The organism is Phaeobacter italicus, from assembly GCF_019801785.1.
GTDB classification, from domain to species: Bacteria; Pseudomonadota; Alphaproteobacteria; order Rhodobacterales; family Rhodobacteraceae; genus Phaeobacter; species Phaeobacter italicus.
Window position 1 is genome coordinate 1 of sequence record NZ_JAHVIJ010000002.1, and the last position, 57,671, is coordinate 57,671.

The 57,671-nt window shown below is 58.9% G+C and carries 44 protein-coding genes and 2 tRNA genes (1 of these 46 running past the window's edge); 30 read left to right on the plus strand and 16 right to left on the minus strand.

All coding sequences use genetic code 11. The annotated features are described in order from the left end of the window. Positions 1 to 42 precede the first annotated feature (42 nt). From KUV39_RS04425 to KUV39_RS04440, 4 genes are all read left to right on the plus strand, one after another. Positions 43 to 119 (plus strand) — tRNA-Met (locus KUV39_RS04425). 151 nt (positions 120 to 270) lie between these two features. Continuing rightward, entirely contained in the window at positions 271 to 1,104 is an 834-nt protein-coding gene (locus KUV39_RS04430; RefSeq protein ID WP_222459065.1) for a formate/nitrite transporter family protein, read from the plus strand. 79 nt (positions 1,105 to 1,183) lie between these two features. Beyond that, complete coding sequence (locus KUV39_RS04435) at positions 1,184 to 1,342, plus strand: hypothetical protein (protein WP_008561189.1); 159 nt, start codon at positions 1,184 to 1,186, stop codon at positions 1,340 to 1,342. A gap of 102 nt (positions 1,343 to 1,444) precedes the next feature. After that, positions 1,445 to 2,374, plus strand: coding sequence for a YihY/virulence factor BrkB family protein (locus KUV39_RS04440; RefSeq protein ID WP_222459066.1), 930 nt, complete (start codon positions 1,445 to 1,447; stop codon positions 2,372 to 2,374). A 7-nt stretch (positions 2,375 to 2,381) separates the two neighbouring features. Here KUV39_RS04440 and KUV39_RS04445 read toward each other — a convergent pair whose 3' ends face one another. Next, complete coding sequence (locus tag KUV39_RS04445) at positions 2,382 to 3,644, minus strand: MFS transporter (RefSeq protein ID WP_222459067.1); 1,263 nt, start codon at positions 3,642 to 3,644, stop codon at positions 2,382 to 2,384. A gap of 609 nt (positions 3,645 to 4,253) precedes the next feature. On the opposite strand from KUV39_RS04445, the gene KUV39_RS04450 reads away from it, so the two are divergent. Continuing rightward, a complete protein-coding gene (locus KUV39_RS04450) occupies positions 4,254 to 4,967 on the plus strand; it encodes a trypsin-like serine peptidase (protein WP_037302591.1) in 714 nt (237 codons plus the stop codon). A gap of 60 nt (positions 4,968 to 5,027) precedes the next feature. Here the strand turns inward: KUV39_RS04450 and KUV39_RS04455 are convergent, their stop codons facing one another. The 4 genes from KUV39_RS04455 to KUV39_RS04470 all read right to left on the minus strand — a co-directional run bounded on the left by KUV39_RS04455 (position 5,028) and on the right by KUV39_RS04470 (position 13,619). Beyond that, positions 5,028 to 6,197 carry an HlyD family type I secretion periplasmic adaptor subunit gene (locus KUV39_RS04455; protein ID WP_046210524.1) on the minus strand — a complete coding sequence of 390 codons (1,170 nt, stop codon included), beginning with the start codon at positions 6,195 to 6,197 and terminating at the stop codon, positions 5,028 to 5,030. Next, positions 6,194 to 8,485, minus strand: coding sequence for an ATP-binding cassette domain-containing protein (locus tag KUV39_RS04460; protein WP_243445090.1), 2,292 nt, complete (start codon positions 8,483 to 8,485; stop codon positions 6,194 to 6,196). Before KUV39_RS04460 ends, KUV39_RS04455 begins: the two co-directional genes overlap by 4 nt. A 29-nt stretch (positions 8,486 to 8,514) precedes the next feature. After that, on the minus strand, positions 8,515 to 9,813 hold the full coding sequence (locus KUV39_RS04465) for a TolC family protein (RefSeq protein WP_046210526.1): 1,299 nt from the start codon (positions 9,811 to 9,813) through the stop codon (positions 8,515 to 8,517). A 101-nt stretch (positions 9,814 to 9,914) separates the two neighbouring features. Next, positions 9,915 to 13,619: an Ig-like domain-containing protein gene (locus tag KUV39_RS04470; RefSeq protein ID WP_222459068.1), complete on the minus strand. Its 3,705-nt coding sequence runs from the start codon at positions 13,617 to 13,619 to the stop codon at positions 9,915 to 9,917. Positions 13,620 to 14,315: 696 nt separating this feature from the next. Here KUV39_RS04470 and KUV39_RS04475 point away from each other — a divergent pair. The 3 genes from KUV39_RS04475 to KUV39_RS04485 are packed head-to-tail and all read left to right on the plus strand — an operon-like array spanning position 14,316 to position 19,105. Next, positions 14,316 to 16,250, plus strand: a complete 1,935-nt coding sequence (locus KUV39_RS04475; RefSeq protein WP_008560796.1) for a PrkA family serine protein kinase — start codon at positions 14,316 to 14,318, stop codon at positions 16,248 to 16,250. A gap of 19 nt (positions 16,251 to 16,269) precedes the next feature. Next, on the plus strand, positions 16,270 to 17,607 hold the full coding sequence (locus tag KUV39_RS04480) for a YeaH/YhbH family protein (RefSeq protein WP_222459069.1): 1,338 nt from the start codon (positions 16,270 to 16,272) through the stop codon (positions 17,605 to 17,607). After that, the gene (locus tag KUV39_RS04485; RefSeq protein ID WP_222459070.1) at positions 17,594 to 19,105 is read left to right on the plus strand and encodes a SpoVR family protein; all 1,512 of its coding nucleotides are present in this window, start codon (positions 17,594 to 17,596) and stop codon (positions 19,103 to 19,105) included. Before KUV39_RS04480 ends, KUV39_RS04485 begins: the two co-directional genes overlap by 14 nt. Before the next feature lie 24 nt (positions 19,106 to 19,129). On the opposite strand, the gene KUV39_RS04490 is transcribed toward KUV39_RS04485, so the two are convergent. Then, entirely contained in the window at positions 19,130 to 19,795 is a 666-nt protein-coding gene (locus KUV39_RS04490; protein ID WP_050673146.1) for a GntR family transcriptional regulator, read from the minus strand. A gap of 142 nt (positions 19,796 to 19,937) precedes the next feature. Next, positions 19,938 to 21,053, minus strand: a complete 1,116-nt coding sequence (locus tag KUV39_RS04495) for an S-(hydroxymethyl)glutathione dehydrogenase/class III alcohol dehydrogenase (protein WP_244998242.1) — start codon at positions 21,051 to 21,053, stop codon at positions 19,938 to 19,940. A gap of 287 nt (positions 21,054 to 21,340) precedes the next feature. Between KUV39_RS04495 and KUV39_RS04500 the strand changes: the two genes are divergently transcribed. Continuing rightward, positions 21,341 to 23,863, plus strand: a complete 2,523-nt coding sequence (locus KUV39_RS04500; protein WP_222459071.1) for a heavy metal translocating P-type ATPase — start codon at positions 21,341 to 21,343, stop codon at positions 23,861 to 23,863. Beyond that, the gene (cueR, locus tag KUV39_RS04505) at positions 23,860 to 24,264 is read left to right on the plus strand and encodes a Cu(I)-responsive transcriptional regulator (RefSeq protein ID WP_168578614.1); all 405 of its coding nucleotides are present in this window, start codon (positions 23,860 to 23,862) and stop codon (positions 24,262 to 24,264) included. Before KUV39_RS04500 ends, cueR begins: the two co-directional genes overlap by 4 nt. Before the next feature lie 240 nt (positions 24,265 to 24,504). Here the strand turns inward: cueR and KUV39_RS04510 are convergent, their stop codons facing one another. Genes KUV39_RS04510 through pcaC form a run of 4 tightly spaced genes read right to left on the minus strand, consistent with a single transcriptional unit; the run spans position 24,505 to position 27,145 of the window. After that, positions 24,505 to 25,335, minus strand: coding sequence for a 3-oxoadipate:acetyl-CoA acetyltransferase (locus KUV39_RS04510; RefSeq protein ID WP_222459072.1), 831 nt, complete (start codon positions 25,333 to 25,335; stop codon positions 24,505 to 24,507). Between the two features lie 10 nt (positions 25,336 to 25,345). After that, positions 25,346 to 26,026 (minus strand): protocatechuate 3,4-dioxygenase subunit alpha, encoded by a 681-nt coding sequence (pcaG, locus tag KUV39_RS04515; protein ID WP_222459073.1) that lies wholly within the window; start codon positions 26,024 to 26,026, stop codon positions 25,346 to 25,348. After that, positions 26,026 to 26,760: a protocatechuate 3,4-dioxygenase subunit beta gene (gene pcaH / locus KUV39_RS04520; RefSeq protein ID WP_222459074.1), complete on the minus strand. Its 735-nt coding sequence runs from the start codon at positions 26,758 to 26,760 to the stop codon at positions 26,026 to 26,028. The genes pcaG and pcaH overlap by 1 nt, the downstream gene beginning before the upstream one ends. Continuing rightward, positions 26,738 to 27,145, minus strand: coding sequence for a 4-carboxymuconolactone decarboxylase (gene pcaC / locus KUV39_RS04525; protein WP_222459075.1), 408 nt, complete (start codon positions 27,143 to 27,145; stop codon positions 26,738 to 26,740). The genes pcaH and pcaC overlap by 23 nt, the downstream gene beginning before the upstream one ends. An 86-nt stretch (positions 27,146 to 27,231) precedes the next feature. Between pcaC and pcaQ the strand changes: the two genes are divergently transcribed. The 11 genes from pcaQ to KUV39_RS04580 all read left to right on the plus strand — a co-directional run bounded on the left by pcaQ (position 27,232) and on the right by KUV39_RS04580 (position 39,398). Beyond that, entirely contained in the window at positions 27,232 to 28,149 is a 918-nt protein-coding gene (gene pcaQ / locus KUV39_RS04530; protein WP_008562040.1) for a pca operon transcription factor PcaQ, read from the plus strand. Positions 28,150 to 28,354: 205 nt separating this feature from the next. After that, positions 28,355 to 29,230 carry a branched-chain amino acid ABC transporter permease gene (locus KUV39_RS04535; RefSeq protein ID WP_046210535.1) on the plus strand — a complete coding sequence of 292 codons (876 nt, stop codon included), beginning with the start codon at positions 28,355 to 28,357 and terminating at the stop codon, positions 29,228 to 29,230. Positions 29,231 to 29,234: 4 nt separating this feature from the next. Then, positions 29,235 to 30,320, plus strand: a complete 1,086-nt coding sequence (locus tag KUV39_RS04540) for a branched-chain amino acid ABC transporter permease (protein ID WP_222459076.1) — start codon at positions 29,235 to 29,237, stop codon at positions 30,318 to 30,320. After that, positions 30,317 to 31,084, plus strand: a complete 768-nt coding sequence (locus KUV39_RS04545; RefSeq protein WP_222459077.1) for an ABC transporter ATP-binding protein — start codon at positions 30,317 to 30,319, stop codon at positions 31,082 to 31,084. Before KUV39_RS04540 ends, KUV39_RS04545 begins: the two co-directional genes overlap by 4 nt. Next, on the plus strand, positions 31,084 to 31,857 hold the full coding sequence (locus tag KUV39_RS04550; RefSeq protein ID WP_222459078.1) for an ABC transporter ATP-binding protein: 774 nt from the start codon (positions 31,084 to 31,086) through the stop codon (positions 31,855 to 31,857). The genes KUV39_RS04545 and KUV39_RS04550 overlap by 1 nt, the downstream gene beginning before the upstream one ends. A gap of 80 nt (positions 31,858 to 31,937) precedes the next feature. Beyond that, positions 31,938 to 33,854 carry an AMP-dependent synthetase/ligase gene (locus KUV39_RS04555; RefSeq protein WP_222459400.1) on the plus strand — a complete coding sequence of 639 codons (1,917 nt, stop codon included), beginning with the start codon at positions 31,938 to 31,940 and terminating at the stop codon, positions 33,852 to 33,854. Positions 33,855 to 33,887: 33 nt separating this feature from the next. Beyond that, a complete protein-coding gene (locus tag KUV39_RS04560) occupies positions 33,888 to 35,060 on the plus strand; it encodes an ABC transporter substrate-binding protein (protein ID WP_222459079.1) in 1,173 nt (390 codons plus the stop codon). A gap of 132 nt (positions 35,061 to 35,192) precedes the next feature. Further along, positions 35,193 to 36,113: an MBL fold metallo-hydrolase gene (locus KUV39_RS04565; protein ID WP_222459080.1), complete on the plus strand. Its 921-nt coding sequence runs from the start codon at positions 35,193 to 35,195 to the stop codon at positions 36,111 to 36,113. 261 nt (positions 36,114 to 36,374) lie between these two features. Next, positions 36,375 to 38,039, plus strand: coding sequence for a tetratricopeptide repeat protein (locus KUV39_RS04570; RefSeq protein WP_222459081.1), 1,665 nt, complete (start codon positions 36,375 to 36,377; stop codon positions 38,037 to 38,039). 142 nt (positions 38,040 to 38,181) lie between these two features. Then, positions 38,182 to 39,174, plus strand: a complete 993-nt coding sequence (locus tag KUV39_RS04575) for an NADPH:quinone reductase (protein ID WP_222459082.1) — start codon at positions 38,182 to 38,184, stop codon at positions 39,172 to 39,174. A gap of 149 nt (positions 39,175 to 39,323) precedes the next feature. Further along, positions 39,324 to 39,398 (plus strand) — tRNA-Gln (locus tag KUV39_RS04580). Between the two features lie 78 nt (positions 39,399 to 39,476). Here the strand turns inward: KUV39_RS04580 and KUV39_RS04585 are convergent. Beyond that, on the minus strand, positions 39,477 to 40,490 hold the full coding sequence (locus tag KUV39_RS04585; RefSeq protein WP_209034660.1) for a LacI family DNA-binding transcriptional regulator: 1,014 nt from the start codon (positions 40,488 to 40,490) through the stop codon (positions 39,477 to 39,479). Positions 40,491 to 40,757: 267 nt separating this feature from the next. Here KUV39_RS04585 and KUV39_RS04590 point away from each other — a divergent pair, with 267 nt between their 5' ends. The 6 genes from KUV39_RS04590 (at position 40,758) to KUV39_RS04615 (ending at position 47,226) form a co-directional block, all read left to right on the plus strand. Next, positions 40,758 to 42,059, plus strand: coding sequence for an extracellular solute-binding protein (locus KUV39_RS04590; RefSeq protein WP_222459083.1), 1,302 nt, complete (start codon positions 40,758 to 40,760; stop codon positions 42,057 to 42,059). A gap of 75 nt (positions 42,060 to 42,134) precedes the next feature. Beyond that, entirely contained in the window at positions 42,135 to 43,016 is an 882-nt protein-coding gene (locus KUV39_RS04595; RefSeq protein ID WP_008559337.1) for an ABC transporter permease subunit, read from the plus strand. Positions 43,017 to 43,026: 10 nt separating this feature from the next. Beyond that, on the plus strand, positions 43,027 to 43,908 hold the full coding sequence (locus KUV39_RS04600; protein WP_046210542.1) for an ABC transporter permease subunit: 882 nt from the start codon (positions 43,027 to 43,029) through the stop codon (positions 43,906 to 43,908). 12 nt (positions 43,909 to 43,920) lie between these two features. Continuing rightward, entirely contained in the window at positions 43,921 to 44,967 is a 1,047-nt protein-coding gene (locus KUV39_RS04605; protein ID WP_008559245.1) for an ABC transporter ATP-binding protein, read from the plus strand. Continuing rightward, complete coding sequence (locus tag KUV39_RS04610) at positions 44,964 to 45,965, plus strand: endonuclease/exonuclease/phosphatase family protein (RefSeq protein ID WP_222459084.1); 1,002 nt, start codon at positions 44,964 to 44,966, stop codon at positions 45,963 to 45,965. The genes KUV39_RS04605 and KUV39_RS04610 overlap by 4 nt, the downstream gene beginning before the upstream one ends. 139 nt (positions 45,966 to 46,104) lie before the next feature. After that, positions 46,105 to 47,226 (plus strand): bifunctional transcriptional activator/DNA repair enzyme AdaA, encoded by a 1,122-nt coding sequence (locus KUV39_RS04615; RefSeq protein ID WP_222459085.1) that lies wholly within the window; start codon positions 46,105 to 46,107, stop codon positions 47,224 to 47,226. Here KUV39_RS04615 and KUV39_RS04620 read toward each other — a convergent pair. The 3 genes from KUV39_RS04620 to KUV39_RS04630 are packed head-to-tail and all read right to left on the minus strand — an operon-like array spanning position 47,220 to position 52,775. Then, a complete protein-coding gene (locus tag KUV39_RS04620) occupies positions 47,220 to 50,591 on the minus strand; it encodes an error-prone DNA polymerase (protein WP_222459086.1) in 3,372 nt (1,123 codons plus the stop codon). The genes KUV39_RS04615 and KUV39_RS04620 overlap by 7 nt on opposite strands. Beyond that, complete coding sequence (locus KUV39_RS04625; RefSeq protein WP_222459401.1) at positions 50,591 to 52,069, minus strand: Y-family DNA polymerase; 1,479 nt, start codon at positions 52,067 to 52,069, stop codon at positions 50,591 to 50,593. The genes KUV39_RS04620 and KUV39_RS04625 overlap by 1 nt, the downstream gene beginning before the upstream one ends. Further along, positions 51,993 to 52,775, minus strand: a complete 783-nt coding sequence (locus KUV39_RS04630) for an ImuA family protein (RefSeq protein ID WP_082095529.1) — start codon at positions 52,773 to 52,775, stop codon at positions 51,993 to 51,995. The genes KUV39_RS04625 and KUV39_RS04630 overlap by 77 nt, the downstream gene beginning before the upstream one ends. A 296-nt stretch (positions 52,776 to 53,071) precedes the next feature. Between KUV39_RS04630 and gpmI the strand changes: the two genes are divergently transcribed. Genes gpmI through KUV39_RS04645 form a run of 3 tightly spaced genes read left to right on the plus strand, consistent with a single transcriptional unit; the run spans position 53,072 to position 57,105 of the window. Next, complete coding sequence (gene gpmI / locus KUV39_RS04635; protein ID WP_222459087.1) at positions 53,072 to 54,592, plus strand: 2,3-bisphosphoglycerate-independent phosphoglycerate mutase; 1,521 nt, start codon at positions 53,072 to 53,074, stop codon at positions 54,590 to 54,592. Continuing rightward, on the plus strand, positions 54,589 to 55,758 hold the full coding sequence (locus KUV39_RS04640; protein ID WP_222459088.1) for a murein hydrolase activator EnvC family protein: 1,170 nt from the start codon (positions 54,589 to 54,591) through the stop codon (positions 55,756 to 55,758). The genes gpmI and KUV39_RS04640 overlap by 4 nt, the downstream gene beginning before the upstream one ends. A gap of 3 nt (positions 55,759 to 55,761) precedes the next feature. Then, on the plus strand, positions 55,762 to 57,105 hold the full coding sequence (locus tag KUV39_RS04645; protein WP_037302584.1) for a S41 family peptidase: 1,344 nt from the start codon (positions 55,762 to 55,764) through the stop codon (positions 57,103 to 57,105). A gap of 77 nt (positions 57,106 to 57,182) precedes the next feature. Here KUV39_RS04645 and KUV39_RS04650 read toward each other — a convergent pair whose 3' ends face one another. Next, positions 57,183 to 57,671, minus strand: partial view of a helix-turn-helix domain-containing protein gene (locus tag KUV39_RS04650; protein ID WP_222459089.1) — the 3' portion only. Its footprint extends 372 nt past the window's final position; 489 of the gene's 861 nt are visible here — the last part of the coding sequence; the start codon falls outside the window, past its right edge; its stop codon occupies positions 57,183 to 57,185.

Sequence of the window (57,671 nt, forward strand, 5' to 3'; positions counted from 1 at the left end):
ACCTAGAAAAATCCTCAATACAATTCCAAAAACAACAAACACCGCGGGATGGAGCAGCCAGGTAGCTCGTCAGGCTCATAACCTGAAGGTCGTAGGTTCAAATCCTACTCCCGCAACCAATATACCACAAAATATCAATGCCCATAACCTCGCTTCCGCGGGGCACTCTGCGTTCCACCAAGGGCAAGCACCAGGACACACTCCGCAGCACCAAGGGAACAAAAAGCCGCCTTTGGGCGTTTTCTCCCGGTGTAGCTGCGGGGGAATGAGATGGCGATTGCGCCCCAGACTGACGAACTAATCGAAGAAGAGGCAGAACGAGAGATTGTCGAAGAAGGTGTCGGGATTTCTCCCCGCCTGATATTCGAGACCATCCGCCGGGAAGGGGAAGAAGAGCTGGAGCGGCCGGTCAGGGCGCTTTGGTGGTCTGGAATCGCCGCTGGTATTCTGATCAGCTTCTCGGTTTTGGGGAAATCGCTCTTTCGGGCCTATCTGCCCGAGGCCGACTGGACGCCGCTTGTGGAAAACCTTGGCTACTCGCTTGGATTTCTGATGGTCATCCTTGGCCGGATGCAGCTGTTTACCGAAAACACAATCACGACCGTGGTTCCAGTCGTCTTGCGACAGGATATGGACAGTTTTGTCCGGACGGCGCGATTGTGGGGCATTGTGCTGGGCGCAAATGTTGTCGGGGCCTTTGTCATTGCTGCCTTCTTCGGCCTCACCCCTGTGCTGAAGCCGGAGTTGCTGGAGGCGATGATCAAGATCAGCGAACATGCCACGGGAATGGAGCCGATGATCGGGCTGATCAGCGGCATCCCCTCTGGTATCTTGATCGCAGCCATTGTTTGGATGATGCCCTCTGCGGCCAATAACAAGATTGTCCTGGTCGTGATCTTCACCTGGCTGATCGCAGCGGGGGATTTTACCCATATTGTTGCGGGTTCTGTGGAAATGGCTTTGCTGCTTCTTCTTGGGGAGCTGGGGATTGGTCAGGCGGTCTTTGGGTTCTTCCTTCCGGTTCTCATCGGCAATGTCATCGGTGGGACGGTGGTCTTTACCCTGTTGACCTATGCCCAGATCCGCCCGGAGATCCGGGGCTGAGCAGCGCATTCCAGCCAAAGCGGAACCTTGCAGCCAGGTTCCGCGTTTTCCTTCCGAGTGGTTAGAAAAGGAAAGAACGATGAACTGGGCTATCTTTTTTGCAATGATCGCGATGGGCGCTGGTGTCTTGGCGTTTGGTGGGGCTGCAGGGGCTGTGGCCGGTGTGGCAAATATCGTCTTTCTGGGTTCGATGTTTTTTCTTGGGCTTGCACTTATTGATCGCACGCTGTGTGACTGATGGGTGGCGAGACTGACCCAATAGCAGGTTTGGCTGGCGGCTGATGGCGCAGGCCCCTGCTGGGCGGCGCTGGATACTCATAGATTTTGATGGAGGCTTGAGGTGGACGGAAATACGGACAATATCACCAAAGCCGCCCCGCAGGAGGTTGATGAGGCCTCACGTCCGCACCGTCCAGTGGCTGAGAAGGATCCAGCCTGGTTGCGACGTCTTCCCCGTTGGGCCCGGCTGATGTGGCATGCCTGGCAGCGGATGGACCGGGCGAAGGGCGGCCTATTGGCGGCCGGGGTTGCGTTCTACGGGCTATTGTCGGTTTTTCCCGGTATGACAGCAGCGGTCGCGCTTTTTGGCATGTTTGCCGACCCCACGGTCATTACGGAACAGTCTGCGTGGCTGACGCGGCTGTTGCCCCCCTCTGCGGCTGATCTGTTGAATGGTCAGCTGGTAGACGTCGCGATGGAGCGGCCGGATCGGCTGGGATGGGCCGCGATCTTGTCCATCTCCATTGCTTTCTGGTCCGCGTCCCGTGCTGCCAACAGCCTGATGCAGGGGTTGAATGTCATCTATAATCGGGCAGAGCGGCGCGGCATGGTCATGCTTTATGTTCGGCAGTTGACCATCACCTTTGCTGCCATCGTGGGTGCGCTGTTTTTGGTGCTTGTGGTCGCGGCTATCCCGGCGGCGCTTGCGCTATTCGGGGATTCGCCGCTTCTGAGTGACATCGCCCAGGTTGTTCGCTGGCCTTTGATGTTTGTCAGCGGGATGGTGGGGATCTCTTTTTTGTATCGGTTTGGACCTGACAGACGGGGCGAAGAGTGGCACCGCATCACCCGCGGCGCCTTTGTCAGCTGTAGTCTGTGGGTCGCGGGTAGCATCGGGTTTAGCTATTACGTGCGGGTTTTTGGCAGTTACAGCGAGACATTTGGCACCTTGTCGGGGGTTGTCCTGCTGCTGACTTGGATGTGGCTCTCCGCTTTTGTGGTGTTGTATGGCGCCGGAATCGACGCTGAGCGGCCAGAGCACAGGGCCTGATCCGTCGTCAGCTGGGATCGTCCTGCACCTCTGACAGGCGCGCGCCCAAAGCGGCGCCCGCGCCCGCCATTGTCGCCAGAACCGCCAGTACCAGCGCCGGACCAAAGGCATCTGCGAGCCAGCCGAATGCGCCGCCGCAGAGCAAGAGAACACCGATCATCGAGTTTGAGAGCGCCGTGTAGAGAGAGGTGTGACCGTGGGTGTCCATATCCGTGAGATGTGTTTTCCGCCCTGCACGCGCCCCTTGATAGGCCAGCTGGGCCAAGAACAAGAGAGTGGCCAAAACCCAGCTTGAGACGTGATTGTCGCCAAGCCCACCAAGTGCCGCCGCAAGGCCCAGAACAGCCGCACAGAGAGCGCCCGATGTCATGAGCGTCTTCCGGCTAGAGCGATCGGAAAACCGACCCCAGATATAGGAAGATGTGATCGCCGCGATCGAAGATGCGAGCATCAACATGCCGAGGTTCGCAACGCCAGTTTCGCTGGACTGCCCGCCCAACATCACAAGAAACGGTGGTGCCAACGCGGTAGAGATCATCAGCGCCCGTGTCCCGATATAGGTACGGAATTCGTCATCCTGTCGCAGTGGTTTCACCAGCTCTTCCAGCTGAAAATCACTGTCGGGTTCTGGATCTGCCTCTGGTTCGTCCAGCCGCAGAAAAATGAAAGCCGCGCCAATCCACAGAAGACCGGCACAGGCAATGACAACCGAGATCGAGCCGGTCGTTCGTGGCAGGATGTCTGCCCCAAGGCACAGAGCAAACACCAGCACCCCTCCTGCGCCGATTGTGCCTGCGGTTCCCGAAACCGATCCCCTGCGCCCCTTTGGCACCGTGCGGGCCAGAATATCCTTGTAGCTGCTGGAGCACGCTGCACGCGCGACGGCCAGCACGGCAAGAAGGCCGAGGATGACCCAACCCGCTGCCGTGCCGGGCAGGGCAATCGCCGCTGCGGCGATCCCTAGGGCGGCCATCCCCTGTATCGCCGATCCGCCCGCCCAAAAGGGTTTTCGGATCCGCCGCCTCTCGATGTGGCGGGCCAGAGCCAGTTGCGGAAGGAGAGAGCCCGCCTCTCTTACGGGCACAAGGATGCCAATCAAAAAGCCCGGTGCGCCGATGGCATTCAAGAGCCAGGCCAAGACCAGCTTGGGGTCAATCAGTCCATCAGCCAGCTTTGTCGCCGCGAGCGCCGCCACATGTGTCTGTTCCTGTGCTTTGTCGGATTGCGATCCAACTCGGCCACCCTTTGTCTCGCTGCTTCTCTTTGGCATTCGGTTCTGTGTCCTGATCAATCGTAACAAACAATATTGCTTGCAGCTGCAGATGGCGCGATGGCGTTTCTTGTCCACCCGCATTCAGGCCAATTCCGGTGCCCAAACCAAAAACAGCTTTCACAACCAAATACCTATAGCGATTCCCCGAGAGGGTTTTCCCCCTTGTTTTCAGGCGGTTTGGGCTCGTTTGGTTAACGCGGACGCAGGAAACGGATTGTTTCGGGATTTCGAAGTTTTCAAAATCTGAAATCTAATGCGGCCCATGAAGCCGATCTCCCGTGGCCCCTGCTGGGGCGTCGCGATCGATTGTGGCGCGACTGACACGGCAATGCCTAAATCCGGGCAACCGGAAAGGGGGGAGCGCCGGAGCCGTCGGGATAGTTTTATTAAAAATCAGTTGGTTATAAGAAATTTTACGGATTTAACGAGAAAAAGTGGGTAATCTGCGGTTTTTTTGCGATGATGGGGTATCAAAACCCGGGGGGGTTAACGATTTGTTAGTGGTGTCTTATTCTGCACATGGTTTCGGCCATGTTCAGCAGCATTGCGTCTCATTCCAGCCCTAGCCTTGAAACAAGGTGAGGACGTGGGAATTTGGAGTGGGCGATGAAACGCATTTTTGCTGCTTTGGCGGCATGTCTGCTATTTGGCATGCCTGAAGATGTGGCTGCACAGGAGGTGCAGCCAAGTGTTAAAACCGTGGTGGGTTGGGAGGCCGTCGGCCGTCTCAATATTTCCGGTCGTAACATGTGCACCGGTGCGCTGGTCGCGCCGGACCTTGTTGTGACTGCTGCGCATTGCCTGTTTGATCCGGTCACGGGCCAGCAGGTCAATCCAAACGGTATCCGCTTTGAGGCGGGGTTGAACGGTCGCCGGGCCAAGGCGGCGCGATCTGTCGTCAAGGCCGTTTTGCACCCGGGCTATCAGTACAAGCGCAACGCAGACGCCCAACTGGGGCATGACATTGCAATTCTACGCCTTGATAGCCCGATTTCCCGGTTGATGATCCAACCATTCAAACTGGCAGGTCAACCCGCGCGTGGTGCTGCTGTGGATGTCCTGTCGTATTCGATGGCACAACAGGACCGCCCAAATCTGGAAAAAGGCTGTGAAGTGCTCGCACGGCAAAACCAAACGGTCGTGATGACATGCCGGGTTGATTTCGGAGCATCCGGTGCTCCGGTGTTCTCTGTCACGCCAGGCCGCAAACCGCAGTTGGTTTCTGTGATCTCTGCCAAGGCAGCTATGGGAAAGCGTCGTGTCTCGATTGGGACGACGTTTGATCAAACAGTTCACGCGATGATGCGCTCAGCCAGCTGACCCCATTTCAATGCCCACTCTTTTGCAGCTGCGTATCGTCTGATGCGCAGCTGTTTTGATTCAGGGCTCCCGCAGAGCCTCGCGCGATTTGTAGAGCGGTTTCAGCATGTACTGCAGGATGGTCTTTGTTCCGGTCTGCAGCTCGGCGGTGGCGCGCATGCCGGGGCGGATCTCGATTTCCTGCTGGCGTTCAGTGAATTGAGAACGGTCCACTTTTACCGTCACTCGGTAATAGGGTTCGGCACGTGGATTGCGTTCATCTTCAAAAGTGTCAGCAGAGACAAAATCCACCTTGCCCCGTAGAGAGCCATAAATGGTGTAGTCATAGGCCGAAAGCTTGATCGTCGCGTCCTGGCCTGGCTGAACACTTGCGATGTTTTCGGGCTTTACCCGCGCTTCGACGAACATTTCCTCGCCCAGTGGGATGATTTCGAGGATCTCCTCGCCGGGACGGATGACGCCTCCGATGGTGGTGACAGACAGGCTGTTGACGATACCAGCCATGGGGGAGGTGATGACAGTCCGCTCCAGTTGGTCACGCGCCAGTCGCAGTTCCTGCCGGTACGATGTCAGCTCGCGCAGGGTTTTGGAGTAGTCTTCCGCCAACTCCAATTCAGATTGCGTGCCGATTTCGTTGTATTTCGCCTGTGCGTCGCTGACGGCCTTCTGGGCCCGGTTCACTTCGATCAGCGCAACGATCTCTTTCTTGTAGAGCCGCTGCATGTTCGCGTGTTCGTCTTTCAGTTGGTCCAGGATTTCACGCGCGCTTTCCCGGCGGCTGGTGAAATCCGTCTGACGCGCGTTCAAAAGGGCGCGCTCTGAGGTGTAGATGCCAGGCGAGCGATCGGCGAGTTCTTGAGGAACATCAAAATCAAACGCGCCTTCCAGTTCGGCTTCCAGCCGGTACTGCTTGATCTCCAGTGCGTCGATACGGTCCTGAAGGTCGTCGGCGGCGGCTCTGAATTTGGTGTCTTGCAGCCGTGCGAGGATCTGACCGGCTTTGACCTCATCGCCCTGATGAACGTGCAGCTCTGCAAGAATGCCGCCTTCAAGGTTCTGCACAATCTGGGAACGCGAGGAGGAGACCACTTCGCCATCGGCGCGCACGATTTCATCGACCCAGGCAAAGCTTGCCCAAAGCAGGAAAACAACCAACGCTCCTGCCACCAGATAGATGATGCGGCTGGCTCCGCGGGAGCTTTCGTTGAGATCGAATTCTGTCGACGTCATTTGCCTTCCCCGGCGGCCAGATGCGCCAGAACCTGATCACGCGGGCCATCCACAACCATTCGGCCAGACTGCAGGATCAGCGTGCGATTGGTAAGGGAGAGAATGGGCATGCGATGGGTCGCGATCACGGTCGTGCGCCCCTCTAGCCAAGTCTCCAGCCTGCTTACCAATGTCCGTTCCAGCGTCTGGTCCAGTGCCGCTGTCGGCTCATCCAGCAAGACGATCGATGGGTTTTGCAGCCACAGGCGCGCCCAGCCAATGGACTGACGCTGACCGATGGACAGGCCGCCACCGCCGTCCAGGATTTCAAGATCAAGCCCCTTGTGGTGATTGCGTACATGTGCACCAAGGCCAGCGAAATCCAGTGCGGTCATCAGCCGTTCGTCATCGCGTTCCAGCTGGTTCAGGTTGAGGTTCTCGCGCAGGGTGCCTGCAAACAGGCGCACGTCCTGGCTGAGATAGCCGATGTGGCGACGCAGGTCGCGAGGGTCGATCTGGCTCATGTCGGTGCCATCGATCATGACCCGGCCCCGGTCCGGGGCGTAAAGGCCTGACATCAGCTTGAGCAATGTGGATTTTCCGGAACCATTGACGCCAAGAACGGCGACGCGCTGACCCGGTGTCACCGCAACTCCCGGCACATCCAGAGTGGGGGCGCCATCTTCGTCATAACGGAACATGACCTCGCGCAGTTCAAACCGGCCCTGCAGGCTGTCCCGGCGCAGGTAGGTGCGCTCGTCTTCTTTTTCCTGAGCCGAATTCGCGATCGCGTCGAGCCCTTCCAGTGCGGCCTTGACGTTGCTCCAGCGGGCCAATGTCGCGGCGAACTGTGTCAGTGGCGCAAGCGTGCGGCTGGTCAGAATGCCGGTGGCAATGATTGTCCCGACTGTGAACTCTCCGGCGAACACCATCAATGTGCCAACAACAACAGAGCCGATATAGGTGGCCTGCTGGACGCCCTGCGACCAATGGGTCAGGGCGCTCGCCAGTCGACGCTGCTCGGTCGCGGCATGGGTCGAAAGGGTGTTCAGCTCATCCCACAGACGCAGCACGCGGTCTTCGCCACGTTGGCTCTTCAACGTGTCCAGCTCGTTGACCACCTCATGCAAAAGCCGACCTGCCTTGGCATTTGCGCCTTGGGTCTGGCGGGTCAGCGCAATCATGCGCTTCTGCATGAAATACGCAGGCAAAAGCATCAAAACGCCGCCTGCGATAATGATCCAGACAATTGGTCCCGCGATAGAGGCAACCAACAGCAGGAACACGGCGATGAACGGAATGTCTGCTAGGGTTGAGATCGTGGTGGACGTAAAGAACTCCCGAACCGAGCCGAAATCCCGCATCGCAGCAAAAAGACCGGATGGTGGCAGGGGTTTTTTGTCCGAACGCATGCCGATCAGGCGGCGCATCAGGTTGTTTTGCACAGACAATTCGATCTGCCTGCCTGCCGCATCGGTCAAGCGGGCACGAGCAAGCTTAAGCAGGGCTTCCAGCATGATCGCCAGAAAGGCGCCGATCGCCAGCACCCACAGCGTGGCATGCGACTGATGCGGAACGACCCGGTCATAAACTTGCAGCGAAAACAAGGCGACAGATACAGCAAGGATATTCGCAACCAACGAGCCAAGCATGATCTCGCCCACCTGACGGCGGTATTTGGGGAACTCTCCCCAGAACCAGTGATCGCTTTCAAGCTGCGGAGTGTGGCGCGCGGCAATCTGTTTGAGCGAATTGCGTGCGCCCAGGGTCGTGCCGGTGAAGTATGGGCCAAACTCGCCGACCGGGACTTCGGCCTGGTTGTCATGGCATGTGGTGTCGTAGATGACGACCGTATCGCGGCTTTGCGAGATGACCAGAACGCATTGGCCGTTGTTCATCATCGCGAGCGCAGGCCAGCTTTCCGCAACGAGGGGTACGTTGTGGTTGATCTGGGCCTGCATACCCGTGGTCTGCAATGCGCGCGCCAGTGAATCAACGGAGACATCGCTCGGGTCGTTGCGCCACATGAACTCAGCGACATCACTCAGCGGAACATTGGTGCCCTTGAGCGATGCAAAGGTCGCAATCAGTGCCGCACGATGTTGGATCCGGGCGGTTGCGTCCTCGATCAGTGCGCTGACTTCTCCCACGTTGCCATCATCCAGCAGGCCCGTCAGATCAAGATCTCCGGGCGCTTGTTGCGGGGCGGGTGGGGAAACGGCGTGGCTTGGGTGATGACCTGCATCTGTATCAACTGCACGCAGCGCGGGCTTGCCATCGCGGGGCGCAGGGGGAACGGAGCGCAGCATCGTTTGATCCGTTGGACGATTGGAGTTGCTCAAATCCGGTCCCCATCTGCCAAAAGGCCCATGTCGCGTGCCAGCGCAAGCTGGATCAGGACGACTTCGTATTTTGCGTCAATATGCGCCTGCTCCCTGCGCACGACCTCTTCGTAGATCGACACGACATCCATCACGGAACGCTGACCGGCTTTGAACTGTGCCTGAAACAGGCGGTAGGTCTCGCGGCTGGTCTGGGCCAGGGCGGCGGCCTCAGCTTCCTGACGCTGGTAGGAGGCAAGGCGCTGCATCTGCCGGCTGTAGTCACGTCGGGCATCTTCTTCGACTTCTGCCACCTGGCGCTTGGCAACCTCCTTCGTTGCCTCGATCGCCTTGAGGGCGGCGGGGGTGCCAAGACCAAAGGGTTGGGCAAGATCCAGTGTCAGGCCCGCACCAGAGCCGTCGCTGGTTACATTCCCTGCAGCCGAGACCTGCGGCAGAAGACCTGCGCGTTCCATCTTGGCCTGTTCGACGCTGCGGGTGGCTTCTGCTTCGGCCTTCAGGACTGTCAGATAGCCGCTACCATCGGGAGGTGTGGTCAGCTGAAGCCGTGCGGGCTTTTGTTCGAATGTCTGACCGGTGAGGGCCTTCAGTTCTGCATGGGCAGCGGCCGTGGCATCGTTGGCTGTCGCGACCGCAGAGCGCATGCCGTTGATTTTGCTGCGGACAACATTGAGGTCAGAGCGATCCGAGACGCCGCCATCAACGCGGCCCTGCACAATGCGTTCGAATTCGTACATCCGCGACAGGGCCCGGCTGCCGACGGCAGCTTTCTCTTGGCCGCGAAGTCCCGACACATAAAGACCAAGGGCGCTTTCCACCCGGCTGTTCATGTCGATAGAGAGGTTCACGGCCGCGACTTCGACATCTGCTGCAGCAAAGGCGCGTTCAGCCTTGCGCCTGCCGTTGTCGAACAGCACCTGTTCGATCAGGATGCCAGCCACCAGATCGCCAAGATCGGTCAGGCTGACCGAAGGACCGATCGTGGGTAGCCAGTTCTTGGACTTCGCCTCCGCCCGCAGCTTGGCGCTTGTCAGCTCTGCCTCCGAGGCGCGTGCCGAGGCATCGATGGCGGATCGAGCGACCGTGTCATAGATGCTTCCGTCCTCCAGGAGAGAGCGGCGTTGCATCAGCGTTGAAATCACCTGCGACGGGTTTTCTGCGTCCGGTTGGGCAAAGCTGCTGGCGCGACGGTTCACGTTCTCGTCTTCGCCAGCTTTGGCAAAGGGCAGGGATTGCATGCACCCCGACAGGCAACACAAAAGTGCCACCACGCCAATGGGTCGTCCCAGCTGCATTCTGCCCCCTCGCATTGCCTGTGTCCTTACCCTTGTGTCCGGGTATTTGGTCGAGGGCCAGCTATAGTGTTTGACCGGCCCCCGGTCGACCTGTTTTCGGATTAGATGACCACCTGAACATCCTGATCGACCACCAGGGTCGTGCCGTCGTTTCCGATCGTGTAGACATTATACAGCTCGCCATCCACAACGCGTGTCCCTGCGCTTGTAGCGTTGCCACCTGTCAGCGTGATGCGATCATTGTCATTATCACTGCCGTGAATGGTCAGCGTATCAGAGTTGTTTGACAGAGCTTTGATATCAGCTTCGCTCAACGTCAGTTGGACGTCAGTGGAGAATTGTAGATCAAGGTTGTCGATGTTGAAGTCGCCGAGCTTGGCATGATCAAGGGTGCCAGAGTTGGTGGCATTGTCATCGAAAATAACAAGCGTGCTGGACGTGTTGCCAACAGCATCCGACCGCGACAGCACGAGGTGAGTGCCGTCCGGGATCGGCGCGCCGAATTCGAACTCGGTTCCGTCTTGCGGATCTACCGTTTTGGTGGCGGCGGGTGAGCTCACTGTACCGGCGGGATTAAGCGTGTTTACCGTGTAGTTGTCGGTGGCGTCTTTTGTTTCGAGTTCAAGGATCCCTTGACCAGTGATTTTGAGCGCGTAGATGGACGCGGGATCGACCACTGTATCAATGTCGAACTGCTCGGTCACAGTCTCGGTGTTTCCGGCTGCATCGGTCGCTGAAATGGTCGCGATCACGGTGCGGTCGCCATCAGGCAGGTCCGCATCATTGAGCGTCGCACTCCAATTGCCAGATGCGTCAACCGTTGCAGTCACTTCCTTACCATCAACGATGACTTTGACCGCCGATCCGGCTTCAACTGTCCCGTTGAAGGTAACACCAGCTTGCTGCTCTGCCTTGGTGATCACATCATCCGCGGTCTGGTTCGGTTGAACGGTGAGCGGTACAACATGGGTATCAAGCTCAACGGTGTCGGACACACTTGCCGTGTTGCCTGCGTCGTCCACGATTGAAGCGGTGATCGGCAGCGTGGTTTCTCCGGTGGGGATATCGCCAGCGGGGAAGGTGGTTGACCAGTTGCCAGCATTGTCCGCAGTGACCTGGCGGCTTGCGGTGCCAAGGCCAACTGTCACCACCAGACCCGGCGTTGCCGTACCGCTGATTTCGACGCCGTCTGCGCGTTCTGTCGCGTTGATGACGTCGTCGATTTCAATCGGGTCAGGAGATAGCGCCACAGTGCCTGCAACGGTATCCACCCGCAGGGCAGAGGAGGTCGAGGCTGTGTTACCCGCCGCGTCCGTTGCCGACACTGTGACCGAGGTATTGTATTCACCACCTGTCAGCGCGCCCGGTTCAAACAGTGCGGACCATGTACCATTCTGGGCAACGGTCGCTGTACGTGTGACACCCGCAACGGTGACCTGAACGCTAGAGCCGGGCTCTGCCGCGCCCGTGAGGGTGACGCCTGCCTGGGCTTCTGCTGCGTTGACAATATTGTCGCCACCCGCCTGATTGGGGTCGATGGTGACCGAAGTGGAGGTGTCCACCCGCAGCGTGCCTGTTGCGGTCTCGGTATTGCCCGCCAGATCGGTCGCGGTGACGCTGATGGGAGAGTCATAGGGGGTTGCAGATTGTGTAATCTCGTTTGCGCCATAAGGCGCGCTCCAGCGGCCCTGTGCATCCGCAGTGACAGTGCGGGTAATCCCTTGGAACGTGACGGCGACAGAGGCACCGGCCTCTGCTGTGCCGGTCAGGGTGAGACCACCAGAGGCTTCGGCGCCGTTCAAAAGGTCATCCCCGCCAGCTTGGCCCGCATCGATGCCGACTGTGGTCGTGGTGTCGACGCGGATGCTGCTGCTGGTGGTCGCTGTGTTGCCATAAGCGTCCGTCGCAGTTGCCGTGACTGTCGTGTCATAAGCGCCGTCGGCGATATCCGAACCAACAAAGGTTGCGGTCCAGTTGCCTTGCTGGTCTGCCGTCACGGTACGGCTTGCGTTGCCCAGTGTCACAACAACCGATGCGCCGGGTTCTGCAGTGCCGGTCAGGTTCAGACCGTTGCTGGCCTCTACGCCGTTGATCAAGTTGTCACCCGCCAGCGGATTGCTGAGGGCCACAGTGGTTTCAGTATCGACACGGACGGTGCCGGTGGTCGAGGCGGTATTGCCAACGGCATCGGTTGCGGTGACCGAAACATTGGCGTCGTACTCGCCGGTGGGGATTTCGCTGGAGGTGAAATCCGCACTCCATTTACCCTGAGCATCCGCCGTGACGGTCCGTGTTGTCCCTTCGAGCGTCACGGCGACAGTTGCGCCGGCCTCGGCGGTGCCGGTGAGGGTCACGCCTGCGGCTGCTTCGGGTGCAGAAATAACGCCGTCGGTGGCCTGAACCGCATCCAATGCCGCAGCTGTTTCCGTATCAACGGGAATAAAGGTCGAGGCAGAGCTGACGTTGCCGTGAATATCTGTCGCAACAGCAGAGACCGCCGCATTATAGGTGCCGGTTGCGATTTCGGAGCTGAGATAGCTTGCTGACCAGTTTCCTGCACCATCAGCCTGCACTGTGCGGCTGACACCTTGGAAGGTGACGACAACGGAAGAGCCAGCTTCGGCCGTGCCGGTCAGAGTGATGCCGGTGGCCTGTTCTGCGCCGCTGATGATGTGGTCGTCGCCGACCTGCGTGTTGATTGTCACGCGGGTTTCGGTGTCGACATTGATGGTGTGCGTGGTTGTGCTGGTATTGCCAAAGGCATCGGCGCTCGTCACTTCGATTGTCGAGGTGTAGATGCCGGTGGCTACTTCGTTCACGCCGTAGTTCACGGACCAGGTGCCATCCTGGGCAACCGTGGTTGTGCGGGTCACACCCTGAAAGACCACGCTGACGCTTGCGCCCGCTTCGCCGGTGCCGTTGATCTGAACGCCATCGGCCACTTCGATGTAGTTGACGTGATCGTCACCTTCGACGGTGTTGACGGCAATCGGCGGGGGCGTGGTGTCAATAATGACCGACGGCCCGTCGAGATTGAACTCGGTGCCTTGCGGATCTTTCACATAGACAGTGGTTTCGTAGTCACCATCCGGGGGCAGATTGGTCACAGGGAAGTTCACAACCCAGGTGCCATCGTCCTTGACGGTGGTTGTCGCGACGATGGTGCCAAGGGTGACTTCTACCACCGAACCGGGCGCGCCTGTGCCGCTGACGACGACATCATCGGTTGTGGCGCTGGCCACGGGATAGGTTGCATCAGGATTGTCGACCGTGGGGGTTGTCGACCCGCCACCACCGCCGCCGCCGCCGCCGCCGCCACCACCGCCGACAAGGACGGCCGCGCCAGCTACACCAGCCGCAGCACCAGCAGTGCCGAGGCCGCCAACCAACGGTGCAACGAGAGGTGCGACAACCGGCTCGATGCGCTCAACGTCAAGGAACACCATGTCATCATAGGCGCTCCACTTGCCGCTCAGATCGAGAGGTTCGTAGCTGGCAAACAGCATGCCGTCGGTGCGGTCTTCGAGGACAACCTCGATGAAGTTGCCTTCTTCGCTCAGGAACAGGTTCTTGCCGCCGGTGGCGCCGGTGTCATAAAACCCGTCGAGCACAATGACCTGGCCGTCGATCAGCGTGATATGCAGATCACTGCCGCGGCGCGCGTAGCTCTCAACGTCAGAAGGGCCGAGATTGAGGGAAATATCTTTGGCGTGAGCCACTGCAATTGCAGCCTGGGGTGCCTCAACAGAAGTGCCATGCTGCTTAGTGCCCGCCATGTCGCGGGTGATGTATCCAACCGTGCTCATTTTTATATACCGCTCGTCAATAGACCACGGCGCTCTAATACGGAGCGCTTGGGTGCCTGTTATGTTTGCTCAACTCGACCGTCTTCGCGGCCATATTGCTGCCATAATGGGGCTGGGCTTATGATCTTGTCTAGGTTCTGTTGTCGCGGTTTTTTCTGAAAACGCGCAGGTGTGGCTAATTTGTATTCAATTTTAGTGCTTGTTTATTGTGCGCTTTTCGATGGGGCTGCTGCGGCGAGGAGCGTTAACGAATTTCTTGCGCTGCGTTTACGATTCGCATGGCGGTGAAATGCTTGTGTTTTATGGCCGAAACCCGCAAAAGCAGCGCTTTTCGTCCGGGTTGAAGCCCCAGATTTGAGCAGCGGACGTCACGGTGACATCGCTGATGTGTGAACAAGTGTTCTATTAAAACCTACTGGCAATTAACCAAAAACACACCAGTTTCAGATAGGATGAAGACCCAAATTGGTGTAGAGTTGAACGTAAGTAGACGACGCCGAAACCCAGGCCCCAGCCGGAATGTCACCGATCAGAGTGACCCGCTGGTCTTGTCTCCGCCGGTCTCGGCGCCGAGCAGAATTCAGACGAATAATTTGACGCGGACACCCTTGGCCCTCGCGCTGGGCTCCCTCTGTCCGTGTGCAAACTTGAACCCCAGGAGGAATGGCGCGCAGTAAGCTAGGAGGCTAGAGCCAGATGAAAGACATTGCCGAAATATTTGCCGAACAATACGGCGAGACGCGCGAGCAAGAGATGTCACTGCAGGAGTATCTGAACGCCTGCCGTGAGGATCCGGGCATGTACGCCAATGTTGCCGAGCGGATGCTCAAGGCGATCGGGGACGAGGAGCTGGTCGATACCTCAAAGGACTCGCGTCTTGGCCCCATCTTTCAGAACCGAACCATCAAGCGATATGCCGCTTTCAAGGACTTTTACGGAATGGAAGACACGATCGAACGGATTGTGGGCTATTTCCGTCATGCCGCGCAGGGGTTGGAAGAACGCAAGCAGATCCTCTACCTTCTTGGGCCTGTCGGGGGCGGTAAATCCTCTCTTGCGGAGCGATTGAAGCGTCTGGTCGAGGATCAGCCGATCTACGTGCTCAAGGCCGGAAATCAGCTGTCTCCCATTTTCGAGAGCCCGCTGGGCCTGTTTGATCCGGTGCGTATGGGCAAGCTGCTGCAGGATGAATACGGCATTGCGCAGCATCGTCTGCCGGGCCTGATGTCACCTTGGGCGGTTCAGCGGCTGGATGAATTCGATGGTGACATCAACAGGTTTTCGGTTGTTCGCATGTATCCATCGCGCTTGCGCCGCATCTGCGTCGCCAAGGTTGAGCCGGGTGACGAGAACAACCAGGATATTTCCACTTTGGTCGGCAAGGTCGACATCCGCCAGCTGGAACATTTCAGCCAGGACAACCCGGATGCCTATTCCTTCTCTGGTGGCTTGAACCGCGCGACCCAGGGCATTCTTGAGTTTGTCGAAATGTTCAAGGCGCCGATCAAGATGCTGCACCCGTTGCTGACCGCAACGCAGGAAGGCAACTACATGGGGACAGAGAGCTTTGGCGCGATCCCCTTCACGGGGCTTATTCTGGCCCACTCCAATGAATCCGAGTGGCAGCAGTTCAAGAACAACAAGAACAACGAGGCGTTCATTGACCGTGTTTCGATTGTCAAAGTTCCCTACTGCCTGCGGGTGACGGAAGAGGCCAAGATCTATGACAAACTGATCGAGCATAGTGAACTGGCTAACGCCCCCTGCGCGCCCGAAACGCTGAAGATCCTGTCCCGCTTTTCTGTTCTGACACGGCTCAAGCCGCACGAGAACTCAAACCTCTATTCCAAACTGCGCGTCTATGATGGCGAGAGCCTGAAAGACACCGACCCCAAGGCAAAGACCGTGCAGGAATATCAGGACCGCGCGGGCGTGGATGAGGGGATGAATGGGATATCGACCCGGTTCGCCTTTAAGGTTCTGTCGAGTACATTCAATTTCGATACCGATGAGGTCGCCGCCGATCCGGTCCATTTGATGTATGTGCTGGAGCAGATGATCAAACGGGAACAGTTCCCGGCCGAGACCGAGGCAAAATATCTCGCCTTCATCAAGACAGAGCTCGCGCCGCGCTATGAGGAGTTCATCGGCAACGAAATTCAGAAAGCCTACCTCGAGAGCTACACTGAATACGGCCAGAACGTTTTTGACCGCTATATCGCCTACGCTGATGCCTGGATCGAAGAACAGGACTATAAGGATCCCGATACCGGCCAGCTTTACGACCGCGAGGTTCTGGACGCCGAGCTGAGCAAGATTGAAAAGCCGGTGGGCATCGCAAACCCCAAGGACTTCCGCAACGAAGTTGTCAAATTTGCTCTGCGTCACCGGGCAAATACCGGGGCCAATCCAGCCTGGAATTCCTACGAGAAGCTGCGAGATGTGATTGAAAAACACATGTTCAGCCAGGTCGAGGAGCTGCTGCCGGTGATTTCCTTTGGCTCAAAAAAGGACAGCAAAACCGAAGGCAAACACCAGGAGTTCGTCGAACGTATGCGCAGCCATGGCTACACCGACCGGCAGGTTCGCAGGCTGGTGGAATGGTACATGCGTGTGAACAAGGCGGGCTAACAACAAAGGTGGGAGGCTGATGCATCACTTCATTGACAGGCGCGCCAACCCCAAGGGGAAAAGTTTGGGGAACCGGCAACGGTTCCTCGAACGCGCCCGCGACAGCATCAAGGAACGCGTAGATCGTTCCGTCCGGGAAAAATCAATCAAGGATGGCGGGGGGATCCCCGCAGAGGGAGAGAAGGTCACGATCCCCTCGCGAGGGTTGAAGGAACCTCGCTTTCACCACTCTTCCAAGGGCGGGCGCCGACGCCATGTGTTGCCTGGCAACAAGGATTTTGTTGTTGGGGACACATTGAAACGCCCCCAAGGCGGGGCCGGGGAGGGAGGCAAGAAGGCCTCTGAGGACGGAGACGGGTCAGACGAGTTTTCCTTTACTCTGACGCGGGACGAATATCTCGAGATTCTGTTTGACGGTCTGGAGCTTCCGGATCTTGTCGAGAAGGCGACGGTAGAAACCGAAACCATTGGTACCCGCCGCGCTGGGCTCACCACTGCTGGCACGCCCAACAACCTCAACCTCGTGCGCACAATGCGCAATTCCTTGGGGCGTCGGATCGCGTTGCAGCGCCCCTCGGCCAAGAGCATTTCCGATTTGGAACAGCAGATAAACGAACTGGAGGAGATCGAGGCCCGCACTCCGGATCAGGACGCGCAACTGGCGGAACTGCGGCAGAGGCTGGAGGTGCTGGAACGCAAGCGCAGGGTGGTCGGCTACATCGATCCGCTGGATCTGCGCTACGATACATATGTCCCGGAAAAGATCCGCAACTCTCGCGCTGTGGTCTTTTGCCTGATGGATGTGTCGGGATCCATGCAAGAGCGGGAAAAGGACCTTGCGAAACGCTTTTTTCTGTTGCTGCACCTGTTCCTGACACGCAGCTATGAACACACCGAGCTGGTTTTCGTGCGCCACACTCACCACGCGCAAGAGGTGGACGAAGAAACCTTCTTTTACGCGCGGGAAACTGGCGGCACGATCGTGTCGACAGCCCTGGAGAAGATGAAGGAGATCATAGCTGAGCGCTATCCACCGGATGAATGGAACATCTATGGGGCGCAGGCCTCGGACGGTGAAAACTTTGGCAATGACTCCATCCGATGCAAAACGCTCCTGCTGGAGGATCTTTTGCCGGTCTGTCAGTTCTACGCTTATGTCGAGATCGTCGACGAAAACGCAGACATGTTGCTGAACAATCCAGAGGTTGGAGAGGATCTCTGGCAGAACTTCCGTGAAGTCAAAGCGCAGGCGGCTCATTTTGAAATGCAGCGGGTGTCACTGCCATCACACATCTATCCGATCTTCAGGGAGTTTTTCCTTCCCAAGGCGCAAGGGGGCCAGCATGCAGGCAGCTGACACAGCGGCCAGGCCGCTCTTTACGGGTCCGGAATGGACATTTGAACTGTTGGAGGTGGCGCGGGACGCGATCGAAGAGATCGCATTGGGTGATCTTGGATTGGATGTGTACCCCAACCAGATTGAAATCATCTCGGCCGAGCAGATGCTGGATGCATATTCCTGTGTCGGCCTGCCGCTGATGTATCAGCATTGGTCCTTCGGCAAGCATTTTGCCCGGGACGAGGCCCTGTATCGGACAGGTCGCCAGGGGTTGGCCTATGAAATCGTCATCAACTCCAACCCTTGCATCAGCTACAACATGGAAGAAAACACCATGGCGATGCAGACGTTGGTGATGGCGCATGCGGCCTTTGGTCATAACCACTTTTTCAAGAACAACTACCTGTTCCAGCAGTGGACCGATGCGGCAGGTATCCATGACTACTTGGCCTTCGCCAAGAACTACATCGCGGCCTGCGAAGAACGCTACGGGCTGACTGCGGTAGAAGAGGTGCTGGATGCCGCCCATGCGCTGCAGTCACAAGGGGTGTTTCGCTATGGCCGCCCCCCAAAACCCACCATTGCCGAGCGTGAGGCGATGCAACGGGTGCGCGAGGGTCATCAAACAGGGATGAGCATTCTGGAATTATGGACAGATGCAACGCTTGGGCGGAACCGCGAGGAAGATGCGGATTTCGATCCGGAAGCGAGCAGCAGGCGCAAACAGATGAACCTGCCGCAGGAAAATCTGCTCTACTTCTTGGAAAAACACAGCCCGGTTCTGGAGCCTTGGCAATGCGAGATCCTGCGCATCGTGCGGATGCTGGCGCAATATCTCTATCCGCAGAAACAGACCAAGGTGATGAACGAGGGCTGCGCAACCTTTGTGCACTACTACATCATCAACAAGCTGTTCGAGCAGGGCCGTCTGACCGAAGGCGCCTACATGGAGATGATGCACAGTCACACCAATGTTGTGCTGCAGCCCGAGTTCGACGATCCCCGGTATTCTGGCATAAACCCCTATGCCCTGGGTTTTGCCATGATGCAGGATATCCGGCGTATCTGCAAAAACCCGACAGAGGAGGACCGCGAATGGTTCCCCGACTTTGCAGGTGACCCGGACTGGCGGCGTGTTCTGCGCGATGCCTGGGCCAATTATCGGGATGAGAGTTTCATTCAGCAGTTCCTGTCACCCCATCTCATCCGCAAGTTCAAGCTGTTCACCCTGGCTGATGATGCAGAACAGTCGCATCTGATTGTCAGCCAGATCCACAACAAAAGCGGCTATCGCGCTGTGCGGCGGGATTTGGCGCGATCATACGATCTGGCCTATTTAGAGCCTGATATTCAGGTCACGGATGCCGATTTGAAGGGCGACAGGGAGTTGAAGCTGACCCACACGGTGCGCGATGGCATCCATCTGGCAGAGGAGGACAAGGATGAGGTTCTCAAGCATCTGCGCAGGCTGTGGGGTTATGACGTCAGCCTGAATGCGGTCGATCAGGACAGCTAGATTGCCCCGCATTGCCGGATGGGCTTAGGCGGGATCTGATCGCAGCTGCTGCTCGAGAGAGGCCTTGGCACCCAGGATGTGCTGGGCTGTCAACGTGGCAGCGCGGTCTGCGTCACCCTCCTGGCAGGCTTGCAAAATTGCGCGATGCTCCTGGTCTGTCCGGGACATCCCATCGCTCATCACAAGTTGAGCGCGTAGATATCGGTCGATCCGATCCATCGAGGCTTCGACGATTTCGACGTGATAGGGCAGTCCGCTGACGCTGTAGAGCGTGGCGTGAAAATCACGGTTGATGCGGCCCCAACGCATCGGGTCGCGACAGCGCAGAAAGGCATCCAGATGCGCTTCGGCTGTTTGCAGAACCTCGGCGGTCATCTGGGGCACCGCTGCCCGGATTATGTCGGCTTCCAGTTTGGCGCGCAGATCAAATATCTCTGCTGCGTCCTGCATCGACAGGGTGGCAACGACAGCGCCCTTGTAGCGCTGGACGGTGACAAGCCCCTGCTGTTCGAGGCGGGCGATGGCTTCGCGGACGGGATAGCGAGAGGTCTTGAAGGCCTTGGCAATGTCATCCTGGCGCAGCGGAGTGCCGTCTTTCAGCTCACCCTCGATGATCGCCTTGCGGAGCGCGCGAAAGATGATCGTCGCGGCTGTTTCCGTTTTGGAGATATCAACGGCCTGAAACTTCAAACCCGGGTTCCTTTTCCGCAGCAGGGCAATGGGCCCAGTATGCCGCTGTCATCAAGCTGCTGCCAGCGGGATGTGGCCCTTGAGAAAACAAAAACGCAGGCCGTTTGCGACCTGCGTTTCTGTGTCAGCCATGAAGCGGAAATCAGAATTCCACGACGGCGCGGATCGACTTGCCTTCATGCATCAGCTCGAAACCCTCGTTGATCTGATCCAGGGACAGCTTGTGGGTGATCATCGGGTCGATCTCGATTTTGCCATCCATGTACCAGTCCACGATCTTGGGCACATCTGTCCGGCCAGACGCGCCACCAAAGGCAGTCCCGCGCCAGGACCGACCGGTCACCAGCTGGAACGGGCGGGTAGAGATTTCGGCACCTGCAGGCGCCACGCCGATGATGATGGATTCACCCCAGCCCTTGTGTGCGGCTTCCAGAGCGGTGCGCATGACATTGACGTTGCCGGTGGCATCAAAGGTATAGTCTGCGCCACCGCCGGTCAGTTCGACCAGATGAGCAACCAGATCGCCCTCAACCTCTGCCGGGTTCACGAAGTCGGTCATGCCAAAGTGCTTGGCCATCTCGACCTTGCCGGGGTTCAGGTCAACACCGACGATCTGATCCGCACCTGCCAGACGCAGGCCCTGGATCACGTTCAGACCGATGCCACCCAGACCAAAGACGATCGCGCGGGAGCCAATCTCGACCTTTGCTGTGTTGATGACCGCGCCGATGCCGGTGGTCACGCCGCAACCGATGTAGCAGATCTTGTCAAAGGGCGCGTCCTTGCGCACCTTTGCCAGCGCGATTTCCGGCACCACGGTGTGGTTAGCAAAGGTGGAGCAGCCCATGTAGTGATGGATGGGGGTGCCATCCAGCATGGAGAACCGGGTGGACCCGTCAGGCAGCAGGCCCTGACCCTGGGTGGAGCGGATTGCCTGGCAGAGGTTGGTTTTCGGGTTCAGGCAGTATTCACACTCGCGGCACTCAGGCGTGTAGAGTGGAATAACGTGATCGCCGACTTCAAGCGTGGTGACGCCTTCACCAACCTCGACAACCACACCTGCGCCCTCATGGCCCAGAATGGCAGGGAAGATGCCTTCGGGGTCATCCCCGGAACGGGTGAATTCGTCAGTATGGCACAGGCCGGTTGCCTTGATTTCAACCAGGACTTCACCCTTCTTCGGGCCTTCCAGATTGACCTCCATCACCTCAAGCGGTTTCCCGGGGGCAACGGCCACAGCGGCACGGGTACGGATCATGGCGAAATTCCTTTGTTTGTCTGGGCGTCAGGCGCCAGTTGTATTTCCGCGGCATATTGGCAGACGGAGAGGGGCGGCGTAAACCAACCTGCTGCGTGCTATCCTGAATTTATCGATGTCGTCTGCTGTCGCCTTTTAGGAATGCGACAGCGGGTCTGTCGTTCCCGTCATTTTGCGTCGCAGCTGGCGGGAGACAAAAGAGGTGCGAAGGGTCTTGACCTTCCCCTGACTGGAACCTCCATATCCTGCACATCGATGAAAAACCGCCACCCGAAGGAAGGCGAAAGATGCACGCAAAAAGCAACGAAACCGAACTGAGCCTCGAGGTCACTGGCCTCAATTGCGCAGGGTGCGCAGGCCGTGCAGAGCGCGCGCTGGCGGGTGTTGAGGGCGTAACAGAGGCCTCAGTCAACCTTGCAAACAGTGCCGCTGTCGTAAGCGGTAAAGCAGATCTGGATGTCATGGCTTTGCGCGATGCGTTGGCGCAAGCAGGCTACCCTGCGGGCGAAGGGGAAGTTGATCTGGATATCGACCACCTGACCTGCGCCAGCTGCGTTGGTCGGGTCGAACGCGCGTTGTCTGCAGTTCCAGGTGTGGTGTCCGCCGAGGTCAACCTGGCGCAGGAACAGGCCCATGTGCGGTATCTGAGCGGCGCAGTTCGAATTGAAGATCTGCTAAAGGCGAGCGACAGCGCAGGATACCCAGCGCATCGCCGTGGATCTGCCGAGGATGATACCGCTGCTCGGGAGGCTGAGAAGGCAGACGAGATCACGGCCTTGGGCCGACAGGTCTTGCTTGCGGCCGTCCTGACGCTGCCCGTGTTTGTGATCGAGATGGGCGGGCACATGATCCCGGCGCTCCATCACTGGGTGGCGCGCACAATCGGCACCGGCAACAGCCATATCCTGCAGTTTGTTCTGACGACACTTGTTCTGTTTGGTCCTGGCATGCGGTTCTATCGTCTGGGGCTGCCAGCGTTGCTGCGTGGGGCGCCGGATATGAATGCGTTGGTCGCGCTGGGGACGGCGGCGGCCTATGGGTTTTCTGTTGTCTCTACATTTGCGCCGGGATTGCTCCCTGCAGGGACGGCGAATGTCTACTACGAGGCTGCCGCCGTTATCGTGACACTGATCTTGCTTGGCCGCTGGTTGGAGGCGCGTGCGAAGGGACGCACCGGTGCGGCAATCAAGGCGCTTGTCGGTCTGCAGCCAAAAGTGGCCTTGGTCGTGACCGGCACAAGTGCCGAAGAGCGTGCGGTATCGGATCTGAAGGAAGGCGATCATCTGCGTGCCCGACCGGGAGAGCGCATCGCTGTGGATGGGGTCGTCCTGTCGGGGCAGTCTTTTGTTGACGAGAGCATGATCAGCGGCGAGCCGGTGCCGGTTGAGAAATCCGAAGGTGCTGAGTTGAGTGCAGGCACGATCAACGGTTCGGCCGTGTTGGATTATCGTGCGACCCATGTTGGCGCAGATACTCTCTTGGCTCAGATCATCCGCATGGTGGAGCAGGCGCAGGGGGCGAAACTCCCGGTGCAGGCACTGGTGGACCGGATCACGCTTTGGTTTGTACCCGCAGTTATCGTGACTGCTTTGTTGACCTTTGCCGTCTGGCTGTTGGCTGGGCCAGCGCCTGCGTTGCCCTTTGCCATTGTGGCTGCTGTGTCCGTGCTGATTATTGCCTGCCCTTGCGCCATGGGTCTCGCGACGCCGACGTCCATCATGGTTGGGATTGGCAGGGCAGCACAGATGGGGGTGCTGTTTCGCAAAGGGGATGCGCTGCAGCGCCTGCAGGAGGCACGGGTGGTCGCGTTGGACAAGACCGGCACCCTGACGGAGGGACGCCCATCCCTGACGCTGATGCGCTGCGTGGACGGAAAGGACCGGGCCGAGGTGTTGCCGCTGGTTGCCGCAGCCGAGGCACAGTCCGAACACCCCATTGCCCGCGCTATTGTCGCGGCGGTGGAAGGGGAGCTGCCAGAGGCTGAGTCCGTAGAGGCTATTCCCGGTTTCGGATTGCGGGCCAAGGTGGCCGGTCAGGACGTGTTGGTCGGTGCAAAGCGCCTGATGGAGCGGGAGGGGATCGATGTGTCGCCTTTCCTTGAGGAGGCCGAGACGCTGGCTGGCAGGGGCGCAACAGTGCTGTACGCAGCAATTGACGGGGCTTCTGCAGCGTTGATCGCGGTGACCGATCCGGTAAAGGCAGGCAGCCGTGCAGCTGTTGCCGCAATGCAGGCGCAGGGGCTGAAGGTGGCCATGTTGACCGGTGATGGCCAGGCCACGGCCAAGGCCATTGCCGCGGATCTGGGCATCGACATCGTGGAGGCCAACTGCCTGCCAGCCGATAAGGTCCAGGCCATTCAGCGACTGCAGGGCGAACATGGTACGCTGGCATTCGTCGGCGATGGCATCAATGACGCGCCTGCGCTGGCGGCTGCGGATGTTGGCCTGGCGATCGGCACCGGTACAGATGTGGCGATAGAAGCCGCGGATGTTGTGTTGGTGTCTGGTGATTTGCGTGGCGTGGTAAATGCGTTCACCGTCAGCCGCGCAACCCTGCGCAATATTCGCCAGAACCTTGGTTGGGCCTTTGGCTATAACATTCTTCTTGTGCCGGTCGCGGCGGGGGTGCTGGTCCCATTTGGTGGCCCACTTTTGTCTCCGGGCCTTGCGGCAGGGGCGATGGCTTTGTCGAGTGTCTTTGTGCTGAGCAACGCGCTGCGCTTGCGGCGGCTGAAATCGGGCATAGATGAACAAAAGTCAGACGGGGCGTTCACCGACTCCGGCGAACTGAAACGAAAGGCGCGCGCATGAATATTGGAGACGTCGCAACCCGCTCGGGGCTGCCAGCCAAAACCATTCGCTACTATGAAGATATCGGCCTCATCAAACCGCGCCGGAGCGAGAATGGCTATCGTCATTTCGCCGAGAGCGATCTGCACAAGCTGGCATTCCTTGGCCGGGCGCGGGCGCTGGGCTTTACCATCGAGGATTGTCGGACCCTGATGGCGCTTTACGAGGATGAGAGCCGCGCAAGCGCAGACGTGAAACAACTGGCGCAGGAACACTTGGACAAGATCAGCGCCAAGATCGCAGATCTTCAGGCGATGCACGGCACCTTATCAGAGCTGGTCCAGTGCTGTGCGGGCGACAACAGGCCAGACTGCCCGATCCTGCGGGATCTGTCCCAACCAGCGGACGATGTACCCGACTGATCCTGCCGCTCTGGCCGAACAGCGGTGAAGTCAAGGCGCCTTGGAATGCGGAGAGTTAAACGCGCTCCGCATTCACGCCATCTGGCAGGCTTTGGGAGGAGGAGACCCGCCGGATAGGCTACAGCAGCCGAGGGAGGAGCGGCTCATGCTGCGAATGCGTCGCGCGCCTCTGACAGATGGGGTACTGCCTGCCCCCTTGCAAGCGAGGGGGACAGGATGACGCAGCTGACCCCTGGAGTTTTATGCAGGGCGCAGTTGCAGGATCTCGCGGGCCTCGGCACAGGTGGCGACAGGGCGTTCGTATTTCTCACACAAGGCCACCGTGCGCTCGACCAGAGCGGCATTTGACGGAGCAAGCGTATTGCGATCTAGGCGCAGGTTGTCCTCCAACCCGGTCCTTGTGTGGCCGCCTGCGGCAATCGCCCATTCATTCACAAGGATCTGCCCAGGCCCGATGCCAGCCGCGCACCACTGCGCATCGGGTGCAAGGCGCTCCATCGTCTTGACGTAATAGTCGAACACATCCCGATCGACTGGCATGGCGTTTTTCACGCCCATGACGAACTGCACATACAGCGGTTTTTGCAGCCGACCATCATTGGACATCGCAACGGCCTGATGGATATGGGAGAGGTCAAAGGCCTCGATTTCAGGTTTGACGTCATGGGTCTGCATTTCCGAAGCAAGCCAATCAACCAGATCCGGCGGGTTCTCGTAGACGCGGGTGGGAAAGTTGTTGGATCCCACCGACAGCGATGCCATGTCCGGACGAAGAGAGAGCATCCCCCCACGTTCACGACCTGCGCCGGACCTGCCGCCGGTGGAAAGCTGCACGATCATGCCAGGGCAGTATTTTTGTATGCCTTCCATCAGCTGTTGAAAACGCTCCGGGTCGGAGGTGGGTGTTTCGTCCTCTTGGCGGACGTGGCAGTGCGCAATGCTGGCGCCAGCTTCAAATGCTGCGTGGGTGCTCTCGACCTGTTCTGCGATGCTGATGGGTACGGCAGGGTTATGGGCCTTTCGCGGCACTGAGCCAGTGATGGCCACGCAGATGATACAGGGCTGTGTCATTGGTCGCTCCTCAGATGTCAAAGAACACGGTTTCGTCCGGCCCTTGCAGGTGAATGTCGAATTGATAAACCCGCGGGTTCTGGGCGCTCCCGGTCCCGGAAACGGGCTGGGCCAGCAGTGTCGCCCGGCGGTCAGTCTGTTCGATGAGGTTCAAAACCGGATCGGAGGCATTGGCGTCAGGTTCGTCTGCGAAATAAAGCCGCGTGTTCAGGCCGACGTTGATACCACGTGCAACGATCCACAGGTTGATATGTGGCGCCATTGATCGACCGTTCCGCCCGGCGACGCGCCCTGGTTTGATTGTGTCAAAGGACCAGCTGCCGCTTTCGAAATCGGAAATCACCCGGCCCCAGCCACGAAATCCGTTTTCTGTGCTCTCCGGCCCGCCGTCGGCTCCGACTGGGGTTTCAGGATGGGGGTAAAGACCCGCGGCATTGGCTTGCCAGACTTCAATCAGCACATCCCGGACCGGTGCACCGGTGCCATCAAACACTCGGCCCTCAACGCGGATCCGGTCGCCTGCAGCATTTGGCCCAGCGATATCCTGCCCCAGTTCGGTGTCGTAGATCTGGAATCCGGCATCCCCTGGCGCAAGGCCGATGTGGACGTAGGGCCCGGCGGTTTGCGAGGGCGTTTCCTTGAGCGGGGTCAGGGACTGCTGCAGGAAGTGCGGTCTATATGGCAGCGTCATCAGTTCCCCTCCATCCGGTTTTCAAACAAGGTCGAGCGTCTGCCACGCAATACGATGTCGAACCGGTATGCGATCATGTCCAGTGGCAATGTTTCGTTGATGTCGAGACGGGCAATGAGCTGCTGAACCGCAGCTGGATCCGGAATCGTGTTCACGATCGGGCAACGCGCGATCAGCGGATCACCTTCGAAATAGAGCTGTGTAATCAGCCGCTGAGCGAAGGCGTGGCCAAAGACCGAAACATGGATATGCGCAGGGCGCCAGTCGTTCAGCCCGTTGCGCCAGGGATAGGCCCCTGGCTTGATCGTGCGAAAGGCGTAGGCCCCTTGATCGTCGGTCAAGGTGCGTCCGCAGCCGCCAAAATTAGGGTCTAACGCGCCCAGATAGCCGTCTTTTTTGTGTCGATAGCGCCCCGACGCATTGGCCTGCCAGATTTCAACCAGCGTATTGGGCACCGGGCGGGCATTTTCATCAAGAACACGACCGTGCAGCAAGATGCGCTCTCCGACTGGGCTTTCGCCGGGGCGGGCGAAATTGCTCAGCAGGTCATTGTCGCCGACTGCGATGTCATTTTGCCCAAAGGTCGGACCGGTGATTTCGCTGGTGGTGTTTTCCAGGCTCAGCAGAGGAAGCCGTGGGGATCGACTGACTGAGGTTTTGTAGTCTGGCGCGTAGGCTGGCGGATGCCAGCGCCGGTCGCGGGCGTAGTAATCAGTCGGTTTGGGTCGTGTCATCGCTGTCTCCGGTTGCCATATCGGCCAGGGTTTCCTTGGCGAGCTTCAATGCCCTGTTGGCGCGGGGCACACCTGCGTAGATCGCCACATGTTGGAACACTTCGGCGATGTCCTGCGGGGTCGCCCCAGTGTTTGCCGTGGCGCGGATGTGCATCGGGATTTCGTCAAAATTGCCAGTGGCAGCGAGCAGAGCCAGCGTCAGCATAGAGCGTTCTCGACGCGAAATGGCATCGGATGCCCAGACGGTACCCCAGGCTGCTTCGGTGATGAGCTGCTGGAACGGGGCATCTAACGGCGTCTTGGCGGCCTCGGCGCGGGCGACATGGTCGTCTCCCAAAACCTGGCGGCGGACCTCCATGCCTGCGTCATACTGCGGGTTGCGCATGGTAATCTCCTTTGAGTATGACTTATTTCATACCATAAATGGTCTGTATAATCCCTCATTCTGGATGTAATTATATTGTTTTCGATATGCTTCTCTCGTCACAGCTGAAACTGCGCCATCTTGAGGTCTTTGTGGAGGTTGCCCGCCGCAAGAGTGTGACGCAAGCTGCGGAGCGGTTGGGTATGACACAACCAGCCGTTACCCGCGCGCTGAGAGAGTTGGAGGCAATCTGCAACAAGCCGCTGGTGGAAAAGGATGGCCGCGGGATCCGCTTGTCTGCGTATGGTGAGATGTTTCGCGACTATGCCGGGCGCAGCCTCGCGCTGACGCGGGATGGCGTGAAAATGCTGCGCGCGCTGGACGAGGCCGAAGGGCCAAAGGTGGCGATCGGCGCGCTACCGACGGTATCGGCGACGGTTGTCCCAAAGGCGCTGGCTGCCATCTGGGAACAAGGTGGACGCAACAGGTTTTCGGTTTTGACCGGCGACAACCAGCACCTCTTGGATCTTTTGCGCAGGGGTCAGCTGGACGTGGTGGTTGGGCGGCTTCCTGCACCGGAAAATATGGTAGGCCTCGATTTCGATCCGCTGTTTTACGAAACCGTGACGGTGGTGGTTGCACCGGATCATCCCCTGACGACAGTATCCAAGGCTCAGTTGCCGCAAGCGCTCTTTGGCGAATTTCCGGTTTTGATCCCGGCTGAGGCGTCAATCATCCGCCCCGCAGTGGAGCGACTTTTTTTGGAACATGGAATACAGATGCCAATGACGGCCATCGAAACGGTCTCGTCCACATTCGGGCGCCGATTTACGCTGGATCATCAGGCGGTCTGGGTCATCAGCCATGGTGTCGTGGCCCAGGATCTTGCGGACGGGCATCTGGTGCGTTTGCCGCTTGATACTGGAGGAACCCGTGGGCCGGTTGGGTTGTGCTTGCGGACTGAACATCAGCTCAGTCCGGCGGCCGCGCGGTTTTGTGCAACGCTCAAGGATCAATGCGGCTGACCGCTTTCTCACAGTCGCGCATGATAGGCGCCGGGCCAAATTCTGGTAGCCTGTTTTTGTGCGGTTGACGCTGGGTCTTGCGGATTGACAGGTGAAAAACATCCTCTCTACTCTGGGTTTAGCCGCAGGACGGTCCGGGTTTGAGGAGGCCTGGGACCGAAAAAACTGCGTGAGAGCGCCCTGAATTGGGGCGGGGGAGGACAGTTTGGACGGAGTGCAACTGCTGGTCAGTGGCCTCGCGAATGGCTGCGTATACGGCCTGATCGCGCTTGGGTTTGTGCTGATCTACAAGGCGACCGAAGCAGTCAATTTCGCGCAGGGCGATTTCATGATGCTGGGTGCGTTTGTGACACTCGGCTTGACCAATGCCGAATATCTGCATCTGCCGTTCTGGATTGCCGCGCCCTTGGCGATCTTGATCATGGCGTTTTTTGGCTACCTGCTGGACCTTCTGATCCTGCGTCATCTCTTCGGCCAGAGCCAAACCGCTGTTGTCATTCTCACCATCGCGCTGGGGTTTGTTATTCGCTTCGTTGCCGGGGTCATCTGGGGCCATGAGCCGCAGACATTGGAAAGCCCGCTGGCTCTTGGTGATGTATCGTTGGGAGGCGTTGTGCTGGGTATGGCGGATGTGGCGGTTATCGTGGTCACGGTGCTGCTGACCTGGTCGTTGTACCAGTTTTTCCAGCGCACAAAGCTGGGGTTGGCGATGCAGGCTGCCAGTCAAAACCAGATGGCTGCCTATTTCATGGGGATCCCGGTTAAACGGGTGCAGGGGCTGATTTGGGGCCTGTCGGGTGCGACAGCTGCCGTTGCAGGAATCCTCTTTGCATCAAAGGGCGCAATCGACCCTAATGCAGGGCTTTTGGGGATCAAAGCCTTTGCTGCGGCAGTAATTGGTGGTTTTGGCTCTTTGCCGGGGGCGCTGGCCGGTGGGTTGATTGTCGGCGTGATCGAACCTTTTGCCGCGCGCTATCTGGCAGCGGGGTATTCGCAGATTGCACCCTATGCGCTGTTGCTCGCGGTTCTGGTGTTCCGCCCTCACGGGCTGTTCAGCCAGGTCCGGACCAAGAAGGTGTGATGCGATGCGGATTCAGTTCAAGACAAGCTATGATCATGACATCCGCCTCTTTCCCGACCGCCACAGTCTGTTCGTCTACGGAGCCCTGATCCTGCTAGCGCTGGTGTTGCCGTTTTTGATCAACGAGTTCTATATCGGAGAGGTCACAAACGTTCTGATCTGGGCGATTGCGGGTCTGGGGCTGATGTTGCTGACGGGACAGACCGGTCAAGCCAGCCTTGGTCATGCAGCGTTTCTGGCGATTGGCTGTTATACCAACACGATCCTGATAGAGCAGGGGCTGCCCTTTCTGTTGGCCTTTCCGCTGGCGGGGGTGATCACGGGGGTCGTTGGGGCGGTCATCGCCATCCCAGCGCTGCGGCTGCATGGGATTTATCTGGCCATCGCAACCATCGCCCTGTCCATCCTTGCAGATGACATCATCGTCCTGCTGGAGCCTTGGACCGGCGGCGTATCCGGGAAGTTCCCGGATGTGATCCGGGTGTTCGGCATGGAGATCGAGCGCTGGACCATGCCGGTGCGGTTTTACTATCTCGTCTTGGCAGTGGCCGTGATTTGCACCCTGTTCTATCGGAATATTTTGCGCTCTCCGCTGGGCCGGGCCTTTGCCGCGGTGCGCGACAGTGAAGTCAGCGCAACAGCAATGGGCGTTCATATCGCGCGCACGAAGGCAACGGCATTTGGGCTCAGCTGTATGATCACCGGATGGGCGGGTGCGTTGATGGGTTACTACGCGGGTGCCTTCAACAACGAGACGTTTTCGCTGGTGATCTCGATCACCTTGCTGATGATGATCGTGATAGGTGGGCTGGGTTCGATCCATGGAGCCTTTTTCGGTGCGGTGGTTGTCGCCTTCCTGCCGCAGGGCCTTTCGATCCTGAAGGATAGCGTTCTGGGCAGCGGTGTGGCGATCCCCGGCTTGGAAACCGGGGTTTTCGGGATGATCCTGATCCTGTTCATCCTGTTCGAACCGATGGGGCTTTATGGCAGGTGGTTGAAGATCCGCATCTGGTTTGAGCTGTTCCCCTTTGCCCGCAAGGACATGTTCCGCAGGCAAAAATCTTACCTCAAGACGGAGCGGCTGAGATGAGTCTTCTCAAGGTGGAAAACGCGACGCTGAAGTTTGGCGGTGTGGTCGCCGTCAACGACCTGAGCTTTTCTGTGAACGAGGGCGAGGTTTATGCCATCGTGGGTCCGAATGGTGCGGGAAAGTCGACGGTTTTCAACCTGATCTCGCGGTTCTACCAGCCATATGCCGGGCGTTTTTCCTTTGATGGGAAGGATCTGCTGAACTGCAAGCCGGATGAGGTGGCAGATCTTGGTATTGCGCGGACCTTCCAGAACATTGAACTGTTCGACCACGCGACGGTGCTGCAGAACTTGTTGGTCGGGCGCCACCGCCATCGGCGCACCACCCTGATTGAAGAATTGTTTTTCGCGCCGCGCGTCCGTGAGGAAGAACGTCACCACCGGGCTGCCGTCGAAGAGGTGATCGATTTTCTCGACCTCCAGCCCTATCGCGACAAGATGATCGCGGGTCTACCCTATGGGGTGCGCAAGGTGGTGGAGCTGGGCCGTGCGCTGGCGTCCGGTCCACGCTTGCTTTTGCTGGATGAACCCGCGTCCGGCTTGTCGGTCGAGGAGACCCAGGACATGCGCTGGTGGATAGATGATATCCGCAAGCAGATGGGCATTACCGTTTTGATGGTCGAGCATGACATGGGGCTGGTGTCCGGGGTTTCTGACCGGGTGCTTGCGCTGGCCGATGGTGCCAAGCTGGCAGAGGGCACACCAGCAGAGGTGCAATCTGACCCCGCCGTGATCGAGGCCTACCTTGGGGCGGGGGCGGCATGATGGGGGCGCCTTTGCTCGAAGTTCGCAATCTGGAGAGCTTTTACGGCCCTATCATGGCGATCCGGGGTGTTTCTCTGAGTGTTGAGGAGGGCCAGATCGTCACGGTTCTGGGGGCAAACGGGGCTGGGAAGTCCACCTTGCTCAAGACCATTTCCGGGATCATGGACCCCGAAAAGGGCAGCGTGTCTTTTGATGGGGCCGAAATCCAGGGGGAGGAGCCACATCGGATCGTGAGCCGGGGCATCGTCCATGTGCCAGAGGGACGCGAGGTATTTCCCCTGTTGAGTGTGGATGAAAACCTGTCTCTCGGCGCCTATACGCGCAAGGATCGCAGCGCGATCGAGCGGGATCGCGAGATGGTGTTCGAGTACTTCCCAATTCTCGCGGAGCGACGCCATCAAGAGGCCGGAACTCTGTCAGGGGGACAGCAACAGATGCTTGCGATTGGCCGCGGTCTGATGCTGAGGCCGCGTATCATGTTGCTGGATGAACCAAGCTTGGGGCTATCGCCCCTGTTGGTGCAGGAGATCTTTGCCATCCTTGGCCGACTGAACCGCGAGGAAGGCGTGACCATGATGCTGGTAGAGCAAAACGCCCGGATCGCATTGGAACTGGCGGATGTCGGTTATGTCATGGAGATCGGCAGGATCGTGATGAATGGCGATGCAGATCGGTTGATGCAGAGCGAGGATATCAAGGCCTTCTATCTGGGTCAGCAGGAGGCAGGCCAGCGCAGCGAAAAGCGCTGGAAGCGGAAGAAAACATGGAGATAGTCCCACGTTAGAGCCTGTATTTTGGCGACGTGGTTCAGGAGTGGCAGAAAAGAGTTGCACATATGACGAGCCGAACACCGATGCAGACACGGGCGCAGGACCGGGCGCAACCGACAGGGGCGGACATAGGCTCCCCCCAGGTGGAGCTGAACGGTGTCAGCTACAATGCAACCCCAGGTCAGCGACCGATACTGGTGGATGGCTGCGACACTATTCCCAAACTGTTTTCTGTCCGCTGCCAGCAGATGTCTGACCGCACGGCCCACCGCGAAAAGGACATGGGCATCTGGAAGAGCTATTCCTGGCGGGATTACTGGGACCACGCAGAGAAGATTGGCCTGGGCCTTATGTCTCTTGGTCTGCAACGGGGCGAGGTTGTTTCCATCCTGAGCGAGGACCGCAAGGAATGGCTCTATCTTGATATGGGCATCCAAGGAGCTGGCGGCATTGCCTCTGGTGTTTACACCACCGATTCAGCGCAGCAGTTGGCCTATCTTATCAACGACAGTGGCAGCCGGTTCCTGATTGTCGAAAACGATGAACAGCTGGACAAGTTTCTGGAGATCGAAGCCGACGTTCCAGACCTGAGGCATGTGATTATTCTAGACCGCGACGGTCTGCACGATCTGCAACACGAGAAATGCCGTTTCCTTGATCAGCTTTATGATCAGGGGGCAGCATACCGCGTGGCCAATCCCGATGCCTTTGAAATTGCAGTTGCACAGTCGCGCCCGGATCAAACGGCCCTGCTTATCTATACATCAGGCACGACGGGTCAGCCCAAGGGGGCGATGCTGTCGCATGAGAATATCCTTGCGACCATGGAATCCGGTGCCAGATCGCTTGAGTGTCTCAGATCGGACGAACAGCTGTGTTTCCTGCCGCTCTGTCACATTCTGGAGCGCAACGTCTCCGTTTATTTGCCGATGGCGGCGGGCAGTACGGTGAATTTTGCAGAAAGCCCTGAAACGGTGTTTGAAAACATGCAGGAGGTTTCTCCGGCAACGTTCTTTGCCGTGCCACGGGTCTGGGAAAAGGTCTATTCCCGCGTGCTGGTGCTGGCGCAAGAGGCCACAGCGCTTGGGAGATGGGCTTTTTCAAGGGCGGTCGCAGCGGGAGAAGCGCGCGCAGGCTATCTGCTGTCGGGGCGCCCGGTTCCGAAGTCGATCGCGCTGCGCTACTGGATCTGGGACCATCTGGTTCTGCGCAATCTGCGGCGCATGCTGGGGCTTGATCGGCTGCGGCGGGGCGGGACAGGGGCCGCTCCGATTTCGCCTGATCTTCTTCGCTGGTATTGGTCTATCGGTGTGCCGTTGATCGAGGGCTACGGCATGACCGAGAACGCAGGCCTTACATCGGTCAATCAGGTCGACGCGCATAAACCGGGCACTGTCGGGCAGGCTGTTCCCGGCGTCACCATCCGCATTGCAGATGATGGGGAAATCCAGCTTTGGGGATGCAACAACTTTCAGGGGTATTGGGGCAAGCCTGACAAAACGGCAGAGACATTTACCGCGGATGGCTGGTTGCGGACCGGTGATGTGGGGGAATTGGATGACGATGGCTTCCTGCGGATTACCGGCCGGATCAAGGACATCATCATCACTGCGGGAGGAAAGAACATCACCCCGGCGGAGATCGAGAGCCGCCTGAAATTCAGCCACTACATCGCGGATGCTGTCGTGATCGGAGACCAACGCAAATATCTGACCTGCCTGATCATGATCGATCAGGAAAACGTCGAGAAATTTGCCCAGGATCGCAAAATCCCGTTTAGTGACTTTGCCTCCCTTTGCGCCGCGGACCCTGTGGTGGAACTGATCCGCGCGGAGGTGGAGGCGGTAAACCGGGATTTTGCGCGGGTAGAGCAAATCAAGGACTTCCGCCTGATCAATGTGCTGCTCACTGCTGAAGATGATGAATTGACCGCGACCATGAAGCTGAAACGCGGGTTGGTGGAGAAGAAACATAAGAATTTGATCGACCAGATGTACTGACCCGCGGAGGCGGGCAATAGGGAGGAAACGCAGATGAAGAGGATGACATCGAGCCTGCTTGGCATTGCACTTGCAGGGGGCGTGATTTCAGCGGCGGCCAGCGAGGTCGCGGCGCAGGCTCAGGGAGTGAGCGAGACAGAGGTTGTGCTGGGTTCCGTCAACGATCTTAGCGGGATTTTTGCGGCGGTGGGTGTGCCCGCTGTAAATGGCGCCAACCTGCGCTTTGAGGAAGCCAATGCAAATGGCGGCGTGCATGGCCGTCAGATCCGCTTTGTGGTCGAAGACAACGGGTATCAGATCCCGCGCGCAATGCAGGGCTACAACAAGCTGCTGAACCGCGACCAGGTCTTTGCCATGCTGCTGTCCCTTGGCACCCCGATGAACATCGCGGGGTTCAAGCTCTTGGATCCGAAGGGAATACCGAACGTCAGCCCGCTCACCGCTGCCCGGCAGATGTTGCAAGAGCCGGTCGACAATAAATTCATCGGCTTTTCAAGCTATTACGATCAGGTCCGTGCAGGGGTCACCTATTTGGCAGAGGAATTCGATGCCAAGGAAGTCTGTTCAATGCATATCCCCTCAGATTTCGGGAAAGAGATCAAGGAAGGCACGGTTGATATCGCGTCTGAGTTGGGGCTGACCTATGCGGCAGAGACCACGCACAAACCGGATGAGCTGGATTTTGTTGGCTCCCTGACCAAGCTGAAGGCGGAGGGCTGTGACATCGTCACAATGGCTCTGGGTGTACGGCAGGGGATCACTGTTGTGGGGACTGCCAAGAAACTTGGCTGGGAGGATGTCAAGTTTCTCAATACCTCTGCTGGTTTCCTTGAAGTTGTGGCAGCGGTCCCGGGTGGTGTGACCGACGGGTTGTATGCAGCCGCCGGTTGGGCCGACCTGATCGCGCGCGCTGATGATGAGGCGCCTGCCAAATTCATGGCCGACTACGAAGCCAAATTCGGCCAGCCAGCAGGTGGTTTTGCGATGCTCGGCTACAGCGCAGCCAATACTGTGGTCAACGCACTGGAGGCCGCAGGTCCGGATCTGACGCAAGAGAGTTTTATCAAGGCGATGGAAACGCTGAACTATTTTGACGCTCTGACGGACACCCAGATCACCTATGGTCCGGAGGATCACCGGGGTGCAGACGACATCGTGATCTCTGTCGTCGAAAACGGGTTGTGGAAAGAGTTGAGCCGTAAGTGAGGTTGTTCTCCAAATGACGGGGCGTCACAGGCGCCTCGTCCATTGATCTTAGGCTGCCCTAGGGTCAATTGCTGCTTCTTATTATGCAGATATTCGTATAAAACCATTTCGTGTGAAGAGGTGGGGGAGCTCGTGATTTCACGACGGAATTTTCTGCAAGCCACCGCCACCGCCGGTGCGGGATTGGCAGTTGGTGGTACAGGTCGGCTTTGGGCTGAAGCCCGGATGTCGCTGGGACAGGCCGAGGTTCTCAGCCTGTCCGACGGGCGTATGGTTCTGCCATCTTCGTTTCAGTTTGGCGGTTTGGACCCTGATGTAGTGCAACCGGTCCTGGATCAGCATGGAATGGATCTGTCTTCTCCTTTGCAGCCAGAGGTAAATGTCACCCTGCTTCGCGATGCGGGCAGGGTCATCCTGTTTGATACAGGTGCTGGTACATCCTTCATGGATGGGACGGGGCTGTTGCCGGATGCGTTGGATGCTGTCGGCATTGCGCCTGATGACGTGACGCATGTTGTTTTCACGCATTGTCATCCCGACCATCTTTGGGGGGTGCTGGATGATTTCGATGATCCGATGTTTGCCAACGCGACCCATTTGATGGGACGCCGCGAATGGGACTATTGGTTTAAGCCTGCCACCGTGGATCAGATAGGTGCAGACCGGGCTAGCATGGCCGTCGGTGCACGGCGCCGGATGGAGGCGCTGGAAGATCGCATCGTCTTCTTTGATGATGGTGAGGAAATCCTCTCTGGGGTTGCGGCGCGGGCGACCTTTGGGCATTCGCCTGGGCATATGTCGTTTGAACTGCGTCAAGGCAGTGAAAGCCTGATGGTTCTGGGGGATAGCGTGTCCAACCACCATATCAGTCTCGCGCGCCCCGAGTTGGAGCTGCCATCGGATCAGGACCCCGCTGCGGCAGCAGGTGTCAGGGTTGGATTGTTGGATCAGATCCATTCGGAAAAAACGCGCGTGATTGGCTATCATCTGCCGTTTGGTGGAATGGGATGGATCGACAGGATCAACAAGGAATATGTCTTTGTGTCGACGTAAATAAATAAACAATCAAAGGTTGCATAATGTTGGCTCTGCCGCCATCTTGTGGAGAGTTCCGTTCTCTTGATGGCCGCGTTTCGCCTGTAAATGCAGGCAATTTCGCAGTTTTTGCGGAGAATTTACGGGGACCGCATGGGTTGTTTTTTTCTTCGTGACAATCATTGTTTGGTGTGTGATGGTTAAGCGTGGGTAACCAATTCAGTCGGGGTGAGGGGTTTCAGGATCCGATTGCATTGCTTCAAGTAATGGGTTTGGAACATGACAGATCATTTGAAGATACGTCAATTCGGCGCATTCGGCGTCTTTCTCCCGAACGGAGAAAGTGTCCTCCTCGGCTCGAAGCATCAGGCTTTGCTGGCCTTGTTGTCGACAGCTGAAGGCGGAGTGAGAACACGCGCCTTCCTTGAACGCACACTTTGGAGCCTTGCCCAGCCGGAACAGGCCAAGGCAAGCCTTCGCACGGCGCTGTCTACTCTTCGGCGACACCTCGGCCCTGACGTTTCGAAGGCCCTTTCTGCCAACAGGGAGCGGGTTGTGCTGGATCTCGAACAGGTCGAGATTGAGGCCGATCCTGCAAAAGGCGAGTTCATGGAAGGCTTTGAGCTCCCTCATGAATCGACCTTTGCGGTCTGGCTTGAACAGCAGCGCAATGAGCTGTGTCGCGCAGATGCACGCAATCGTGCGGCAACCGGCATGCTGCATGACTACAGCCGCGCGGTGCTGGACAGCTTGCTGCCGCCAATTACGGTGTTGCCTTTCGTTCATCGCACACCGGGAGAGGCGAAATCGCCCCTTGGTGCGCTGATATCAGAAGAACTGGTGCGTCATCTGTCCCGCAGCCACGCGTTTTGCGTCACATCCTATCTCGCGTCCCGCCAGTTCGATCCGCATCAGGTCCGCCCGAGTGATGTCTATTCCGTTGCTGGGGCCAACTATCTGGTTTCGGGCACTGTTACGGTGACGGGTCAGCAATACAGATTGCAGGTGGACCTGCATGACACCGAACGGGAAAAGGTGATCTGGTCGCGTGAATACCGTGACGCGCTGTCGGGGTTGACCACCGGGAGCAGTCAGGCTTTGCGCGATGTGACTGCACAGATTGGCTGGACGGTGGTAGGCGAGGCAGTACGCCTTGTCGGGTTCCGCCCTCTGGTCAAACACGATAGCCACACGTTGCTGATGGCGGCGATCGCGCTGATGCAGGATATGCAGTTGCCGCAGTTCAATCAGGCACAGGAAATCCTTTCGGTGCTGCTGGAGCGCGAGGCGCAGCATCCTGTTGCACTGACGTGGATGGCAATGTGGCACGTGATGCGTGTGCAAAAGGGGTTCTCAAAGGATCGACAGCTGGATGCGCATCTGGCCAACCAGATGGTGGCCGGGGCGCTGAGCCAGGACCCGTCCTTTTCTCTCGCCCTGACAGTTCGAGGGCTGATCTCCAGCCATCTGATGTTTCGCTTTGATCTGGCGCAGGATTCCTACGACTTGGCGCTGAAGGACAATCCGAATGAGGCGCTGGCTCTTTTGTTGAAGGGAACGACACACGCCTATCAGAATATGCCCAAGGAGGCGGTGCGTCTGACAGATGCAGCCCGTCGCCTGTCCCCCCTGGGGCCGCAGCGGTATTATTTCGACGCGATGTCGGCAACGGCAAACCTGGGCGCGCGCGATTATGCGCGGGCGATCTCCCTGGCGGACCGTTCGCTGCAAGCCAATCCGACCTTTCCAGCGACACTGCGCACAAAGGCGATTGCGCTTCACGAGACAGGGCATACCGACAAGGCGCGGGATGTGGTGCAAGCGCTGTTGGCAGTGCAGCCGGATTTCACAATCACGAGCTATCAGCGTGACTATGCGGCCTCCAATGCCCCCTTTGGCAAGGAGTGGAGCCGCGCGCTACGGGCTGCCGGGGTTCCTGCCTGATATCTGACAGCTGGTAGGCGCCTCGTTTTCCGGCGAGCGTCCGGTTCGATCCACAGATTGGCCGCACAGGGGTTGCCCCCTTGTGCGGCCTTCTGTTTCCTGTGGTGAACCCACTGCCAATTCGATCACCCCGGAGATCTCTATGAAAGCCGTCACTTACCGAAAGTTTGGTCCAGCCGAATCTGTTTTGTCTGTGGAAGAGCACGCAGACGTGCCCGCTGGTCCGGGCGAGGTGCGGGTGGATCTGCACTTTTCTGGCGTGAACCCATCAGATGTCAAAGCGCGGGCTGGCGCGCGGGCGGGCGTGAGCGAACTTCCTTATCCCGCAATTGTGCCACATAGCGACGGGTCCGGTGTGATTGTCGAGGTGGGGCAGGGGGTTGATCCGGCGCGACTTGGCCAGCGTGTCTGGATCTGGAACGGCCAGTGGCAACGCCCATTCGGTACAGCTGCGCAATCGATCACCTTGCCTGCGAAACAGGCTGTCTTGATGCCTGAAGGCCTTGATATGGCAGCAGGTGCCATATTGGGTATTCCCGGCCTTACCGCAGCGCATACTGTATTTTCCGGAGGACCGGTTGCAGGTGAAACCGTTTTGGTACAGGGCGGGGCAGGAACGGTCGGGTATCTGGCGGTTCAGCTGGCCAAATGGGGCGGCGCACGTGTCATCGCGACCAGCTCACCCCAAGACAAATCCCATGTCCTTGCCGCTGGGGCGGATGCTGTTCTGGATTACCAGGCGTGCGATCTTGCAGATCAGATCCTGGAGGCGAATGCCGGGCAGCCGGTCGAGCGCATCGTCGAGGTCGAATTTGGCAGAAACTGCCAGGTCGACACGGCCGTCATCGCGCAAAATGGTCGGATTACGGCCTATGGATCTGCCAAGGACATGACGCCGACCTTGCCGTTTTATCCGTTGATGTTCAAATCGGTGACGTTGGAAACGGCTTTGGTCTATCTTTTGCCAGACAAGATCCGTGAGGCCGCAATCACGCAACTCACCGCCGCGATCCAAGACGGTGCCATCGCTTTCCCGATCGCTGAGATCTTCGCGTTAGAGGACACCGCAAAGGCGCATCAGGCCGTGGAGCAGGGAAAGCGACGCGGGGCGATTCTGGTCAAGACCCAACCGTGACGCAGGATATGGCCTCTCTTCAGCACATGTCAGATTGGCTGCAAGCTACGGAAATCAAAGGAATCATAGGGTAAGCCAACAAAACTGCATTTTTTTCCAAAAACCCTCTTGCACCCCCCCGGAACACGCTTTAGACAGCCGCTCACCGATGGGGTGTAGCCAAGTGGTAAGGCAGCGGTTTTTGGTACCGTGTATCGTAGGTTCGAATCCTACCACCCCAGCCATCGGCCTTTCAGGAAAATCTGATGACCAGCTGCTCTTGCGCGTGATCCGTAGTTGGGCGCTTTTGCGATCTATGCGGGTTAGTGGGTGTCGCGCAGGATGATTTCTGCGTGGAGTCGTGTGGTTTGTTCGCTTGCATTCGGATCTGCGAGACGGCGGTCAAGGCTCGACAGGACTGCATCTACCATATCGTCAATCGGATTGCGTAGCGTTGTCAGGCGCACGCCGGGCCAGCGCGCCATCTCGATGTCGTCAAAGCCCACAACCGACACATCGGTGGGAATACATTTTCCTGCATCGCGCAGCGCACCCAGCGCGCCGATGGCCATGGCGTCATTTGCACAGAATATGCCGTCGAATTCAGCGTGCTCAAGCAGGCGCTCTGTCGCGAAATAGCCGCTCTCCGTGGTGTAATTGCCTGCATACTCGCCCACCAAGGTCAGCCCGTGGCGATCCAGTCCGTTGAGGAAGCCGCTGCGCCGCTCGCCGGTGGCGCCAAAATCACCTGGCCCGCCGACAAGCGCGATGCGGCTGCGGCCCCGTTCTGCCAACAGGTCTGCCGCCAGGGCAGCTGCGTCGTGGTTGAGCAGGCAGATGTTGTCGACGCCCTTGGCCTCAATAATCCGCCCTGACGCGATAACCGGTATGTTCAGCTTGCTGCATAGCTCGACGATTTCAGAGGCAATGCTGCCGCTGCGCAAAATCATGGCATCCAGGGGGTATCGCAGCACTTGGGTCACCGCTTCGCGGGCGGTGTCGCCGCCTCCGGCGATGACGACGGGCCACTTTCCGACGGCATTCAGCCCGGCGATCAATGCGGCCGTGGCCTCCTTGTCATATTCGTTGCGCATCTCGCCTGCAAAGACCGCCACCAGATTCGAGCGCGCGCCCTGCAAGGTCGCCGCGAGGGCGTTTGGCTGGTAGCCCAATTCATGCGCTGCGAGCAGGATGCGTTCGCGTTTTTCCTGATCAAGGTAGGCGCCGGGCGTAAATGCACGAGACACGGCTGACCGAGAAACCCCAGCAATTTCAGCAACATCCGCCGCAGTTGCACGGGATTTTCGTTTGGTGATATCCGGGCTGGGTCGCTTCATCGGATGCCCCTTTCGGATTTGATGTTTTTTTTGTGAAACATCGAAACCCTTGACACAAACGTTACATACCGCCCCTATATGAACACGTGTGCAGATCTGGTGCAACGGACTCGTTCCTGAAACAAAAGCGCTTCAAGCGCTGCTGCAGCAGAACTCACTGGCCTAAGGGGAGGCCAATTCATAATACCGCGGTGGACTGAACCGGTCGCCGTGGTTCAAATTGGAACCGTCTGCCCGCATCGGGTGACGGAGGACCGGAGACAGAAGATGAAACGTATCGCGTTTACAACCGCTGCCACGCTGGCATTCGCTGCCAATGCTGCTTTTGCTGAAACAGAAATTACCTGGTGGCACGCCATGGGCGGCGCGCTGGGTGACACCGTCAACCAGATCGCGTCCGACTTCAACGCAAGCCAGGATGAATACAAGATCACCCCGGTTTTCAAGGGCACCTATGAAGAGACCCTCACCGCTGGCATCGCGGCCTTCCGCGCAGGCGAGCAGCCCAATGTAATGCAGGTGTTCGACGCCGGTGCTGCAACCGTGATCGGTGCGAAGGGCGCGACCATTCCTGTTCAGGATCTGCTGGCCGACAACGGTGTTGATTTTGACATCAACGACTACATTGCTGGTGTGCGCTATTTCTACGCCGACAGCGATGGCAAGATGATCGGTATGCCGTTCAACTCCTCCACGCCGATCATGTATTTCAATGTTCAGGCGCTTGAAAAAGCGGGCGTAAGCGCACCGAAAACCTGGGAAGAGTTCCAGACGGTCACCGCTCCGGCTCTGAAAGAGGCGGGCTATACCGCCCTGTCCCAGTCGCACCTGCCGTGGATCTTTACCGAAAACTTCCACTCCCGCCACAACCTGCCGTTCGCAACCAACAACAACGGCTATGACGGCACCGACACTCAAATCCTGGTCAACAATGACGCAATCAAAGCGCATTTCAGCGCCGTCAAAGACTGGAAAGACAACGGTTATTTCGAATGGTTCGGCACCGGTTGGGGCGACAACCAGACCCCCTTCGAAGAAGGCAAAGTTGCCATGTGGCTGGGGTCTTCCGGTTCTTTTGGTGGTCTGAGCAAGAAAGACCTGCCGTTTGATTTCTCCGCAACCATGCTGCCCTATTGGGAAGGTGTGACCAAAGAGCCGACCCAGACCTTCATCGGTGGTGCGTCTCTGTTTGCAATGGCTGGCCATGATGAAGAAGAAAACAAAGCAACTGCGGCGTTCTTCGACTTCCTGACCTCTGCCGAAGTTCAGTACTTCTGGCACAAGGAAACCGGCTATGTGCCGATCACCGAAGCGGCCTATGAAATGGCAAAAGCAGACGGTCACTATGATCGTGCGCCTGCCGCTGAAGTTGGCATCCAGCAGCTGTCGCTGCCGGGCGGTGACAACACCAAAGGCTACCGCATGGGCTTTTATGTTCAGATCCGCGACGTGATGAACCGTGAGTACGGCCGCATCCTGACCGGCGAGACCTCGGTTGAAGACGCGTTCAAGACCATCGAGGACGAAGCGAACAACCTGCTGGCACGCTTTGCCAAAACCCAAGGCTAATTTCGCGGGGCTTTCCCCACTTTGTTACGGCCGCAGCCTCTGCGGCCGTAACGCATTCAAACTAAGAGGTTCACCGTGAAACGCGCCGGGTTCTCAACCAAGTGGATGCCGATCATGCTGCTGATGCCGCAGCTCGTCATCATCGCTATTTTCTTCTACTGGCCTGCATGGCACGCAATTCAGTCATCGTTCTACCTGCAAGATCCGTTCGGGTTTGGCTCCACATTTGTGGGCCTGGAGAATTACACCGACCTGCTCGGCAATTCCGAGTATCGCCGGGTTGCGCTGTTTACGCTGGTGTTCACTGTGCTGGTGACCTTCTTCTCGCTGGCAATCGCGCTGTTGCTGGCGGTCAAGGCGGATAATGTTCTGCGCGGTGCCCGCACCTACCGGACGCTTTTGATGTGGGTCTATGCGGTTGCACCTCCGGTCGCGGGGTTCATTGGTCTGATCATGTTCGACCAGAGCTGGGGGCCGTTGACTCGACTGGCTGGGTTCTTCGGCTGGGACTTTGTTCTGGGCGTGAACTTCAATGATACGGCGGCGGCCATGGTTCTGGTGTCCGTCTGGAAACAGATCCCGGTCAACTTCATCTTTTTCCTGTCCGGCTTGCAGTCCATTCCGCGTTCGGTGCGCGAAGCGGCTCTGATCGACAACGGGTCGGCCACGGGGCGGTTCTGGGATGTGACGTTCCCGCTGCTGGCGCCGACCGGCTTTTTCCTGCTGATCATCAATATCACATATGCGCTGTTCGACACCTTCGGCATCGTTGACACCCTGGTAAAGGGCGAGCCGGGTAACAACCCGATGACCCTTGTCTACAAGGTTTATGTCGACGGTTTCCGCGGTAACGATCTGGGCGGTTCCTCGGCGCAGTCCGTGATCCTGATGGTCCTTGTTCTGGCGCTCACGGTCTTTCAGTTCCGGCTGATCGATCGTCGGATTCACTATACCTGAGGGGGCTGACATGGCAGACCAAACACACGTTCAAACGCCGCGCCGCTCCATCAATTGGGGGGCGATTGGCGACCACACCGTTCTGATCCTCGGCTCGCTGTTCATGCTGGTGCCGCTGATCATGGTGGTTCTGACCACAACCGTGCCGGATGTGGACATCATCAAATACGGCCCGCAACTGAAGATCGGCGACCAGTTCGACGACAACTTTGAAAAGGCCATGTTTGAGGCCTCTGGCTTCTCCGGGGCCAATACCGGCATGCGGATGCTGTTCAACTCCTTCGTGCTGGGCATCGGTTTTGCGCTGGGTAAAATTCTGATCGCCATGATGGCGGCCTATGCCATCGTCTATTTCCGCCTGCGTTTTGCAACGCTGGCGTTCTGGGTGATCTTCACCACGCTGCTTCTGCCGCTGGAGGTACGTATTCTGCCCTCTTACGAGGTGGTCCAGCAGCTGGGCATGCTCAACACCTATCAGGGTCTGATCATTCCGCTGATCGCCTCGGCAACAGCGACCTTCTTTTTCCGTCAGTTCTTCCGCTCTGTACCCGAAGAGCTGGTAGAAGCGGCGCGCATTGATGGGGCGGGGCCGGTGAAATTCTTCATCGATATCCTTGTGCCGCTGTCCAAAACCATGATCGCTGCGATGTTCATCATCATGTTTGTCTTTGGTTGGAACCAGTATCTGTGGCCCACCATGATCACCACCGAAGAGGACATGTATACGCTGGTGCGTGGGATCAAGCAGATCACCCAGACCCTCGAAGGGACCAATGTGCCCGAATTCGGTCGCGCCAACCTTCTCGCGGTCATCGCCATCCTGCCCCCTGTGGCAGTCGTCATTTTCTTCCAAAGCTGGTTCGTCAAGGGCCTGACGGAATCCGATAAGTAAGGACTTCACACAATGGCTCAGGTTACCCTGAATTCTGTACGCAAGGTCTACCCCAATGGGGTTGAGGCCGTTACTTCCTCTAGCTTCAAGATCGAGGACGGCGAATTCGTCGTCCTGGTCGGCCCGTCCGGCTGTGGCAAGTCCACACTGCTGCGCATGATCGCAGGTCTTGAGGATATCACCGAAGGCACGCTGGAAATCGGCGACCGGGTGGTGAACAACGTGGATCCGGCCGACCGCGATATCGCGATGGTGTTCCAGAACTATGCGCTTTATCCGCATATGACGGTGCGCAAGAACATCGCCTATGGTCTGAAAAACCGCAAAACCCCTGCGGATGAGATCGAGCGCAAGGTGGCCGAGGCCGCCAAGATGCTGAACCTCGAAGAGTATCTGGAACGCAAGCCGTCTCAGTTGTCTGGTGGCCAACGTCAACGTGTCGCAATGGGACGTGCGATCGTGCGCGATCCGGCTTTGTTCCTGTTTGACGAACCGCTGTCGAACCTGGATGCAAAGCTGCGCAACCAGATGCGGATTGAGATCAAGGCCCTCCAGCGTCGTTTGGGTGTGACCTCGATCTACGTGACCCACGATCAGGTCGAAGCCATGACAATGGCGGATCGGATCATCGTTCTGAACGGTGGTCGCATTGAGCAGATCGGCACACCGTCCGAAATCTATCATAATCCAGCGTCTGTCTTTGTTGCTTCTTTCATGGGGGCGCCGCCAATGAACCTGATTGATGCCACCATCACTGGCGGTCAGGTCACATTGGCAGATGGTGTGGCCATGGGGGCGCTGCAGACCTCTGCGCAGGGCGCAGTCAAGCTGGGCATTCGTCCGGAAGACGTGCAGCTGGTCAGCGAGGGTGGTGTGTCCATCAACGTGGAACTGATCGAAGAACTGGGCGCGCATCGCCTGCTGCATGGTAAACTGGGCGGCCAGCCGTTCACGATCCATGTGCTGAAGGATATTCCGGTAGATCCGGGTGCGCATCAGATCTCTGTCGATCCGGCCGCGATCTGTCTGTTTGATGCAGCGTCGGGAATGCGTCTTTGACACAGATTGTTGAAAAGCTGCCGTCTGTAACGGCAGAGATGCAGGCGCGGATCAAATCCGCGCCTCGCACGGCAGCGTCTCATCGCGCTTTGATGGCAGAGGTCCCAGCGATGAACGCGCTGCAGGCGGGTGGCACGGCACAGCGCACGTCGCTGCCTGCCAGCGTTTCTGTCGTGACCTGGAACGTCGAACGGTGCCTGTTTCCGGAAGACACTGCTGCGCATATGGAGCGTTTCGCGCCCCAGGTTGTTCTGTTGTCCGAGGTCGATCACGGTATGGCGCGCACGGGCCAGCGCCACACCACCGAAGCCATGGCCGAGGCGATGGGCATGACCTATCTCTTCGGGGTGGAGTTTCACGAGCTGGATCTTGGTGGCCCGACCGAGCAGGCCTTTTGCAAGGATGATTTCAATCGTCTCGGCTGGCATGGCAACGCCATCCTCTCGGCCGTGAAACCAGAACGGGTCAGGCTGATCCGGCTGGATGATCATGGCCATTGGTATTCCTCTGACGAGGTGCCGGCCGATCCGGAACAGCCCCGACTGGGCGGGCGAATGGCAATTGCTGCTGTGCTTCCGACGGATGCGGGCCCGGTTTGCTTTGTCTCCACCCATCTGGAGAGCAACGCGGATGCGGCCCATCGCCATGCTCAATTCGAATTGCTTCTGGACGCGGTGGATGATTTTGCGCCGGACATGCCTGTCGTCATTGGCGGGGATCTCAACACTGGCAACCACCTGCCACCTGACTTTGACTGGAAGCGTGAAACCCTGTTCGATCTGGCCAGATCCCGAGGCTATGACTGGAGCGCGACACCGGACGGCATGACCACCCGCGCCAGCCTTATTACCCCACATCCGGATCGGGTGATGAAACTGGATTGGTTCTGCATCCGTGGTTTGCGCAGTACAGACAGCGCATTGGTGCCGTCTCTTGATAGCAACGACCGACCGCTGTCCGATCACGATGCGGTCTGGGCCCAGTTCGACCTGAGCTAAGCATTTCGCTAACATTCCAAAGACAGCCGGGCCGCCAACAGCCCGGCTGTTTTGTTTTGCCTGTTTTGTTATGCCTGTGTTGTGAAATACGCGCCCGATTACCGGCGGCAGGTCTCGATCGACATGGTAGGATGGTGTCATGTTGTTTGATCTACCTGACCATGATGCGCTGTATCAGGCGCTTGTTGACCGGGATGACCGTTTCGATGGTCAGGCCTATGTCTGTGTTTCCAGCACCGGGATTTTTTGCCGACTGACCTGCCCGGCCCGCAAGCCCAAGCGGGAGAATTGCCAGTTCTTCGGAAGCGTGGGAGAGTGTCTGGACGCGGGGTTTCGCCCCTGCAAGCGGTGTCATCCGTTGCGACCAATGGCTGATGCAGATCCGGCTGTGGCGACCTTGCTCGCAGCGCTTGAAGAGCGGCCCGAACATCGCTGGAGCGAAGCGGATATCACGCGTTTCGGGTTTGACCTCTCGACAGTGCGGCGCAGCTTCAAACGGCAATTCGGCATGACTTTCCTTGAGATGGCCCGCCAGCGGCGTTTGCGGGAGGGGTTTGTTGCGCTCTGTGATGGGGCGCGGGTCATTGACGCGCAGGTAGACGCGCAATTTGAATCTCCCAGCGCCTTTCGGGCTGCATTTGCGCGTTTGCTGGGGCGCCCGCCAGGGAGCCTTGGGCGTGAGGGCCTTCTGCTTGCGGATTGGATTGCCACACCGCTTGGCGATATGATCGCGGTCAGCAGCCGAACAGAACTGCATCTTCTTGAGTTCGTGGAGCGCAAGGCTCTGCGGCGTGAGCTGGATCAGTTGCAAAAGGCTGTCAAAGGGGATCTGGGGGTCGGCTCTGCGCCACCGACCGAGCAGATCAGAGCCGAGCTCGCGGAATTTTTCGCAGGTCGTTCCGCGCGGTTTCAGACACCGCTGGCCTATCACGGGTCGGATTTTGCGCGCGCGGTCTGGGACCAGCTGCGCCAGATTCCGGCAGGGCAGACCCGCAGCTATTCACAGATCGCAGCCGAGATCGGCAGGCCGTCTGCGACGCGGGCCGTGGCACGGGCGAATGGGGCCAATCAAATTGCGCTGGTGGTGCCCTGCCACAGGGTGATCGGAGCGGATGGCGCGTTGACTGGCTATGGTGGTGGGCTCTGGCGCAAGCAGCGCCTGCTGGACATTGAGCGACAGTTCCGACAGGCCGACAACGCGGCATCTGGTCAGGTTCTGGGTCGGACTTCGGCTGGGACGAGGGTGCTGACAGGTCAGTGAAAGTCGCGTGATTTCGGGATCACGCGCACATCGCGCGGATGGCGGTGCCCGCCGCCGGGTTGTGCGTTTGCGGCGCCGACCTGGGCTGGCAGCGGATGGGTCGGATGATCGCCGCGGGTGGTGGTCGGTGGCAATGCGGTTGTCGAAAGACGTTCCAGTCGGTCGGTCGCGTCCTCCAGCCGGTCGGCGACCACATGGATCACCTTGCCATCGGTCTGCACACGGCCATGCACGACTAGCAGCCGCGCTGACATGATGGTGGCGCGAAACAGGGTGAACAGCTTGGGCCAGATCACCAGGTTGGCAACGCCGGTTTCATCCTCCAGCGTGATGAAACAGACACCTTTTGCGCTGCCGGGTTTCTGACGCACGAGAACCAGCCCGGCGAGCGAGACACGCTGACCGTGATGACTGTCCTTCAGATCCTGTGCGCGGTGAATTCTCTGGGCATGCAGGCTGGCACGAAAGAACTGCATGGGATGGGCCTTGAGAGACAGCCTGAGGGTTTGATAGTCCGCCACCACATGTTCCGCCCGCGGCATGGCAGGAAGGTGGACCTCTGGCTCCGTTCCGTGTGCGGCAGTTTCGGCGTGTTCGAAAATCGGCAGGGACGGGGCATCCTTCAGCGCCTGCGTCTGCCAAAGTGCGGCCCGTCGATCCATTCCCATGCTGCGCAAGGCATCGGCCGCCGCGAGACGCCGCAGGGATCCGGCGTCCAGCCGACAGCGCGATTTTAGATCGGCAACATCTGCAAAAGGGCTGTCGCGAGCGGCCATGATCCGCTGCGCCGCATCCATCCGCATCCCGTCGACCTGCCGCATCCCCAGCCGCAGGGCAAAGCCGCGATCGGTTGGTTCCAATGTGCAGTCCCAGTCTGAGTAATTTACATCCACTGCGCGGACCTCAACGCCATGATCCCTTGCGTCCCTGACGATCTGGGCCGGGGCGTAAAACCCCATCGGCTGAGAGTTCAAAAGCCCACAGGCAAAAGCAGCGGGATAGTGGCATTTCATCCAACTGGACACATAGACCAGTTTGGCAAAACTGGCGGCGTGGCTTTCGGGAAAGCCGTATTCACCAAACCCCTTGATCTGATCAAAGCAGCGCTGCGCGAAATCAGGATCATACCCGCGCGCAACCATGCGCCCGACCATCTTGTCCTGAAGCGTTTCTATGGTCCCGCGCGAACGGAACGTGGCCATCGCCTTGCGCAGGGCGTTGCTTTCTTCGGGGGAAAACAGCGCCGCATCCATCGCGATCTTCATCGCCTGTTCCTGAAAGATCGGCACGCCCATGGTGCGGTGCAGGATGCGCTCCATTTCGTCTTGCGGATATTCAGGACCGGGGCGGGGGTAGTCGACCGGTTCCAGCTTCTGGCGCCTGCGCAGATAGGGGTGGACCATGTCGCCCTGAATGGGGCCGGGTCGTACGATCGCAACCTCGATCACCAGATCATAGAACGTGTCGGGCCGCAGCTTGGGCAGCATGGCCATCTGGGCCCGGCTTTCCACCTGAAATACGCCCAGGCTGTCACCTTCGCACAGCATCTTATAGGTGGCTTTGTCCTCTGGCGGAACAGAGGCCATATCCAGTTGTCGCCCGTAATGTGCTTCGAGCAGGCCAAATACCTTGGCGATGCAGGTCAACATGCCAAGCGCGAGCACGTCGACCTTGAAAATCCCCAGCGCATCAATGTCGTCCTTGTCCCATTCGATAAAACTGCGGTCCGCCATGGCGCCATTGCCGATGGGAACAATTTCCGTCAACGGGCGCTCTGTCAGGATGAAACCACCAACGTGCTGTGACAGATGGCGTGGCATTCCGATCATCTCACGGGCCAGTTTCAGCACCATACGCAGATAGGGATCACTCAGATCCAGACCCGCCTCGCGCGCGCGGGCATCATCCATCTGACCTTCGAAGCTGCCCCAGATTGTGCCCGCCAGTTTCGAGGTCACGTCCTCGGACAGGCCCATCGCCTTGCCTACCTCGCGGATGGCAGAGCGGGGGCGGTAATGGATCACCGTTGCGCAAAGACCCGCGCGGGCGCGGCCATATTTCTGATAGATGTATTGGATTACCTCTTCACGGCGTTCGTGTTCGAAATCGACGTCGATGTCGGGTGGTTCGTCACGGGCCTCACTGAGAAAGCGCTCAAACAGCACATCTGTTTGGCTTGGATCGACCGCTGTGATGCCCAGGCAGTAACAGACGGCGGAATTTGCCGCGGACCCGCGTCCCTGGCACAGGATAGGCGGCTCTGCATCTTCGCGGGCAAAGCGGACAATGTCGTGAATGGTCAGGAAATACCGCGCGATGCCTTTGCGGTCGATCAGGTCGAATTCCTTTTCGATCAGCAGGCGGACGTCTGATGGCACCCCCGCCGGATAACGCTCTTTTGCGCCCTCCCACGTCAGCTGTTGCAGCCGCTCCAGTGGTTGCTGGCCTTGGGGGACGATCTCATGGGGGTATTCGTATTTCAGGTCACTGAGCTGAAAGGTGATGTCATCTGCGAGCTTGCGTGTTGCGCGAATGGCATGGGGCCAGTCGGCAAACAGGCGACACATCTCTTCAGGAGATTTCAGATGCCGTTCGGCGTTTGCCTCCAACAGATACCCTGCCTTGGCGATGGTGGTCCCATTGCGGATACAGGTCATCACATCCTGCAGCGGGCGGCGATCCGGACGATGATAGAGAACATCATTTGTCGCCAAGAGCATCAGCCCGTGCTGTCGGGCGAGCCGGTCCAGACGGTTGATCCGAGCCCGATCGTCGCCGCGATAGAGATAGCGCGCCGCGATATGGCGCATCTGGGGCAGGACGGGCAGCAGCCGTGCAAGCTGATGGAGCGTGGTTGCATGATCATCCGGTGGCATCAGGATCAGGTGTAGCCCGTCGGCATGTTCCCGCAGCATGTCCAGCGTCAGGTGGGTGGCGCCCTTGTCCTGCCAGTTGCCATCGGCAGTCTGCATTTTGCCACGCGACAAAAGCGACGACAGCCTGCCGTAGGCGGCACGGTCTTGCGGATAGGCGAGCAGATCGCAGCCGCACATCAGGATCAGTCTCGCACCGATCATGGGGCGAATGCAGGCTGTCCTGGCCTCGGTAAACAGTCGCACCACACCAGCCAGCGTGTTGCGATCCGCAATCCCCAGACTGTCATAACCAAGGGCATGGGCCGTGGCCGTCAGATCCACCGCATCAGACGCCGCATGAAGAAACGAGAAACAACTGGCGAGACCGAATTCAACATAGGGGCTGCGCGGGGGGGCGGCAAACCCAGCCCCCGACGCAGAGCCCCCTTGGGTGCCGTTTGCGGCACCTGTGGCAAGATGTCTGCGCTTATGTCCTTCCTGCAGAGGCATCAGGCAAACAGCCCATGCAGAAACCAGCGCGGGGTATCCCCGCGCCCATCATGAACAACGCCCTCGCGATAGAGCCAGAAGCGGCGCCCATCTTGGACTTCGACCTTGTAATAGTCCCGCAACCGGGTGCCGGGGCGGTCACGCCACCATTCCGGAGCGATCCGTTCCGGTCCCTCATGTCGCGCGGTTTTGTAAAGAACCCGGCGCCAGCGAAATTGCGAAGGAGGTCCTTCTGGCACGGCATAGATCACCTGAACCTCTTCGGCGGGTGTAAGCAGGCGCAAGGGGCGCTCTCTTGGTGGGGCAGGCGGCGGTGTGGGATCACCCGCCATGGCGGGCTGCCGGTGTTCGACGGCCTCGGGTTTGTGGGTCTGCACATAGCGGGACCAGCTCACCTTGTCCTGACCAAGCCGTGCGCTCAGCCGGTCCAGAAGGGCCGCCAGATCGGCATCACTGTCGCGGCGGCCATCCAGCCGCTGCTGGATCTGGGAAAGCGGTTCGACCTGTAGGGCTTCCAACGTCAGCAGGTCAAAGCCAAAACCGGGATCGATCCGCTCCAGCTTGTCCCGAAACAGGCGCAGCATGTGGTCCGGGTCTCGGCTGGCCCGTGCCGTGTTCAGGCTCAGTTGTCGCCATTCGCCATCAATGCGGTAGATCGTCAGCCTTATGCTGCGGGCTCCGTATTCGGCCTGGGTCAATTGCTGGCACAGTTGGCGCGCCAGATCCGCCATATGTGGCGCGGCGTCCATCACCGGTTCCGGCAGGCGGCTGCGGGTTATGAACTGCTGAGGGTCGACCGGTGCATTCAATGGATCAGCAGTGCGCCCGACAGCCCGATCAAGCAACACCAGTGGATTGCGGTCATCCGGAAGGGTCGAAAATCGCCGCATCAGCGATACGCGCGGCATCTCGGCCAGAGAACCGATGGTTTTCAGGCCAAGCCGGTTGAGCAGTTGAACAGTGGTGTCATCCAGCCGCAGCGCCGCCGTGGGCAAGGGCGCAAGGGCGGCCGGAATGTCATCGCAGATCTGTATGGAGCCATAGCGCGCAAGCGCCTGCGCCGCGCCGGGGGTCGCTGCCATTGCCACATGTGCCGTCAGCCCCTGCATGGCCATGCGTCGCTGAATATCGCTGAGCATGGCCGCTTCTCCGCCAAAGAGATGGGCGACGCCTTGGCTGTCCAGAAACAGCCCGTCGTCCCGGTCCGCCACGGTCCAGGGAGACCACCGCCGCGCCCAAAGCGCCAGCCGGTCGAGAAAGCTGCGATCCCCCGCCGGGTCGGCAGGTTCCACATGCAGGTCCGGATGAATGGCCTGCACATCAACCACGCGGGCGCCGGGCTCAATGCCACGGGTGCGCGCGGCGGTACTGGTGGCGTGGATCACAGGCCCATGTGTGCCATCACGGCTCAGCACGACGGGGATGTCGTCGCTGGGCAGGGTGCGGTGCTGGCGAATGATCTGTCGCCATCTGTCCATCGCGAGATCGGGGAACCAGACGGAGACAATGCGAGACGGAGGTGTCTGTGTCATATTGGGCAACCCAATGTCCTGGCGCCCTGTTTCGGGCGCGAAACAATTCTGCGCTCCAGCGGGGCTGGCCGGGGGCCTGCGGGTCGTCCGGGTGTGGTTCGGACGGCAGGGAGGCCAGCCGCCATCGTTGTCGCGCAGCGCTTAGCGTGCCGGGGTCTCCGCTTCGGATCAGGTAGAGCGGCACGCCAGAGGCTTCGGACCTGATCGCCAGGCGCTTGGTTGCTGTGAAATCCAGCACGCTTGGCGCGCCGTGGATTTCCCCCACAACCGCGCAGAGCGCGCTGCAGGCCGCCCCTTCCTCCATCGTCCACAGAACATCGCGGGGGTGGCTGACCGTGACCTGAAGAACCGGGCAGCTGATCCCGAACAGTCGCAGGCCGGGCGTGTAGATCTGGCCGTTTTCCCGCTGCGATGCGCGATCACGAACCCACAAGAGCGGCTGTGTTTCGCGCGGCAGCAGCGACAATACAAACCCCGTGGCAGCGGGATCAAAAGGGGCATCCAGCAGCACATCTGTCAGAACCGGGTCCGCCCCTGGTTCCTTGGCCGGGTTTTCCACCTGATCCGCAGGCGCAGAGCCGGACGAATGCGGCCCGGATGCGGGAGGCCGCGGCAGGTGAATCACCTGCCCATATGAGGAATCACGTATCATCTTGCCCCTATATGTTCACTATTTGTTCCATTTTGAAAAGAGGCTGTTCTGCCGCTTTTTTGTGCACCCCATCTGCGCTCGGCTGGGGTTTATTTCGATATCAAAGGCTTGTCCGTGTCACCGGCGTCAGGGGGTGGTGGAGATTTTTTCATACGGCAAGGGCGCGCGGCGGGTCTTGGCTGCCTTCCGCTGTTTCCCAATGCCCGGCAAAGCTGTAGAAGGCAGTAAACCCGGTCTGTGGATGGCCCCGAGCAATCCGGCCAGACCCGCACCAGCGCAAAGTGGAGCCTATAGCGATGTCGATCCCCAAACCTGTTGTTCTGTGTATTCTTGACGGCTGGGGCAGCAGTGATGTGGGAACGGCCAACGCACCGGTCTTGGCCAAGACGCCAACTTTCGATGCCATCATGGCCAAGGGTCCGCAGGCACGTCTGATCACCCATGGTCCCGATGTTGGCCTGCCCAGCGGGCAAATGGGCAACTCTGAGGTTGGGCACACTAACATTGGCGCTGGCCGCGTGGTTGCGATGGATCTGGGGCAGATTGACCTCGCGATCGAGGACGGATCTTTTTACGACAACGAGGCATTGCAGGCTTTTATCGCTGAGCTCAAGGCAAGCGGCGGTGCGGCCCATCTGATGGGGCTTGTCTCCGACGGGGGGGTGCATGGCCATGTGACCCACATACTGGCGGCGATAAAGGCGATCCGTGATGCGGGCGTGCCCGTGTGGCTCCATGCGATGACAGACGGGCGGGACGTGGCCCCGAAATCTGCACTGGGATATCTTGAGCAGCTGGAAACCGAAATGGCAGAAGGCGCGCGCATTGCCACTGTAACGGGCCGCTACTATGCCATGGACCGGGACAACCGCTGGGAACGTGTCAGCCAGGCCTATGAGGCGATGATCAAGGGGAAGGGGCAGTTCACGGCCAGTTCCGCCATTGCTGCGGTCGAGGCAAGCTATGGGCGCGAGGAGCTTGATGAGTTCGTCAAGGCCACGGTCATCGACGGCTATGAGGGGGTTCGCGATGGCGATGGCATCTTCTGCCTGAACTTCCGTGCAGACCGGGCGCGGGAAATTCTGCGGGCCATTGGCGAACCGGATTTCGCAGAATTCGAAACCGGCCCGCGCCCTGCTCTGGCTGGGCTTTTGGGGATGGTGGAATATTCGGCGGGTCACAATGCCTATATGAACACAGCCTATCCCAAGCGTGAGATTGTCAACACACTGGGGGAATGGGTCGCAAAACAGGGCAAACGCCAGTTCCGCCTCGCCGAGACGGAAAAATACCCCCATGTCACCTTCTTTCTCAATGGCGGCAAGGAGCAGCCGGAAGAAGGCGAAGACCGTTACATGCCCAAATCGCCCAAGGTTGCGACCTATGATCTGCAGCCCGAAATGTCCGCCCCCGAAGTCACGGCGAAATTCGTCGAGGCGATCGAGGCTGGATACGATCTGATCGTAACCAATTACGCAAACCCCGATATGGTCGGCCATACCGGTGATCTGGATGCTGCGATCAAGGCCTGTGAAGCGGTGGATGAGGGGCTGACACAAGTGGTCGCCGCCCTCAAAGCCGCGGGTGGCGCCATGATCGTCACCGCTGACCACGGCAACTGCGAGGTCATGGTGGATCCTGAAACCGGCGGTGCACATACGGCGCATACAACCAATCTGGTTCCTGTCGCACTGGTTGGTGGCCCGGAAGGCGCATCGCTGCGCGATGGCCGTCTTGCGGATCTCGCGCCGACTTTGTTGGCATTGATGGGGCTCGAAAAACCCGAGGAAATGACAGGGGAGAGCCTGCTGGCATGATCAGAACAGCCGCGATCCTGTCTGGCTTTCTGTGCCGCGCAGGCCTTGGCCTTGCGCTGCTGATGGGGCTGACACCTGCACAGGCGGCAGACAATCCAGCGCGCGCCGCTCAGGCCGCAGCGGATCAGCTGGAAGCGGCAACCATTGCGCTGCAAGAGGCAGAAAGCGCCCGTGATCGTGTGGCCGCATTGACCGAGACGGTACGGGCCTACGAAGCCGGGTTGGCAGCCATGCGCGACGGCTTGCGTCGGGTTGCGCAGCGCGAGAGTCAGCTGGCCGCGCAACTGGCTGCGCGTGAAGATGACGTGGCAGATCTGCTTGGTGTGCTGCAGATGATCGAAACCTCGCCGCCGCCCGTTTTGATGCTGCACCCTTCTGGCCCGCTTGGGGCCGCGCGTTCCGCGATGACATTGGCCGAGGTGACGCCTGCGCTGCAATCGCGCGCCACTGCTCTGAAACGGGATCTGCAAGAGGTCCAGACCTTGCGGGTGTTGCAGCAAAGCGCGGCCAACACGTTGCAGGATGGGTTGAACGGCGTGCAGGACGCGCGTGTGCAACTGTCTGCGGCGATTGCGGACCGGACCGGCTTGCCCCGTCGCTTCACGCAGGATCCTGTGCGGACCGCCATCCTGATTTCCTCGACCGAGACATTGAGCGGCTTTGCCAGTGGTCTGGCCGAGATTGCCGAGGGTGAGATCAGCAAAAGCGACGCCGATATCAGCACCCTGCGTGGCGATATCGCGCTGCCAGTCGAAGGGCTGGTCTTGCGGGGGTATGGCGAAAAGGATGCCGCAGGTATTGCGCGGCCCGGGTGGTTGGTTGCTGCGCGCCCCCGCGCATTGGTTGTCTCTCCCACAGCGGCTACGATCCGCTATCAGGGGCCGCTTTTGGATTTGGGCAATGTCGTCATTCTGGAGCCGCAGCCCGAAACGCTGTTTGTGTTGTCCGGCTTGGCAGAGGTCTATGGCAGCGCGGGTGAAGTGATCCCGGCAGGAACACCTGTTGGGCTGATGGGCGGCGACAGCCCGGAAATCGGCGCCATATTGTCACTAAGCGGTGAAGGGGCTGGAACTGACCGCACAGAAACGCTCTATATAGAAGTGAGAATGGACAACAGTCCGGTGGACCCCGAAACCTGGTTCCGCACCGACAAGGATGGAAATTAGTTCATGAGAAAATTCGCGATGGCCGCAGTGGGCGGCACGCTGGCAGGGATCCTTGCCACCACCTACGTAGCTGAGCCGCTCCTGGCGCAGGAAGGCAGCCGAGAGGCCAGCGTTTACGAGCAGCTGGACCTGTTCGGGGACATCTTTGAACGCATCCGCGTGCAATATGTCGAAGAAGTTGATGAAACAGAGTTAATCGAAGCCGCCATCGGCGGCATGCTATCCTCTCTGGACCCGCATTCCAGCTACCTGTCGCCGGACGACGCGGCCAACATGCGCGTGCAGACGCGGGGTGAATTTGGTGGCCTCGGCATCGAGGTGACGCAGGAAGAGGGCTTTGTCAAAGTTGTCTCACCGATCGACGGTACCCCGGCGGATGAGGCGGGCATGGAGGCCGGCGATTTCATCACCCACGTGGACGGTGAGAGCGTTCTGGGGCTTGCGCTGGACGAAGCGGTCGATCTGATGCGCGGGCCGGTCGGCTCGGAGATTGTCATCACCGTCGTGCGCGAAGGCGAGGCAGAGCCATTTGACGTCTCAATCATCCGCGACACGATCAAACTGACCGCAGTCCGGGCCCGGACTGAGGACGAAACCGTCGTGCTGCGCCTGACCACTTTCAATGACCAGACCACCCCCAATCTGGAAGCGGGGCTGGAAAAGCAGCTGGAAGAAGCCGGTGGCATCGACAATGTGAATGGCATCGTGCTGGACCTGCGCAACAACCCCGGTGGTCTGCTGACGCAGGCGATCAAGGTGGCTGATGCCTTCCTTGACAGCGGTGAAATCGTCTCGACCCGTGGTCGCGACCCCGAAGACGGAGAGCGCTTCAATGCGACGCCGGGCGATTTGGTGAACGGCAAGCCGATTGTGGTGCTGATCAATGGCGGGTCTGCATCGGCGTCGGAAATTGTTGCGGGTGCGCTGCAGGATCATCGTCGCGCGATTGTTGTCGGGACCAAATCCTTTGGTAAGGGGTCGGTTCAGACCGTCATGCCGCTGAAGGGCGATGGCGCGATGCGCCTGACGACCGCGCGTTACTACACGCCGTCGGGCCGTTCTATCCAGGCATTGGGCGTGTCGCCCGATATCGTCGTCGAACAGCCACGTCGCAACCCCAACGCAGAGGCCGAGGAAGAGGATGCATCGACCAGCCGCCGCTCCCGTTCCGAAGCGGATCTGCGTGGTAGTCTCAACAACGACAGCCTGTCCGAGGATGAGATCCGCCAGATCGAGGAAGACCGTGCCAAGGCCGAAGCCGCAGCAGAGCGCCGCGAGCAGGATTATCAGCTGGCCTACGCCATCGATATCCTGAAGGGGCTGTCCAAGCTGGATCCGGCCGACTAACGCAAATCCGCGTGAACCAACTATTGAAACCGCTCCCATAAAGGGGGCGGTTTTTCTTTTTGGCGTCGCTGCTGACCCTAGCCTCCTGCTGTCATCTTCTGGCGAAAGCGTCTGGGCGGCTGGCCTGTTGCCTTTGCAAAGACCCGGCTGAAATGGGCAGGGTCGCTGAACCCCAACTCATAGGCCACCTCTGCTGCGCTCAGCGTTGTGTAGATCAAGAGCCGCCGCGCTTCGCGCAGCATCCGTTCATTGATGAGATGAGAGGCGGATTTACCCGTCTCCTGATGACAGACCCGGTTTAGATGAGTGGGAGACACAGCAAGCTCCGCTGCATATTCAGCCACGCCTTTGCGGCAGCGGAACGCCTGCTCCACCAACTCCTGAAAGCGAAAAAACAGCCTGTGGCCGCGCGGCCTGGATCCTTTGTGTTGCTGCGCTGAAATCGCGCGAACCACCATCCCGGCACTGGCACCAACCAGCCCGGTTAAAACCGGCGCCCGAAAGGGGGCGTGCTGATCATGCTCATGGGCAATGCACTCTATCATCTGCTGCAATCCTGGTTGCAG

Excerpts from the sequence above, each read along its gene's own strand:
- KUV39_RS04550 (WP_222459078.1), top strand. The coding sequence starts at position 31,084 with ATGGGGGCGCCTTTGCTCGAAGTTCGCAATCTGGAGAGCTTTTACGGC.
- pcaH (WP_222459074.1), bottom strand. The coding sequence starts at position 26,760 with ATGACACGACCCAAACCGACTGATTACTACGCCCGCGACCGGCGCTGG.
- KUV39_RS04480 (WP_222459069.1), top strand. The coding sequence starts at position 16,270 with ATGCATCACTTCATTGACAGGCGCGCCAACCCCAAGGGGAAAAGTTTG.
- KUV39_RS04615 (WP_222459085.1), top strand. The coding sequence starts at position 46,105 with ATGTTGTTTGATCTACCTGACCATGATGCGCTGTATCAGGCGCTTGTT.
- KUV39_RS04625 (WP_222459401.1), bottom strand. The coding sequence starts at position 52,069 with ATGGACAGATGGCGACAGATCATTCGCCAGCACCGCACCCTGCCCAGC.
- KUV39_RS04645 (WP_037302584.1), top strand. The coding sequence starts at position 55,762 with ATGAGAAAATTCGCGATGGCCGCAGTGGGCGGCACGCTGGCAGGGATC.
- KUV39_RS04545 (WP_222459077.1), top strand. The coding sequence starts at position 30,317 with ATGAGTCTTCTCAAGGTGGAAAACGCGACGCTGAAGTTTGGCGGTGTG.
- KUV39_RS04510 (WP_222459072.1), bottom strand. The coding sequence starts at position 25,335 with ATGACACAGCCCTGTATCATCTGCGTGGCCATCACTGGCTCAGTGCCG.
- KUV39_RS04575 (WP_222459082.1), top strand. The coding sequence starts at position 38,182 with ATGAAAGCCGTCACTTACCGAAAGTTTGGTCCAGCCGAATCTGTTTTG.
- gpmI (WP_222459087.1), top strand. The coding sequence starts at position 53,072 with ATGTCGATCCCCAAACCTGTTGTTCTGTGTATTCTTGACGGCTGGGGC.
- KUV39_RS04640 (WP_222459088.1), top strand. The coding sequence starts at position 54,589 with ATGATCAGAACAGCCGCGATCCTGTCTGGCTTTCTGTGCCGCGCAGGC.
- KUV39_RS04455 (WP_046210524.1), bottom strand. The coding sequence starts at position 6,197 with ATGACGTCGACAGAATTCGATCTCAACGAAAGCTCCCGCGGAGCCAGC.
- KUV39_RS04445 (WP_222459067.1), bottom strand. The coding sequence starts at position 3,644 with ATGCCAAAGAGAAGCAGCGAGACAAAGGGTGGCCGAGTTGGATCGCAA.
- KUV39_RS04560 (WP_222459079.1), top strand. The coding sequence starts at position 33,888 with ATGAAGAGGATGACATCGAGCCTGCTTGGCATTGCACTTGCAGGGGGC.
- KUV39_RS04570 (WP_222459081.1), top strand. The coding sequence starts at position 36,375 with ATGACAGATCATTTGAAGATACGTCAATTCGGCGCATTCGGCGTCTTT.
- KUV39_RS04600 (WP_046210542.1), top strand. The coding sequence starts at position 43,027 with ATGGCAGACCAAACACACGTTCAAACGCCGCGCCGCTCCATCAATTGG.
- KUV39_RS04605 (WP_008559245.1), top strand. The coding sequence starts at position 43,921 with ATGGCTCAGGTTACCCTGAATTCTGTACGCAAGGTCTACCCCAATGGG.
- KUV39_RS04465 (WP_046210526.1), bottom strand. The coding sequence starts at position 9,813 with ATGCAGCTGGGACGACCCATTGGCGTGGTGGCACTTTTGTGTTGCCTG.
- KUV39_RS04475 (WP_008560796.1), top strand. The coding sequence starts at position 14,316 with ATGAAAGACATTGCCGAAATATTTGCCGAACAATACGGCGAGACGCGC.
- pcaQ (WP_008562040.1), top strand. The coding sequence starts at position 27,232 with ATGCTTCTCTCGTCACAGCTGAAACTGCGCCATCTTGAGGTCTTTGTG.
- KUV39_RS04495 (WP_244998242.1), bottom strand. The coding sequence starts at position 21,053 with ATGATCCGTACCCGTGCCGCTGTGGCCGTTGCCCCCGGGAAACCGCTT.
- KUV39_RS04450 (WP_037302591.1), top strand. The coding sequence starts at position 4,254 with ATGAAACGCATTTTTGCTGCTTTGGCGGCATGTCTGCTATTTGGCATG.
- KUV39_RS04485 (WP_222459070.1), top strand. The coding sequence starts at position 17,594 with ATGCAGGCAGCTGACACAGCGGCCAGGCCGCTCTTTACGGGTCCGGAA.
- KUV39_RS04555 (WP_222459400.1), top strand. The coding sequence starts at position 31,938 with ATGCAGACACGGGCGCAGGACCGGGCGCAACCGACAGGGGCGGACATA.
- KUV39_RS04435 (WP_008561189.1), top strand. The coding sequence starts at position 1,184 with ATGAACTGGGCTATCTTTTTTGCAATGATCGCGATGGGCGCTGGTGTC.
- cueR (WP_168578614.1), top strand. The coding sequence starts at position 23,860 with ATGAATATTGGAGACGTCGCAACCCGCTCGGGGCTGCCAGCCAAAACC.
- pcaG (WP_222459073.1), bottom strand. The coding sequence starts at position 26,026 with ATGACGCTGCCATATAGACCGCACTTCCTGCAGCAGTCCCTGACCCCG.
- pcaC (WP_222459075.1), bottom strand. The coding sequence starts at position 27,145 with ATGCGCAACCCGCAGTATGACGCAGGCATGGAGGTCCGCCGCCAGGTT.
- KUV39_RS04585 (WP_209034660.1), bottom strand. The coding sequence starts at position 40,490 with ATGAAGCGACCCAGCCCGGATATCACCAAACGAAAATCCCGTGCAACT.
- KUV39_RS04460 (WP_243445090.1), bottom strand. The coding sequence starts at position 8,485 with ATGCTGCGCTCCGTTCCCCCTGCGCCCCGCGATGGCAAGCCCGCGCTG.
- KUV39_RS04540 (WP_222459076.1), top strand. The coding sequence starts at position 29,235 with ATGCGGATTCAGTTCAAGACAAGCTATGATCATGACATCCGCCTCTTT.
- KUV39_RS04470 (WP_222459068.1), bottom strand. The coding sequence starts at position 13,619 with ATGAGCACGGTTGGATACATCACCCGCGACATGGCGGGCACTAAGCAG.
- KUV39_RS04430 (WP_222459065.1), top strand. The coding sequence starts at position 271 with ATGGCGATTGCGCCCCAGACTGACGAACTAATCGAAGAAGAGGCAGAA.
- KUV39_RS04630 (WP_082095529.1), bottom strand. The coding sequence starts at position 52,775 with ATGATACGTGATTCCTCATATGGGCAGGTGATTCACCTGCCGCGGCCT.
- KUV39_RS04590 (WP_222459083.1), top strand. The coding sequence starts at position 40,758 with ATGAAACGTATCGCGTTTACAACCGCTGCCACGCTGGCATTCGCTGCC.
- KUV39_RS04620 (WP_222459086.1), bottom strand. The coding sequence starts at position 50,591 with ATGCCTCTGCAGGAAGGACATAAGCGCAGACATCTTGCCACAGGTGCC.
- KUV39_RS04500 (WP_222459071.1), top strand. The coding sequence starts at position 21,341 with ATGCACGCAAAAAGCAACGAAACCGAACTGAGCCTCGAGGTCACTGGC.